Raw genomic sequence first — 55,681 nt, forward strand, 5'->3', positions numbered from 1 at the left:
CAAGGACGCTTCGGGCGAGGTGGTGACGGCGATGCATCCCGACCAGGTGCGGGCGATGATCGCCGACGGCACCATCGCCGGCGGCATGATCCCCAAGACCGAGACGGCGCTGAAGGCGCTGGAGGAAGGCGTGCGCGCCGTGGTGATCCTGGACGGGCGGGTGCCCAATGCCTGCCTGCTGGAACTGTTCACCGAACATGGCGCCGGCTCGCTGATCCGCTCGACCGAGCCGCGGGTCAAGCCGCGCGGCTTGCGCCAGGGGGACAGCGGCCTGTGACCGGCGCGGCATCGCGCCCGAAAGAGAGGGCTTGCCCGCCCGGCGGAAGCTATGGCAGGCTCGGCGACGTCGCGTAATTTTAACCGTCTGGCCGAAAAGGCAATTCGATGACTCCACTCGGGCACTGCCGTCTGATCCTGACCCGCCATGCGAAATCGTCCTGGGACGATCCGGCGCAGCCCGACCACGACCGGCCGCTGAATGCGCGCGGCCGCCGCTCGGCGCGCGAGCTGGGCGACTGGCTGGCCAGTCGCGGCTACGAGCCCGAGGAAGTGCTGTGCTCGACCGCCGAGCGCACGCGCGAGACCTGGGCCGGCATCGCCATGGCGCCCCTGGAGGTGCGGCCGCATATCCGTTACGAGCCGGGCCTTTACCACGCCGCGCCCCAGAAGATGCTGGAGATCCTGCGCAGCGCCTCGGCGCCGACGGTGATGATGATCGGCCACAATCCCGGCATTGCCGAATTCGCCGCCATGCTGCCGGCGCGGGCACCGCTGGACCCGGATTTCCGCCGCTATCCGACGGCGGCGACGCTGGTCGTCGATTTCCAGATCGACGACTGGTCGGAACTGGCCCCCGCGCAGGGCAGCGTGCTGGATTTCGTCCGCATGGACGGGCGCGACTAGCTCGGGCCTCGCATCTGCGTCACCACGCGGGCGGCGAACAGCCGTTCGACATCCTCGCCCCGGCAGAGCTCGGTCGCCGGCGTCTGCACCGCGGCCGAGGCGGCGGCGGCCGCCAGCCCCAGCGCATCGCGGACCGGCCAGCCGCGGGCATGGCCCAGCGTGAAGCCGGCCAGGAAGCTGTCGCCGGCGCCGACCTTGCTGACCACCTGCACCCGCGCGGCCTCGGCATGCCAGATGCCCTGGTCGGTGGCGATGATATTGCCATCGCGACCCCGCGCCACGATCACCCCATGCGCGGCCCCCGAGGCCACGAGACTGGCCGCGAAACCGGCGGTGTCGGCGCGGAAGGGCAGGGGATGGCCGGCCAGTCCCGCGGCTTCCTCGTCGTCCATGCGCAGGATCTCGACCCGGCGGTCGGTGGCGGCGGCCACCTCGGCCAGCGCCTCGCCCGACGTGTCCACGACCAGCCGTGCGCCGGTGCCGCGCAGCCGCTCGGCCAGCATGGCCGCGAAGCGCGCCGGCACGCCCGGCGGGTTCGAGCCGGACAGCACAACCAGCGCACCGGGCTCGGCGGCGCCGGTGGCGGCTTGCAGCGCGGTCTCGACATCGTCGGCGGACCATTCCGGGCCGGGCATGACGAAACGGTATTGCTGGCGGATGGTGCGGTCGTCCACGGTCAGGGACTGACGCGTCTCGCCCGGCGCGGGCAGGGTCATCAGCGGGACGCCGGTTTCCGCCAGCAGCTCGGCGATGCGCTGCCCGGTGGCGCCGCCAAGCGCGACCAGCGCCGTACTGTCGCCGCCCATGGCGCGGATCGCGCGGCTGACATTGATGCCGCCGCCGCCCGGATCGAAGCGCGGCGCCTCGCAGCGCAGCTTGATGTCGGGCACCACCTGGCGCGTGCCGGTGGTCACGTCCAGCGCCGGGTTCAGGGTGATGGTCAGGATCGGCGCCTGCTCCATCATTCCCACCAGCGGTCGATGGCGGCGATGTCGTCGTCCGACCAGCCGAAATGATGGGCGAATTCATGCACCACGACATGCGCGACCAGCTGGCCCAGCGTTACGTCCCCGCGCGAGGCCCATTCGTCCAGGATGGCGCGGCGAAACAGCCAGACCGTGTCGGGAAAATGCTGCGGCGCGCTGGCGGATTTCTCGGTCATCGGCACGCCGTCATAGAGCCCGGTCAGCTCCAGCGGGTCGTCGATCTCCAACTCGTCCAGGAATTCCTCGCTGGCGAAATCCTCGACGCGCAGCACCACCTGGGCGGCCGGACCGGCGAATTCCGGCGGCAGGCCGGCGATGGCCTCGCGCGCCAATTCCTCGATCATGGCCGCGTCGGGGGCCTCGGCATTCTTCCAGTCAAGCATCGGCTCACCTCGTCTTTGGTCCCCGATATGGACAAAAACCGCCGTTTGTGAAAGAGCGAAGCCGACAGGAGATCCCCATGACCACCACCCGTTTCGCCCCTTCGCCCACCGGCCACATCCATGTCGGCAACCTGCGCACGGCGCTGATGAACTATCTGATCGCGCGCAAGGCGGGCGGCACCTTCATCCTGCGCCTGGACGATACCGACCGCGAACGGTCGAAGCAGGAATATGCCGACGGCATCCAGCGCGACCTGGAATGGCTGGGCCTGCAATGGGACCGGATCGAGCGGCAGTCGGATCGCCTCGACCGCTATGCCGAGGCGGCGCAGGGACTGCGCGCAGCCGGGCGGCTCTACGAGGTGTTCGAGACCCCGACCGAGCTGGACCTGAAGCGCAAGAAGCAGCTCAACATGGGCAAGCCGCCGGTCTATGACCGCGCCGGGCTGAGGCTTTCGGCCGAGGACAAGGACCGGCTGCGCGCCGAGGGCCGCGCCGGCTATTGGCGCTTCCTGCTGGACCGGGAGCGGATCGAGTGGCGGGACGGCATCCTGGGCGAGATTTCCATCGACGCGGCCTCGGTCTCGGACCCGGTGCTGATCCGCGCCGACGGGCAGGTGCTTTACACCTTCGCGAGTTCGGTCGACGACGCCGAGATGGGCGTGACCCATATCGTGCGCGGCGCCGACCATGTGACCAATACCGCGACGCAGATCCAGATCATCCGCGCGCTGGGAGCCGAACCGCCGACCTTTGCCCATCACAGCCTGCTGACCGGCGCGCAGGGCGAGGAACTGTCCAAGCGCCTGGGCACGCTGTCGATCCGCGACCTGCGCGAAAACGGCGTGGCGCCGGAGGCGCTCTTGTCGCTGATGGCGCGGCTGGGCTCGTCGCAGCCGGTCGAGTTGCGGATGTCGCTGGACGAACTGGCCGAGGGGTTCGACCTGTCGCAATTCGGCGCCTCGCCCACCAAGTTCGATGCCGAAGACCTGTGGCCGCTGACGCGCGAGGCCAACCAGTCGCGCCCCTTCGCCGAGGTCAGGGACCGGATCGCCGCGCTGGGCGTGCCGGACGAGCTGGCCGAGCGGTTCTGGCGCGTCGCCTCGCAGAACATCACCCGGCTGGACGACCTGGCGGGCTGGTGGCAGATCTTCTCGACGGGGGCCGAGCCGCAGATCGACGCCGAGGATGCCGATTTCATCGCCGAGGCGATGAAGCTCTTGCCGCCGCCGCCCTATACCGATGCGAGCTGGGGCGAGTTCACCAATGCGGTCAAGCAGGCGACCGGCCGCAAGGGCAAGGGCCTGTTCATGCCGTTGCGCAAGGCCCTGACCGGCCAGGCGCATGGGCCGGACATGTCCGAGGTCATGCCGCTGTTGCAGGTTGTGCGCGCGCGCGGCTGAGCCTGCGGCGTCAATCACGCGCAAAGGCCGCCTTTAGGGGCGGCCTTTGTCGTTTCAGGCCGGCCGGACCCTGCCGCTGCAAGGACCGGTCCGCTGTTTATTGTTCGATATGTATGGGCAAGAGGAATCGCCAGACGCGAGTAGGGATCCGGCCGTGCCCAATAAAGACGCAACCATGTCAGGAACGGATCCCGCGACCTCTTGCCGGTTCACGACCGGGCGGGAACAAGGATGCGCACCCGCCCGGTCAGTTTTGAACACATGACCAAAGACCATTTACCAAGGTTAACAAACAACCGCTTACGCAACGATGCCTGTATGCACCGTCACGCCGCGGAAGGGAATATATCCATAAGTTAGGTGCCGTTTGCTGACCTAATAACGGCAGCCCGTTGATTTTGCGGCGGCTGCAACTTGCGGCTGCAAGGCACCCAGGCCGGCGGAAGATCGCTTATCGCCGCTTCCCTAGGGTCAACCGGTTCGGCGGCCGATGGGACGATAATGCCCATTTCAACCAAAGGATGTCCTCTGGCCTCAGTTCTCGCGGCGAGGGTGGGCGGGGGGCGGGCGTTTTCCGGCACCACCCCTGGCGCGGCCCAGCCGGAAACACCGTGCGAAACCCGGCCGGGACGCGGCGATTCCTGCCTTCCTCCTTGCTATGCCGGCCGAAATCCCATAGCTAGCGCGCTGAAACAGGCGGAGGCGCGGAACGTTAGGTTCCGGCGTCGGCGAGGCTGTAATGCCTCGGACCCGCAAGACGGTTCGTGGATGAAGGAAGACAAATGCAGGTCAAGGAAACCCAGAACGAAGGGCTGAAGCGGGGCTATGAATTCACCCTGCCTGCGGCCGATCTGGCGGCGCAGGTGGATGCGAAGCTGAAAGAGGCCCAGCCCGAGGTCGAGATGAAGGGCTTCCGCAAAGGCAAGGTGCCGATGGCGCTGCTGAAGAAGCAGTTCGGCCAGCGCATCATGGGCGATGCCATGCAGGAGGCCATCGACAAGGCGCTGCGCGACCACCTGGAGAAATCCGGCGACCGCCCCGCCCTGCAGCCCAAGATCGAGATGGTCAACGGCGAGACCTGGAAAGAGGGCGACGACGTCGTCGTCACCGTCGCCTACGAGGCGCTGCCCGCCATCCCGGAAACCGACCTGTCCGGCGTCGAGCTGGAGCGGCTGGTGGTCGAGGCCAGCGAGGAGCAGGTGACCGAGGCGCTGGAGAATCTGGCCAAGAACGCCCAGAGCTTCGAGGATCGCAAGAAGGGCAGCAAGGCCAAGGACGGCGATCAGGTCGTGATCGACTTCAAGGGCATGGTCGATGGCGAGGCCTTCGAGGGCGGCTCGGCCGAGGATTACCCGCTGGTGCTGGGCTCGGGCAGCTTCATCCCCGGCTTCGAGGAGCAGCTGGTCGGCGCCAAGGCTGGCGACGAGATCAAGGTCGAAGTGAAATTCCCCGAGGATTACGGCCATCCCGGCCTGGCCGGCAAGGACGCGATTTTCGAGACCGCCGTCAAGGCGGTGAAGGCGCCGAAACCGGCCGAGATCGACGACGAACTGGCCAAGAAATTCGGTGCCGAAAGCCTGGACGCGCTGAAGGGGCAGATCCGCGAGCGGCTGGAGGCGGAATACAAGGGGGCCTCGCGCCAGGTTCTCAAGCGCGCGCTGCTGGACAAGTTGGACGCGCTGGTCAAGTTCGACCTACCCGATTCGCTGGTCGAGGCCGAGGCGCATCAGATCGCGCACCAGCTCTGGCACGAGGAGCACCCCGAGGAACACGGCCATAACCATGGCGAGATCGAGCCGACGGAGGAGCACAAGAAACTGGCCGAGCGCCGTGTCCGGCTGGGTCTGCTCTTGGCCGAAATCGGCCAGAAGGCCGAGATCACCGTCTCGGACCAGGAGATGACCCAGGCCGTGCTGCGCCAGGCGCGCCAATATCCCGGCCAGGAGCGCGCCTTCTTCGAGTTCATCCAGCAGAACCCGCAGGCGCAGCAGCAGCTGCGTGCGCCGATCTTCGAGGACAAGGTCGTGGACCATATCGTCGAGGGTGCCAAGGTTTCGGAGAAATCCGTGACCAAGGAAGAGCTGGAAAAGGCCATCGAGGCGCTGGATCAGCTCTGATCCGCTGCCTTGCCGCGACGAGAAGGGCCGTCCCGCTGGGGCGGCCTTTTTCATTGCCGCACCCGGCTGGCCAGGGCGGGGTCGGAATGCGGTGGTGCAGATGGGTATTTGTGGAACGAAGAAGCCGGCTCAACGGGTCGCGCCTTGCTGGCGGCACCGGCGGGCGGCGGCCCATCCTGGGGCCCTTCGGCGTCAGAGCCGATGCACGCGCGGGTCGTGATCGGCAGGCCCGCCCGGATCGGGGCCCTCCATCGGGTCGTGCAGCAGCGGGTCGTCGCGCAGATCCGGCATTCGTGCGTCGTGGTGGACATTGGCGGTGATGTCATCGGCGCGGTCGGCCTGTGCGCCTTGTCGGCGCTGCGACGGGCCGCGCCGCTGCGGCGCCGGCTTGCGGTCGATGATGCTGCGCATGATCGTCGCGGCATCGCCGAATTCCTGCATGATGGTGCTGGCCTGGCCCGCGACCGAGCGGAAGCCGGTCACGGCGGCGGTCAGTGCCTGCATCACGTTCTCGACGCCGCTGGTCAGGCTGGCGGTATTGGCCTCGACCTCTTGCAGCAGGCTTTGCCGCGGCGGGCGGCGCTGGCCCTGCGGGACATGCCGGGCGGCGGCCTTTGCCTTGGGCCGACGGTCTGGCTCGGGGCGTGCCTGGCGTTCCATCGGGCCGGATCCGGGCCGCCGGTCGGCGTCGGGCCTGCGCGGCCGGCCGGGGTCATCTCCCGCAATGAGGTCGATCATATGCCGCGCCGCGATCACCGTGCCGGCGGTCAGGGCGGCCGCCGCCAGGCCGGTGCCGCCCCAGACCAGCCATTTCGCCCCGCGCGAGGGGCGCGGCCATGGATGGCTGCCATCGGGAGAGACATCGCCATGCGGCGGGATGCGGCGCGATTCCGCCGGGCCCGGCGGGCGGCGATGGCCCTCGGGGACCGGGCGGGGGCCGAAGCGGGTCTGGCTGGTCTCGTCGGCCGGGGTACGGGTGATGGGCGGCTGGTCGTCCTGGTGGTGCATGCCGGCAAATCCTCTGGCGAAGGGCGCTTTGCGGCTCAACCCCGCAGCCCGGCGAATGTTCCGCCGAACCCGAGACGCGGGCAAGGGGTGCTGCCATGCGGGCATGAAAAAACGCGCCGGTTGCGGCGCGTTTTCCCTGTTCCGACAAAGGCGCGATCAGTTCGCGGCTTCGTCCTCGTCGCGGCCGGCCGAGCCGATGTCGTCGAACAGCTCGGCGATCTCGAATTCGGCGGCGGCTTCCTCTTCGGCGGCCAGTTCCTGGATCGACTTGCCCGAGGCCTGCAGTTCGGCTTCTTCGGCCGAGCGGGCGACGTTCAGCTTGATCGTCACATCGACTTCCGGGTGCAGGTGCACGCGGACCTCGTGCAGGCCCAGATCCTTGATCGGGGCGGTCAGCACGACCTGGCGGCGCTCGATCGCGAAACCTTCGGCATTGGCGACATCGGCGGCGTCACGCGGGGTGACCGAGCCGTAGAGCGCGCCGGCATCCGAGGCGGAGCGGATGATGACGAAGGTCTGGCCGTCGAGCTTCGCGGCGATCTTTTCGGCTTCGGCGCGGCTCTCGTCGTTGCGGGCGGCGAGTTCGGCCTTGCGGGCTTCGAAGGCCTGGATATTGGCGTCCGAGGCGCGCAGCGCCTTGCCCTGCGGCAGAAGGTAGTTGCGCGCGAAACCGTCCTTGACCTTCACGACTTCGCCCATCTGGCCCAGCTTGGCCACGCGTTCCAGCAGGATGACTTGCATGATCGTCTCTCCTTACTTCACGGCATAGGGCAGCAGGGCGAGGAAGCGGGCGCGCTTGATAGCGCGCGCCAGTTCGCGCTGCTTCTTGGCCGAGACGGCGGTGATGCGCGAGGGCACGATCTTGCCGCGTTCCGAGATGTAACGCTGGAGCAGGCGCGTGTCCTTGTAGTCGATGGCGGGGGCGTTGTCGCCCGAGAAGGGGCAGACTTTCCGGCGGCGGAAGAAGGGCTTGTTGGCCATGATCCTGGTTCCTTTCCCTTAGTTCCGGTCGTCGCGGTCGCGCCGCTCGCGGCGTTCGCCGCGGTCGCTGCGATCACCGCGCTCGCGCTCGTCGCGCTTCTGCATCTGGACCGAGGGGCCTTCCTTGTGCGCGTCCACGCGGACGGTCAGCACACGCATGACGTCGTCATGCAGGCGGGCCAGGCGCTCCATCTCCTGCACGGCGGCCGAGGGCGCGTCCGAACGCAGGAAGGCGTAATGGCCCTTGCGGTTCTTGTTGATCTTGTAGGCGAGGGTGCGCACACCCCAGTATTCGTTGTCCACGACCTTGCCGCCATTGTCGGCGATCACGGTCGAGAAATGTTCGATCAGCCCCTCGGCCTGCGCGTTCGACAGGTCCTGGCGGGCGATCAGCACATGCTCGTAAAGCGGCATGTCTGCACCTTTCTTGGGGGCGCGCTTCAACGGCGGGACAGCCCTTCCGCGCCCCGCCACGAGAGGCTGCGCCGGTTTCGCATTTGCGGAAGGATGCGGCCTTATAGCGATCATGCCGGGGAATGCAAGGAAAAAGGCCGGGAAATCCCGGAAAGTCGCCCCTGCGGCGATACTGTTTCCGCGCTGCGGCGAAACACGAAATTGTCAGGGGTTTTGTCGGAAACCCTTGTTGATGCTGGGGCATTTTCTGGCAGAACCGTGCATGACATTTTCAATCCGGAGACCAGAATGAAACCCATCCTTGCCCCCGTCGCCGCGATCACCCTGCTTGGCGCCACCGCCGCCATGGCCGAGCCCGTGGTCTATGATTTCGACCCCTCGCACAGCCAGGTCGTCTTTGAATACAATCACATGGGCTTTTCGACCAGCACCGGCATCATCAACGGCATCACCGGCAAGCTGACGCTGGATGCCGAGAACCCGGCCAATTCCAGCGTCGAGGCGACCATCCCGCTGTCGGGGCTGCGCACCGTGTCCGAGGAGCTGGACAAGCACCTGTTCGGGCCGGATTTCTTCAACACCGATGCCAGCGGCGCGGTCGCGACCTTCAAGTCGACCAATGTGGCGCCGGACGATGACGACGAGGCCAAGGTCACGGGCGATCTGACGCTGAACGGCGTGACCAAGCAGGTGGTCCTGGATGTCGACCTGAACCTGCTTGCCGCCCATCCGATGACCGGCAAGCAGGCCGTCGGCTTCGATGCCGAGACCGAGATCAGGCGTTCCGAGTTCAACCTGGGCAAGTTCGCCCCGGCGGTCGAGGACGAGGTCGAGATCAAGATCACCGTCGAGGCTGTCAAGGCCGAGTGATCCACCGGCCGGACCGCAAGCAGAAGGGGCCCCGCGAAGGGCCCCTTTTCGTTTCTCGCCTTGCCCGGCTTACATCGGCGTGGGCAGCGGCGTCGTCTCGGTGCGCACCGGCAGGATCGGATGGTCGATCACCGGCTGCTCGCCGGTCAGCGTGCCCAGGAAGGCGGTGATGTCTTCGGCCTGCTGGTCGGTCAGCTCGGTGCCGATCTGGGCCGAGGACATGATCTTGACCGCTTCCGCCAGTTCCCAGACCACGCCCGAGTGGAAATAGGGAGCGGTCAGCGCGACGTTGCGCAGCGGCGCGGCGCGGAAGACATACTCGTCGTCGGTGGTCCGCGTCACCTCGAAGCGGCCGGTGTCGCCCGCCGGCAGCACCTCGGCGCCGGGCTTGGCGATCAGGCCGAAGGGGTGATAATCCTGCCCGCCGAAGTTCACGCCATAGTGGCAGGCGGTGCAGCCGGTTTCCATGAAGGCCTGCAGCCCGCGCTTTTCCTGGTCGGTCATCGCCGCATCGTCGCCGGCAAGGAAGCGGTCAAAGGCGCTGTTCGGCGTGATCAGCGTGGCCTCGAACTGCTCGATCGCGGCGGCGAAATTGTCGAAGGTCACCGGGTCCGCTTCTTCGGGGAAGGCGGCCTTGAAGGCTTCGACATATTCCGGCATCGAGTTGATGGTCTTGACCACCTGGTCGGGGGTGTTGCTCATCTCGACCCCGGCCTGGACCGGGCCCTTGGCCTGTTCGGCCAGGTCGGCGGCGCGGCCGTCCCAGAATTGCGCGGCGTTGAAGATCGCGTTCAGCATGGTGGGGGCGTTGCGCGGCCCCTTCTGCCAGCCGTGCCCGATCGAGGTCGGAAGGCCGTCCACCCCGCCCAAGCCGACGTTGTGGCAGGTCTGGCACGAGATCAGCCCCGAACTGGACATGCGCGGGTCGAAGAACAGCACCTTGCCCAGTTCGATCTTCTCGGCGGTCAGCGGAACGCCCTCGGGATTGTCCTCGGTCTGCTTGATGGCGGTCATCTTTCCGGGAATCGCCTCGAACACCCCCTTGGCTTCCTCGCGCAGGGCGCCGTTGTCGATGGCTTCAGTCTGCGCCATGACCGGCAGAGCGGACAGGGCAAGACTCGTCGCTGTCAGAAAGGGGACGAGTTTCACGTTGGGCCTCCTTTGGCTTGGTGGGCGCGTTTGGCGATACCCTGCACCACGGCGGCCGGCCTTGCTTTGATCTGGGTCAGATGCCCGCAAGGTTCCGCCTTGTCGGCCCGCGGTTCAACGGCTAATTGCATCAAATGCTGCCGGAAGACCGCCTTGCCCAGATCGTCGCGCGTTTCGAATATCTCGAGGCGCGGCTGCATGCCGGGCCCGCGGCCGAGGAAATCGCCGCGATCAGCCGCGAATATGCCGAGCTGAAGCCGGTGGTGGCGCAGATCGCCGAATGGCGCGCCGCGCAGGCCGGCCTGCGCGAGGCCGAGGCCCTGCTGGTCGATCCCGAGATGCGCGAACTGGCGCAGGACGAACTGTCGCGCCTGCGCGCCGCGCTGCCCGAGCTGGAACATGCGCTGCGCATCGCGCTGTTGCCGCGCGACGCCGCCGATGCCCGCCCGGCCATCCTGGAGATCCGCCCCGGCACCGGCGGCGAGGAGGCGGCGCTGTTCGCCGGCGACCTGCTGGCCATGTATCGCCGCTTTGCCGAATCGCAGGGCTGGCAGTTCCAGATGCTCGAACTGGCCGAATCCGACCTGGGCGGCGTGCGCGAGGCGGTGGCGCGGATCGAGGGCGAGGGCGTCTTCGCCAAGCTGAAATACGAATCGGGCGTCCACCGCGTCCAGCGCGTCCCCGAGACGGAATCGGGCGGGCGCATCCATACCAGCGCCGCCACCGTGGCCGTGCTGCCCGAGGCCGAGGCGGTGGATATCGACATTCCCGCCAGCGATATCCGCATCGACACCATGCGCGCCAGCGGCGCTGGTGGCCAGCATGTCAACACCACCGATTCGGCAGTGCGCATCACCCATCTGCCGACCGGCATCGTGGTGACCAGTTCGGAAAAGTCCCAGCACCAGAACCGCGCCAATGCCATGGCCGTGCTGCGGGCGCGGCTTTACGACATGGAGCGGTCGCGCGCCGATGCCGAGCGCGCCGCGGACCGCAAGAGCCAGGTCGGCTCGGGCGACCGCTCGGAACGCATCCGCACCTACAACTTCCCGCAGGGCCGGATGACCGACCATCGCATCGGCCTGACGCTCTATGCGCTCGACCGCATCATGCAAGGCGAGATCGGCGAGATCGTGGCGGCGCTGACCGCGCATGACCAGGCCGCGCGCCTGGCCGCGCAGGGCGAGTGATTCCGTGACCGGGGCCGAGGCCCTGCGGCAAGGCGCCGCTCGACTCGCCCAGGCCGGGGTGCCCGGTGCGGCCGAGGATGCCCGGCTGCTTCTGGCCCATGCCCTGGACCTGCCGCGCCACCAGTTGACCGGCGTGCTGGCCGCGCCGCTGCCGCCCGAGGCGCTGCGACGTTTCGACGCATCCCTGGCCGCCCGCGCCGCGCGCCAGCCGGTCAGCCAGATCCTTGGCCGCCGCGCCTTCTGGAAGCACGAGTTCCGTGTCACCCGCGATACGCTCGACCCCCGCCCTGAAACCGAAACCCTGGTCGAGGCGGCGCTGGCCGCGCCCTTCGCCTCGGTGCTGGACCTGGGCACCGGGACCGGGGCGATCCTGATCTCGCTTCTGGCCGAACGGCCGGGCACGCGCGGGCTTGGCACCGACATTTCGCCGGCCGCTCTTGCCGTGGCGCGGGAAAATGCCAAGGTCATGGGGGTTTGCGCGGATTTTCTCGAATCCGACTGGTTTGCCTCGGTCACGGGGCAATTCGACCTGATCGTCTCCAACCCGCCCTATATCGCGCTTGCGGAAATGGCGCAGCTTACGCCCGAGGTGCGGGAATGGGAGCCGCAGCAGGCGCTGACCGACGGGGCGGACGGGCTTTCCGCCTATCGCGCCATCGCCGCCGGGGCGCCCGCGCATCTGGCGCCCGGCGGCCGGCTGATGGTCGAGATCGGTCCCACGCAGGGCGCGGCCGTGGCGGCGCTGATGCGTGCAGCCGGGCTGGCCGAGCCCCGCATCCTGCCCGACCTGGACGGGCGCGACCGGGTCGTCGCCGCCCGAAAGCCGCTTTGATCCGGCAAGGTTCCGCGCCTTTCGCGGGTTTTGACGAAATTTTCGCTTGTAAGCGGCGCTGCGGCGTGTTTATTCGCAATTGTGACGGGGGCGCGCCGCCCACGCACGGGTCAGTCATACTCAGATAACCCAGCCTTTCACTGGTGACGCGGGAGCCGGAGCAAACGCCGCACCTGCGCTGACACCCGCCTTAGGAATGACCCCAACCTCAGCCGGCCCTTGCCGGACATAAACTGACAACAAGCTGATGAGATCATCCAAATCCCGTTCGCGTAACAAGTCGAACCGACAGCGTTCGCTGGGCAATATCGTCAACCGCGTCTTCGATTCCTCGGGCCCCGAGGGCAAGGTGCGCGGCACGCCCCAGCAGATCATCGAGAAATACCTCACGCTCGCCCGCGACGCCCAGCTTTCCAACGACCGGGTGGCCGAGCAGAGCTTTCTTCAACACGCAGAACATTACACCCGCATGCTGGGCGAGGCGCAGCGCGAGCAGGCCGAACGCCAGGGCCACCAGCAGCAGGGGCGCGACGACGATGCCCAGGATGGCAACACCTCGGCCGCGTCCGAGAACGGCAATGGCCAGAACGGTCATCACGGCCACCGCCAGGATCGTCAGGATCGCCACGACCGGCGCGAGGACCGCCGCGACGAGCGTCGCGACGACCGCCGCGAGGAACGCCAGCAGCCCGCCCCCGCATGGAAGCCCGCGCGGAAGAGCGCGCCCAGCCGGCTGCCGCGCCCATCGATTCCGGGCTGCCGCCGGTGATCACCGCGGACGAGGATGCCGCCGGCCCGGTCGAGACCCCGGAAAGCGCCGCGACCTCTGCCGATGTGCCGGCCGAGCCCGCCGTGGCCCCGGAAGCCTCTGCCGCGATCTCGGCCGAGCCCGCCGCTGCCGAATCGGCCCCGCGCCGCCGCAGCCGCAGCACGACCGCAGCGCCGCGCAGCCGCAAGAAACCGTCCGAAGACGGCGGCAAGGCTCCCGCCGCGAAATCCTCGGGCCGCGGCACCAAGGCGGCGAAGACCCAGCCCGAAAGCGCCTCGGGCGAATGAGGCTCAGCGCGGTGCGGCGGCCAGGCCCCGCGCCAGCGCGCAGAACTGCTCCAGCCCGATCTCTTCCGCGCGGGCGGTGGGGGCGATGCCGGCTTGGATCAGCAGCGATTCGATCTCCGGGTGCAGGCCCTTCAACGAGGCGCGCAGCATCTTGCGGCGCTGGTTGAACCCGGCCGCCACCACCCGGTTCAGCACTGCCGGATCGGCCGGATAGCGCGGCTCGGGCAGGGCGGTCAGGTGGACGACCGCCGAATGCACCTTGGGCGCCGGGACAAATGCCTCGGGCGGCAGGGCCATTACGATCCGCGCCTCGGTCCGCCATTGCGCCAGCACGGCCAGGCGGCCGTAAGCCTTGCCGCCCGGCTGCGCCACGATGCGCTCGGCCACCTCTTTCTGGAACATCAGCGTCAGCGACTGCCAGAAGGGCGGCCATGCGGCCGGCGTCAGCCAGCGGATCAGCAACTCGGTGCCGACATTATAGGGAAGGTTCGCGACGATGCGGATCGGCGGGGACAGATGCGCCAGCGGATCGACCTCCAGCGCATCGCCATGGATCACCTCCAGCCGGCCGGGATAGGCGGCGGCGATCTCGGCCAGGGCGGGCAGGGCGCGGGCGTCCTTCTCGATCGCCAGCACATGCCGCGCACCCTCCGCCAGCAGCCCGCGGGTCAGGCCGCCCGGACCGGGCCCCACCTCGATCACGTCACAGCCCGTCAGGTCGCCGGCCGTCCGCGCGATCTTGGCGGTCAGGTTCAGATCCAGCAGGAAATTCTGCCCCAGCTGCTTCTTCGCCCGCAGATCGTGGCGCGCGATCACCTCGCGCAGCGGCGGCAGCCCGTCGATGGCGCTCATCGCCGGCCCGCCATCTCATGCGCCATGCGCAGCGCCGCGATGACGCTTTGCGCATCGGCGATCCCTTGGCCGGCGATGTCGAAGGCGGTGCCGTGATCGGGCGAGGTGCGCACGAAGGGCAGGCCCAGCGTCACGTTCACGCCCCCGGCGAAATCCAGCGTCTTGATCGGGATCAGCGCCTGGTCGTGATAGGCGCACAGCGCCGCGTCGTAACGCGCCCGTGCCGCCGGATGGAACATGGTATCGGCCGGCAGCGGCCCGCGCAGGTCGAAGCCTTCGCGGCGCAGCCGCTCGATCAGCGGTGCCATCCAGCGCGCCTCCTCGTCGCCCATGACGCCGTTCTCACCGGCATGCGGGTTAAGCCCGGCGATGGCCAACCGCGGCCGGGCCAGGCCGAAATCGCGCCGCATCGCGGCATCGGTGATGCGGATCGCCTGCTCCAGCCGCAGGGGCGTCAGGGCCAGCGGCACCTCGGACAGCGGGATGTGGATGGTCACCGGCACCACCCGGCAGGGCGGCTCGACCGTGGTCGAGGCCAGCATCATCACCACCGGCACGTCGCCGGCCAGATGCGCCAGATATTCGGTATGGCCGGGAAAGCCGAAGCCGGCCCCGCGCTTCAGCGCCTCCTTGTTGATCGGCAGGGTGCAGATGCCGCCCGCCGCGCCCGACAGGGCCAGGTCGACGGCGCGGGCGATGACCTCGACCACCGCGGGCGCATTGGCGGGATCGGGCCGGCCCGGCACCGCCGGCGCCGGGAAATCATGCCGCAGCACTGCCAGCAGGCCCTCGGGCACCGACTCGCCCGGAGCTGCGACCTCGGCCCAGGGGGTTCCTTCGGGGAGATGCCGCGGATCGCCCAGGAACACGAAGGGCACGCCCGAGGCCAGCGCCTTGGGCGCCAGCTCCGGCCCGACGCCCGCCGGCTCGCCGCAGGTCAGGATGATGGGACGGGCTTCAGTCATCTTCTCCGTTTCCCAAATACCCTCTGGGGGTCCGGGGGGCGAAGCGCCCCCGGTGGCGGGGCCGGGGGCTCACGGCCGCCGGATGATCGCATTGGCGCGCAATTCGGCCAGGTAGTTGTCGGCGGCCTGGCCGACCTTGCGGCTGAAGATCTGGTTGCGCATCTCCTCGCGGTCCGGCAGCGCGTCGGGGTCGGGCGCGGCGGCCGTCTCGCCCTCCGCCGTCACCGCCACCGGCGCCTCCGGCGCAGCGCCGGAGGCCAGCAGCGCGGACTGGCGCTTGCACAGCATCAGCAGCTCGGCCGCGCCGCCCTGGCTGACCACCGAGGTTTCGTTGTCGTCCAGCACGGCCAGCCGCAGCGCCTCTGTGGCCGGGATCTGGCCCTGGGACAGGGTCTGGCGCTGGATCTGTTCGGGCGGCAGGCCGCGGGCATGCACGAAAAGATCGGCGCAAGTGTCGGAAAGCGCCGCGATCCGGTTCGCCTCGGCCAGGCTGGCCAGCCGGAAGCGCACGTAATCCAGCACCTGTTCCCTGGCGCCGGGGCGCAGCGTGCCGCGGCTGTCGCGCAGGTAGAACAGCACCACCGCGCCCTCGACGGTCAGGGGCTGGCTGATCTGGCCGGGCTTCATCGACAGGATGATCGGCCGCAGCGAGGGCGGCAGGTTCTCCAGCGGCATCCAGGGCAGCCGCCCGCCTTCCCCGGCCGAGGGCGTGGCCGAATGCCGGCGCGCGGCCGCGGCGAAATCCGCCTCCGAGCGCACGCTCTGGACCAGCGATTCCGCCAGGCCCATGGCCTGCGCCTCCTGGCCGGGCGGGGCGGGGATGATCAGTTCCGACAGCGCGACATGGGTGATGCGCGGCGTCTCCAGCAGGCGCTGCATTTCCTGGTCCAGTTCGGCATCGCTGACCTGGACCTGCGGTACCAGGCGCTGGCGCACCACCTCGCGCCAGACAATGCCGGCGGCGACGAAATCGCGGAAGGTCTGCCGCTCGACCCCGGCCTGGGCCAGGGCGCGGGTGAATTCCTCGACGCCAAGATTGGCGCGGCCGGCGAACTCGGCCAGGCCGGCGTCGATCTGGGCGTCGCTGGCGGCAATGCCCATCTGCTCCGCGGCAAACAGGCGCAGCCGGTCGTCGATCAGCGCCTGCTCGGCCGAGGCGCGGTCGGCATCGGGCGCGCGCAGGATCTGCAGGAAGCGGATGCGCTGCTCCAGCTCATAGCGGGTGACGGCCGAATCGTTGACATAGACCAGCGGCTGGAACGGATTGCCCTGCGCAAAGGCCGGGGCCACCCCGCCTGCTGCCAGCATCGCGGCCATGGCCGCCCCCAGAAGAATTCGCCGCATCAGCTCCCTCGCCGCATGGTTTTGCCGGACATTAGCGCAGGCAGGCGCGGCGCGCCACCGTTCCCGGACCGGGCTTTTGCTGGCCGAAGCCGCCCAGCCGGATACCCAGGTCGAAACGGGTGTCGGGCCGCACCTCGTCCGAAGAGGTAAAGCGCCGCTCGACCGACATTTCGACGGTTATGCATTCATTGCGATATTCCAGGCCCAACTGCGCCTTTTGCGCGCGATCGGCGGTGAAGTCATAGCGCGTCTCGGTCGTGGCCCACCAGCCGGGCGCGACCTGCCAGCCCCCGGCCATGGTCAGTTCCGACACATCCTCGGGCCGGCTTTCGCCCTCGTCCGAATCAAGCCAGAGATAGCCGGCCGAGACCTGCAGGCCCGGCTGGAACCAGCCCAGCCGCAGCTCGTTGCGGCTGATCGAGAAGCCGTCGTCGAACAGCGCCCGGTTGACCAGTGCCAGCCCGTTCATGCCCTGATAGGTGGCCGAGACCAGCCAGTCCGACCGCTTGCCGCCCAGCGGCCCGCCGTCCCAGAAAGCCGGGTCCGCCGGGTCGTTTTCGAAGGCCGGATCGGCCTTGTTGCGAAAGACCCGCCCGGCGGTCAGGCCGATCGACCAGCCGGCCGGGTCGATCCGCGTCCAGCCGATGCCCAGATTGGCGCGCCAGCCCGATTCGCGCGCGTCCCAGCCCGGAAAGCGGTTCAGCGCGAACAGGTTGCCCTCGTCGAACTCGATCAGGCGGCTGTCCTCGTTCGGCACCTTGTCCTCGGCATCGCGTTCGGGCGACCAGACCAGCTGCGCCACCGGCTCGACGATATGCGTGACGCCGCCGGAATGGCGGGCCAGGGGCCAGCGCAGCTCGGCGGCCAGCACCGGATCGGTGCGCATCACCCAATCCTCGTAATCGCTGTCCTGGTTGATGCGATAGAAATCGGCATCAAGCCGGGTCTCGACCGCGCCGACCAGCCCGCCGGGCAGGATCGCGCTGCGATACCAGTCCAGCGCGACCGAGCCGCGGGCCATGTCCCGGCCGTCATGATCCGTCGAGGACGCACGGCGATGGGCGTGCAGCGACCATTCCAGGCTGGCGATGCCGCCGATCCGGTCGGGGGTCCAGCGCCGCTTCCACAGCGCATCGGCGACCACCGAGGGTGTGACCTCCTCGGGTTCGTCCTCGCGCAGCGATTCGTAATTGCCGATCCGGGCCATCATCATGCGGTCACGGCGCACGCGGTCCAGCGTCAGTCCGCTCCATAGCCGGTCGGCGTTGGAGATGTCGTAATCCAGCAGATAGGCGCGGTTGCTGGCCATCTGGATCTGCAGGCCCAGCATGTAGCCGCGCGGCAGCTCGAACCGTGCGCCGCCGAACAGATAGCCGCGGGTCTCGCCCTCCTCGATGTCGTCGCGCGAGATGGCGCCGTTCCATTCCATCGCGCCGTTGCTGAAGGCCTGGCGATAGCGCAGCTCCAGCGTGCGGGTGCGCGACAGCGCGACATAGGGCGTCAGCGTGACGTCGGCATGATCGCCCAGCGTGACGAAATAGGGCAGCTTGATGCCGAAACCCAGCCCCGAGGTGGTGCGGAACTGCGGCCGCAGGAATCCGGTCATGCGCTCGACGCTGGGATCGGGCGCCGTCAGCCAGGGCAGGCTGGCGATGGGCAGGCCAAGCGCGCGAAACTGCGGGCGGTCGAAATGCAGCTTCTGCGTGCGCGCGTCATGGGTGATGGCTCGGGCGCGGATTTCCCACAGCGGGATCGGGTTCTCGGCACAGATCTGGCAGCTGGAGGCGACGACATTGTCCAGCCGGGTGACGGCGCCGTTCTCGCTGCGGCGCATCTCGCGCGCGGCCATCTGCATCTCGCGCGCCAGCACCAGCCGGGCGCCGCGCAGGATGCCGTCCTGCATGTTCGGGTCCAGTTGGGCGCTGTCGGCGATCAGGATGGTTTCCTGGGGCGTGCCGGCGCGGGCGGGTTCGGTCAGGTGGATCGGCCCCTCGATCACCGCCGTCCCGCTTGCGTTGTCATAGACCACGCGCGAGGCGATTAGCCGCGCGCCGCGATACCAGATCACCACCCCGCCCGAGGCGGTCAGCCGGTTGTCCGCGCCCAGCGTCACCTGATCGGCCAGCAGCGTGGCCGGGCTGCCCGCGCCCTCGCCATCGCCGCCGGCGATGCGCAGGCTGCCGGGCCGTGCGGCGAGGCTGGGCGTATGCGACGCCTCGGTGCCGTCGGCGAAGCGGGCGGTGCCGTCGGGGCTTTCGGTCGGGGCCAGCGCCGGGCCGTCGGGGCCCTGCGGCACCTCGTCGGGCTGGTTATAGACCGGCAGGGTCTGGCCCTCGGGCGTCAGGCTCTGCCCCGGGGCCATGCCGGGCAGCAGGACCGCCAGCAGCGCGGCGCTGGCCGTTTTCGCAGTCTTCCGTCCCCTGTGGCCACGCGCCATCAACCGTCCTCCAGCCGCAAGAGTGCCCCCAAGGCGAAAAGCAGCGCCACGATGGGCGGCGCCCAGCCGGCCAGGGCCGGCGGGATGCCGCCATTGTCGCCCAGCACCTGCGCCAGATTGCGCAGGAAGAACAGGGCGATGCCGCAGCCGAAGGCCCCCAGCACCAGAAGCCCCATCCGGCGCCCGCGCATATGGCGCATGGCGAAGACCGCCGCGATGGCGATCATGGCCGCCATCAGCAGCGGCCGGGCCAGCTCCATCTGGAACCAGACCTTGTGCCGCTGGGCGGAAAAGCCCGCCCGCTCCAGTCCCTTGATGAAGGCCGGCAACTGCCAGACCGGGATCGCCTCGGGCCGGCCGAAACTGTCGCGGATGCGGGCGGCGGTCAGGTCGGTCGGCAGTTCCAGCCGCGGCGCGGTGCGGGCCATCGCCTCGGGGTTTGGCTGGGTCAGCGGCCATTCCTTGGTGTCGGTCAGTTCCCACGCCCCCTGGGTCAGCCGCGCCGTGGCGGCGTCGATGCGCCGGGTCGGCCCGATCTGGGGCGAATAGACCGTGAAGGTCGCGTCATAAAGCGTCGTGGCATCGGGGCTGGCGCGGCTGGCGCGGATGACGACCTGGCCCGCGGTCTCGGTCCCGTTCGCGCCGGGCGCGGGCAGGGCCTGGCGCAGCCAGACCGCATTGTCGCCGACGCTGACGGTCTGGCCGCCGCCGCTGCGCATCTGCGCGACCGCGTCGTCATAGCGTTTCGTGGTCGCCGCCACCATCGGGTTCAGCACCGCGACCGCCAGCATCCCGGCCAGCGCAGCGGTGATCGCCGGGGCGCAAAGCACCCGGATGCCCGAACGCCCCGAGGCCCGGATCGCGACCAGTTCCGACGTGCGCGACAGGCCCAGAAACAGCGCGATCCCCGCCAGCACCGTGATGAGCGGCAGGATGGAATAGAAGCTGGCGGTGATGTTCAGCAGCGACAGGCCCGCGGCGCCCGAAAGCCCGATATTCTCGTCCGAGAAGCGGCGGATCTGCTCGACGATGTCGATCAGGAACAGGATGGCGCCGAAGATCGCCGCGATCATCACCAGCATGCGCAGGAAGCGCCGCGCGACATAGGTGGACAGGATCATGCCGCGCGCCCTTTCGCCGCCCTGGGCTTCGGGCTGCCGCGCAGCCGCCGCGGCCGGGCGGCAAGCCACAGCACCGCGGCGCAGATCGCCGCCCCGGCCAGGGGCGAGACATAGATCAGCGGCCAGCGCGCGGCATTGCCGGCGACCTGGTTCTCGGCCGCGGTGCCGAGGAACTGCACCACGATCAGCGCCACCACCGCCCAGATCACCTGCCGCCAGACGCCGAAGCGGCTGAAGCCGCCCAGCAGCAGCATGCCAAAGCCCAGCAGCGCCGCCACCGGCGCCTGGAAGGGCTTGGCCAGCCGCTCATGCGCCTCGGCCAGGGCGCGGTCGGGGGTGGCGCCGGTCGCGGCCAGCAATTCCGGATCGGGGTCCATCAGCCGCAGCGTCGAATAGGCGCGCAGGTCGCGCTTGCGGCTCGCCCCGGTGTCGATCAGGCTGCCCAGGTCATAGGCCAGTTCGGAAAACCGCGTCACCGACAGGCTTTGCCGGTCGCCGGCATGGCGCAGATCCTGCACCATGCCCTGCATCATCACCAGCCGCGGCCCCTCGTCGGTCCTGACCAGCAGCGCCTCGGCCGCGGTATAGGTGGTCTGGCTGCCGGGGTCGCGGGCGTCTTCAAGAAAGAAATCAACCAGCCGCCCGTCCGCCGCGATGTCGCGGATGTAAAGCGTGACGCCCTGCGCCGGATACTGGAACGAGCCGGCGCGTAGGAATTGCGCGGTGACGTTCTGCGCGATCTCGGCCTGGCGGTCGGCCAGCCGCCCGCGCGCCATCGGCACCACGGCATGGACGAGCAGCGCCACCATCAGCCCGACCAGCACGCCGAAGACCAGCACCGGCCGCGCCAGCCGCCAGGGCGAGATGCCGGTCGCCTGCATCGCCACCAGTTCCGATTCCGAGGCCAGGCGGTTGGTGCCATAGGCGCTGGCCGCGAAGGCCGCGATGGGCAGCACGACCGAGATCACCAGCGGCAGGGTCAGCGCCGTGAATTCCAGCACCACCAGCGCGGTCTGCCCGTCCGAGATCAGCTGCTCGAACAGCGAGACGGCGCGGTTGATCCAGTAGACCGACACCAGCACCAGCGCAAAGAACCCGAACAGGGTCATAAGTTGCGACAGGATGTAGCGGTCGATGCGGGGCATGGGGGCTTTCGCGGGCTCGGACCCCGCCTGATTAGCCGTTGCGCGGGCGTTGGGAAAGCCCCGGCTCTGGTCAAGCCGCGCGGGCGTGACTAGTTTCCGCCAGGACGGAGCAACGCGAGGGGGCAGGACCATGACTCATCCAGTCGAAATTTCCTTTACGGCGACGGATGTCGCGGGGCTGGCCGAGCGGCCCGGCCGCATCGCCATCCTGGTGCCCAAGACCGGGCGGCTGCCCGCCGGCCTGCCGCGCGCCACGCGCGAGGCGGTGGGGCGGGCCTTCGCATCCGAGGCCTGGAAGGCGGTCAAGCCCGGCAAGGCGCTGGAGCTGGCCTTTCCCGCCGGGCTGAAGGCGGAATCGTTGCAGATCGTGCTGCTGCCGTCCGGCGCCGACGTGGCGACGTCGCGGGCGGCGGGTGCCAGCATCGGCGCCCGGCTGGGCAAGGCCGATACCCTGGTGCTGGCCGGCAACCATGCGCGCGCCGCCGAGGTGGCGCTGGGGCTGGCGCTGCGGGCCTATGACTTCTCGGCCTACAAGACGAAGAAATCCGGCAATGGCGCCGCCGCCGAGGGCGAGACCCCGGCCGAGCCCGCCGCGACCACCAGCCACACCGGCGCGCCCCAGGATGCGCGGCTCTCGGATGCGGCAGGCACCGACGAGCCGGCGTCCGGGCCGGCTCAGGGCGCCACGCCGCGCGGCCGGGTGATCTTCATGCACCAGGATCCCGAGGCGCTGGCCCGCGCGGCCACCGACGGCGCCGCCCTGGCCGAGGGCGTGTTCTTCACCCGCGACCTGGTGAACGAGCCCGCCAATGTGCTGACCACCAGCGATTTCGCCGACCGGCTGCTGGCCATGCGCGAGCTGGGCCTGGAGGTCGAGGTGCTGGAGGAGGATGAGCTGGCCAGGCTGGGCATGCGGGCGCTGCTGGCCGTGGGGCAGGGGTCCGAGAGCCCCTCCAAGGTCGTGGTCATGCGTTGGAACGGCGGCGGTGATGCCGCGCCGCTGGCGCTGGTCGGCAAGGGCGTGGTCTTCGACACCGGCGGCATCTCGATCAAGCCCGCCGCCGGCATGGAGGAGATGACCATGGACATGGGCGGTGCGGGCGTGGTCGCCGGCGTCATGCGGGTGCTGGCGCTGCGCCGGGCCAAGGCCAATGTCGTGGGTCTGGTTGGCCTGGTCGAGAACATGCCCGACGGCCGCGCCCAGCGTCCGGGCGACATCGTGCGCTCGATGAAGGGCGACACGATCGAGGTGATCAATACCGATGCCGAGGGCCGGCTCGTGCTGGCCGATGTGCTTTGGTATGCGCAGCAACGCTTCAAGCCCGCCGCCCTGGTCGATCTGGCGACGTTGACCGGCGCCGTCATCATCGCGCTGGGGCACGAGAATGCCGGGGTATTCTCGAATGACGACGCCTTCGCCACGGCGGTGCTGAATGCCGCCAAGGCCGAGGGCGAGGGCGCCTGGCGGCTGCCGCTGGGCCCGGCCTATGACAAGCTGATCGATTCGCGCCTGGCCGACATCAAGAACACCGGCGGGCGTGCCGCCGGCTCGATCACCGCGGCGCAGTTCCTGCAGCGTTTCGTGGGCGAGGGCATGCCCTGGGTGCATCTGGACATCGCCGGGGTGGCGCTGCCGCCCGCCGAGACCGGGCTGGCGCCCAAGGGGGCATCCGGCTGGGGCGTGATGACGCTGGACCGGCTGGTGCGCGACCGCTTCGAGAAGCAGGGCTGATGGGCTCGGCCCTGTTCTACCACCTGACGCGCTCGGGTCCGGCGCAGCTCTTGCCGATGCTGATCGGCAAGAGCCTGCAAGCGGGCTGGCGGGTCGAGCTGCGGGGCAGGGACCGGGCGCGGCAGGTGGTGCTGGACGAGAGGCTGTGGCTGGACGAGGGCTTCCTGCCGCATGGCCTGGCCGGCGGGCCGCATGACGCCCGCCAGCCGGTGCTGCTGACCGTCGAGGGCCAGGCGGCCGTCAATGCCCCGCGCTGCCTGATCGCGCTGGACGGGGCCGCGGTCTCGGGCGCGGAATGCCTGGCGCTGGAACGCGCCTGCATCGTCTTCGACGGCAATGATCCAGAGGCATTGGAACGCGCCCGGACGCAATGGCGGGCGCTGAAGGCCGAGGATATCGCTGCGGAATACTGGTCCGAGGCCGGCGGCCGCTGGGAGCGCAAGCAGTAGGGCGGGGCCGGAAGTTCCCGAACCCCTCGGCGGGTCATCGTCGCTGTCCCGCTTGCCCGGCCGCGGGTTCGAGGAACGGGGTGCAGGGGTGGGAAAGCATCCCCTCGATCTCGCCGCCACAAGGTCGCGCCAGAGAGAGGCGGCGGCCGCTTCCAATGGGCGCGATTCACGCGACGCGCCGGAAATCGCGGCGCTTCCTGCCGCAGAGGTCGTTGCAGAGCTCCGGGCGGCGTCCTGCCCCGGAACCGGCTCGAAAGCGGGTTTGCGGGCGGCCCCGCTTGCGCTTTCAGGCCGCCTGTCGGCAACCGCGCCACAGCGTCGGCAGGCTTGCGGGAATGACCCGGTAACTGCGGCCCGGCGCGCATCGACCGCACCGGCAGGCCCTGCAATGCAGGAACTTTCTGGGTCTGAGGGAATGGGATGGTGCTGCGAGAGAGGATTGAATTTTCGATTATAAAAGTAAAATCAATTAGTTACAAGAGGTTCCGGCACCGATTCTGGCACCAATTCTGGCACCGAATTGACGTTACGTCATGCCATGAGAAAGCCCCGGTCGCGGGTGCGCCGGGGCCTCGGTCGTCGTGGTGGATCAGACGGCTTTTTTCGCCTCTGCCATCAGTTCGCGAAGCAACATTTCTGCGACCTGTTCGGCCCGCAAGCCGCCTGCTTGGGTGGTCTTGGTCTTGCCGTCGATAGTGGCGACGGAAACAAGATTAGTATTCAGGTTGTGCTTGTAGATCGCTACCGGATCGCCATTGAAGGCAATAGCACCGCGTTCGACAGTTCCATGCTGGTTGCCGGCATTAGGACCAAACCAGAAAGTGAAGCCTTCAAAGGGGTTCTTGGTATCTGCGTTCGCCATTATGCGGCCTCCTTCTGTTCGATCACCGGCAGGACGTAGCGGGTAGAACCGTCATCCTTATCGAATACCCAGGCGGCATCATCCTTATCGCATACCAAGGGGACGGCATCCTTCACCCCGTGAAAGTCATAGCTTAGCCGCCGCAGCATACGGGCGGCATCTTCCAGAGCTTCTGCCATATTATCCATGGCCGACTCTGACGCTTCATGTAGTCCAACCTCTTCCAGAATGATTTCTGCGAAGGCGTAAGGGTTGGTAACGCCAACCTCGGGAAAGCACGTCACAAACCAGTCGCGCGGAGTGATCAACTCACCATCATCCTGCACCAGCGTTGACGTGGTAAGATTGAAGCGCATATCCCCGCTCGGCAGGCGATCCCGTTTCGCTTCGTCCTCGGCCAGCATTGCCTGATACCGTTTCCAGACCGCGCTGCCATAATCTGCCGTGGTGATGGGTGTGCGCAGGTCGTCCATCCGGTCGCCCGCCGTCTTTGCCTCTGCCGCCGCGATCTGGCGCTGTAGGGTCGCCACGGCAGCGGGCAGCGCCCTCATGGCAGCGCGGCGCTCGCCGCCTAGCGCCGTGACCAGTTCCGATTTGCCGAGGGTGGGGCGAAGATGCGCCGGGACTGAAACACGGGCATAGAATCGCCCGCCCTTGATCTTCAAATTCTTCACCTGCCCAGCCATCCGCAGACCTCATTCTGGCACCAACACCGGCACCAAAAGAGGCACTAACCCCAGCAAAGCAAAGGCTTTTTTAGATTTCAATAGGATAAAATGGTGCTGCGAGAGAGGATTGAACTCTCGACCTCTCCCTTACCAAGGGAGTGCTCTACCACTGAGCTACCGCAGCGCCGTGGACGGGGCTTTAGACCGACTGTGCCGGGGGTGCAAGAGGGAAGATCGGGAAAAATGCATTTCGCCGATCGTTGCCGATCGCTGTGCGGCCAGGGCGCCGCCGCTGGACGCAAGCCGGCAAGGACGCTAACAGAAAGCCATGACAAGGACACCCCGCGATCCCCAGGACGACACACGCGAAGCGCGGCTCAAGGCGGCGCTGCGGGCCAATCTTGCGCGACGCAAGGCGCAGGGGCGCGCTCGGGCCGGGACGGCGCAAGAAACCACGAACGAGCAGCACGGGTCGGAGATGCCGCCAAGCAGGCAAGTGCCCGGAAACGAGGAATAGATGGACCAGATCATTGTAAGGGGGAACGGGCCGCTCAAGGGCGAGATCCCGATCGCCGGGGCCAAGAACGCCTGCCTGGCGCTGATGCCGGCGACCCTGCTGACCGACCAGCCCTTGACGCTGACCAATGCGCCGCGGCTGTCGGACATCCGCACCATGACCGCGCTTTTGCAATCGCTTGGGGCCGAGGTCGCCAGTCTTCAGGACGGGCAGGTGCTGGCGCTGTCGAGCCACGACCTGACCAGCCACCGCGCCGATTACGACATCGTGCGCAAGATGCGCGCCTCGATCCTGGTGCTGGGGCCGATGCTGGCGCGGGACGGCCATGCCGAGGTCTCGCTGCCCGGCGGCTGCGCCATCGGGGCGCGGCCCGTGGACCTGCACCTGCGCGCGCTGGAGGCGATGGGGGCGGAGCTCGACCTGCGCGAGGGCTATGTCCATGCCAAGGCGCCTTCGGGCGGGCTCAGGGGCGCGGTGATCGACTTTCCGCTGGTCTCGGTCGGCGCGACCGAGAACGCGCTGATGGCGGCGACGCTGGCGCGGGGCACCACCGTCATCAACAATGCCGCGCGCGAGCCCGAGATCGTGGACCTGGCCGAATGCCTGCGTCGCATGGGCGCGCAGATCGAGGGCGAGGGAACCTCGACCATCACCGTCGAGGGCGTGCAGGCGCTGGGCGGCGCCACGCATCCGGTGGTGACGGACCGGATCGAGCTGGGCACCTACATGCTGGCCCCGGCGATCTGCGGCGGTGAGGTCGAATGCCTGGGCGGCCGCATCGATCTGGTCGCCGCCTTCTGCGAGAAGCTGGACGAGGCCGGCATCGAGGTGGTCGAGACGGCGCGCGGGCTGAAGGTCGCGCGCAAGAACGGCCGTATCCGCGCGGTCGACGTGGTGACAGAGCCCTTCCCCGGTTTCCCGACCGACCTGCAGGCGCAGATGATGGCGCTGCTTTGCACCGCCGAGGGCACCTCGGTGCTGGAGGAGAAGATCTTCGAGAACCGCTTCATGCATGCCCCGGAGCTTGCGCGCATGGGCGCCCGGATCGAGGTGCATGGCGGCCACGCCACCGTCCACGGCGTCGAAAAGCTGCGCGGCGCCCCGGTGATGGCGACCGACCTGCGCGCCTCGGTCAGCCTGATCCTCGCCGGGCTCGCCGCCGAGGGCGAGACCATCGTCAGCCGGGTTTATCACCTCGACCGCGGCTACGAGAAGGTGGTGCGCAAGCTGCGCGGCGTCGGCGCCGATATCGAACGCATCAAGGAGGTTCCCGCCGATGGCTGACGCCCGTTTCACCGATGCCGATCCCGCGCCGCTGGCGCTTATGGCCGGCGACGCCGACGACCTGACCGTGATCTCGACGCTGGTGCAGGACGCGATCCTGCCGGTGACCGAGATCGTCTATGATGGCCGACACCGGCAACTGGCGCTGCTCCTGAACCGTTTCCGCTGGGAGGATGCCGATCTCGCCCGCCGCGACGGCCGCCCCTATGAACGGGTGCGCGCGGTACTGCTGGTCTCGGACGTGCGGCGGGTGCAAAGCGACGGGATCGACCGCACGGACAAGGACCTGATCCTGGAACTTCTGACCCTGACATGGCAGGCGGGCGAGGACGGCACCGGCCTGCTGCTTCTGCAGTTTGCCGGCGACGGCACACTGGCTGTCGAAGCAGAGTGCCTGAATGTCGAACTGCGCGACGTGACGCGGCCTTATATCGCCCCCTCGCGCCGCGCGCCGCAGCATCCAGACAGTTGATCCGGCGAATCTTCCCGGTCCGGCACACTGCCGGTCGCCAGGTCGCATGGGTATTTGAGGAACGAAGAAGGCCACCTGACTTCTCTGTTCCCCAAATACCCGAATTCGGCCCTGCAACCGGCGCTGAACGGGCTGGTTCGGTGCTGCCATAGCCGCTTGAGCCCCCTGGCCCTTGCCGCTAACAAGGTCGGGTCATTGAAGGCCTGACCCATGCCCATCCATCTTTCGACCGCCCAGCCCGATTTCGCCGAACGCTTCGCCGCGCTTCTGTCCATGAAGCGCGAGGATGCGGCCGATGTGAACGATGCCGTGGCCGCGATCATTGCCGATGTGCGCGACCGGGGCGATGCGGCGCTGGTCGAGCTGACCGGGCGTTTCGACCGCCTGGCGCTGACGCCGGAGACGCTGGCCTTCTCGAAGGAGGAGATTGCCGCGCAGACGGCGCAGGTCTCGGCCGAGGATCGCGCCGCCCTGGCCATGGCTGCAAGCCGCATCCGTGCCTATCATGCCCGGCAGATGCCCGAGGATCTGAGCTGGACCGATCCCGAGGGCGCGACGCTCGGCTGGCGCTGGACGCCGGTCTCGGCCGCCGGGCTTTATGTGCCGGGCGGGCAGGCGAGCTATCCTTCCTCGGTGCTGATGAATGCCATTCCCGCGCGGGTGGCGGGGGTCGAGCGGCTGGTGGTCTGCGTGCCGACGCCCGGCGGCGCGGTGAACCCGCTGGTGCTGCTGGCGGCCGAGCTTGCCGGGGTGGACGAGATCTATCGCATCGGCGGCGCGCAGGCGATTGCCGCTATGGCCCACGGCACCGAGACCATCCGGCCGGTGGACAAGATCACCGGGCCGGGGAACGCCTATGTCGCGGCGGCCAAGCGGCAGGTCTTCGGCCGCGTCGGCATCGACATGATCGCCGGCCCCTCGGAGGTGCTGATCATCGCCCAGGGCGCGCAGAACCCGGAATGGCTGGCCTTGGACCTGCTCGCGCAGGCCGAGCATGACGCCGATGCCCAGTCGATCCTGGTCACGCCGGACGAATCCCTGGCCCGCGCCGTGGTGGCCGAGGTTGAGCGCATCCTGCCGACCCTGCCGCGCGCCGAGGTGGCGGGGGCGAGCTGGCGCGACTATGGCACGGTGATCGTGACGCGCGATCTCGACGAGGCGGCGGCATTGTCGGACCGGCTGGCGCCCGAGCATCTGGAGCTTTGCGTCGACGATCCCGAGGCGCTGGCGCAAAAGACCCGCCATGCCGGGGCGATCTTCCTGGGCGGCTGGACGCCCGAGGCGGTGGGCGATTACGTCAGCGGCCCCAACCACGTCCTGCCGACGGCGCGCTCGGCGCGGTTCTCGTCCGGCCTGTCGGTGATGGATTTCCTCAAGCGCAGCACCATCGCCCGGCTTTCACCCGAGGCGCTGGGGGCGATCGGCCCCGCGGCGGTGCGGTTGGCTGAATCCGAGGGGCTTTCGGCGCATGGCCGCTCGGTCTCGGCGCGGCTGGCGGTCCTGAACGGGGGGCAAGGATGAGTCAGTCCGCCAACAGGCTGTGCCGGATCGACATCGACGACAGCGCGCTGCCCCCTCCCACGCCCGAGATCGAACAGGACCGCCGCGTCGCGGTCTTCGACCTGCTCGAGGACAACAGCTTCACCCTGCCCGGCCGTGAGGGGCAGGCGGTTCCCGCCGGTCCCTATGCCCTGGCCCTGGCGGTGCGCGAGAAGCGGCTGGTCTTCGACATCGCGACCGAATCGGGCGACAAGGTGGCGGAGTTCCACCTGTCGCTGGGCCCGTTCCGGCAGACGGTCAAGGATTACTTCCAGATCTGCACCAGCTATTTCGATGCGGTCAAGCGCCTGCCTCCGGCGCAGATCGAGGCGATCGACATGGCCCGCCGCGGCATCCATAACGAAGGGGCCCGCACCTTGCAGGAGCGGCTGGAAGGCAAGGCCGAGGTCGACATAGACACCGCCCGGCGCCTGTTCACCCTGATCTGCGCGCTCGTTCCGGAGTGATTCGTGGCCGGACCGATTCCCCATTCGGTGCTGTTCTGCTGCGACCACAACGCCATCCGTTCCCCCATGGCCGAGGGGATGATGAAGAAATTCTACGGCCGCGCTGCCTATGTGCAATCGGCCGGTGTCAGGAACGACATGGAAATCGACGGCTTTGCCATCGCCGTCTGCAAGGAGATCGGGGTCGAGCTTTCCACCCATCGCGCGCGATCCTTCGAGGAAATGAAGGCCTGGGGGGACGATCTGACCAGTTTCGACCTGGTGATCGCGCTGTCCCCGGCCAGCCAGAGGCAGGCCCTTGAACTGACGAGGGTTTCTCATCTGGACGTGGAATATTGGCCGATCATGGACCCCAGCGGCCTGGCCGAGGGGCGAGAGGCGAAGCTGGCGCTTTACCGCGGCGTGCGCGACCAGATCCGCAAGCGGATGATCGAGCGGTTCGGCCCGCCGACCGAATGCTGAAGAAAACTGGCGCGTGCTAACGGAATCTTAGCCTATTGGCGCAATCCTGCCGGAAATCCTTTGCAGGAGTTATCCGGGATGACCCAAATCCAGCGGCTTCACCACGATCTCGAATGGGCGATGCGGGCGATGGGCTCGCATCGCGCGGTGCTGATCCTCGACCGGGCCGGCCATATCGTCGCGGTGAACCAAAGCTACCTGGGCATGTGCGGCTATCGGCGCGAGGAGTTGGTCGGTCGCCCCGTGGTGATGCTTCTGGACCCCGCGGACTGGGTGCCGGACCGGATCCGGCGCATGCTCGGGATGCCGGATGGGTGCGAGGCGCGGCTCCATGATCTGGTGCAGGTCGCCAAATCCGGCCGGCGCTTTCGGGTCGATGCCCGGATCTGTCCGATTCGGGACGACGGGGGCCGGGTCTGCCTGACGGTGCTGTTCCTGCGCGAGCCGGTGGAGGAGGCGGGGTCGCAGCGCCCGGCCCTGCCGCGTATCGCAGGCATGGGGCAGGTCATCCCGCTGCCGCGGCACCGGCCTGCCTGGCCGCGTGCGCGGCCAGGCCGATCCGGCTGGTCTGGCACCGACATGGCCCTGTGCGCCCCGGCGCGCCGCGACCATTGACGCCGGCCGGGCGCGGGGGACGAAACTGGCAGGAGGTCAGACGACGACCGCGGCGCCCTCGGTGGCGGGGCCGACATTGCGGCGGAAAGCGGCGAAAAGCTCGCGCCCTAGCCCCTCGGCGGAAGGCGAGGGGTCATGCGTGATCGCCGGCCGGTCCTCGAAGCCGGGGGCCAGGCAGGTCAGCGTGCCGGCCACCGCGTCGAGCCGGACGGGATCGCCGTCGCGCAGCCGCGCCAGCGGCCCGCCATCCGCCGCCTCGGGCGAGATATGGATCGCCGCGGGAACCTTGCCCGAGGCGCCGGACATGCGGCCGTCGGTGACCAGGGCCACCCGCAGCCCGCGGTCCTGCAGCACGGCCAGCGTCGGGGTCAGCGAGTGCAGTTCGGGCATGCCGTTGGCACGCGGGCCCTGGAAGCGGACGACGACCACCACGTCCTCGGTGAACTCGCCGCGCTTGAAGGCGGCCTTGACCTCTTCCTGGTCGGAAAACACGCGCGCCGGCGCCTCGATGACATGGCGCTCCGGCGCCACGGCCGAGACCTTGATGACGCCGCGGCCCAGGTTGCCCGACAGCTGCTTCAGCCCGCCGGTGGCGGCAAAGGGACTGGCGGCCGGGCGCAGGATCTTGTCGTTCAGCGTCTGGCGCGCGCCCTCGACCCATTCGATCCGGCCGTCCTTCAGTTTCGGTTCGCTGGCATAGGCGCCAAGCCCGCCGCCGGCGATGGTGCGCACGTCATCATGCAGCAGCCCCGCCTCCAGCAACTGGCCGATCATGAAGCCAAGGCCGCCCGCGGCGTGGAAATGGTTCACGTCGGCCAGGCCGTTGGGATAGACGCGGGCCATCAGCGGCACGGTTTCGGACAGGTCGTGGAAATCTTCGAGATCCAGGATCACCCCGGCCGCCCGCGCCATCGCCGGCAAGTGCAGCACCAGGTTGGTCGAGCCGCCGGTGGCCATCAGCCCGACGATGCCGTTCACGAAGGCGCACTCGTCCAGCACCTCGCCCGCCGGCAGGTAGTCGTTGCCCAGCCGGGTGATCGCGGCCACGCGCTGGACCGCGGCGCTGGTCAGCGCCTCGCGCAGCGGCGTGTTCGGATTGACGAAGCTGGAACCGGGCAGGTGCAGGCCCATGAACTCCATCAGCATCTGGTTGGTGTTCGCCGTGCCGTAGAAGGTGCAGGTGCCCGGCGCGTGATAGCTGGCCATCTCGGCCGCCATCAGCGCCTCGCGCCCGACCTCGCCGGTGGCGAATTGCTGGCGGACCTTGGATTTCTCGTCATTGGGCAGACCCGAGGGCATGGGCCCGGCCGGCACGAAGACCGCCGGGATATGGCCGAAGGTGGCGGCGGCGATGATCAGCCCCGGCACGATCTTGTCGCAGACGCCCAGGTAAAGCGCCGCATCGAAGACGTCATGCGTCAGCGCCACGCCCGAGGCCAGCGCGATCACGTCGCGCGAGAACAGCGACAATTCCATCCCCGGCCGGCCCTGCGTGACGCCGTCGCACATCGCCGGCACGCCGCCCGCGACCTGCGCCGTGGCGCCCGCCGCATGGGCGGCCTGGCGGATCAGGTCGGGATAACGCTCATAGGGCTGATGGGCCGAGAGCATGTCGTTATAGGCGGTGACGATGCCGATATTGGGCTTGCGGGTGGTGGCGAAATCCGCCTTGTCGGGCATGGCGGCATAGGCATGGGCCTGGTTGCCGCAGGACAGATGCGCGCGGCGCGGCCCCGCCTCGGCGGCGCGGGCGATCTTGGCCAGATAGGCGCTGCGGCTATGGATCGAACGCTCGCGGATGCGGTCGGTCACCCGGTCGATGGTGGCGTGCAGGGTCATGGCTCGCTTCTCCTTTGGCGCCAATGTAGCCTGTTAGCGGTAACATTGCAACCGGCCTGCTCTTGCCCGCGGGCGCTTGCCGTGGCAATCCTGCGCCGTTTTGCACGAGGCCGCCATGACCGCCGATCTGCCCATCATCCGATTGCGCCCGAAATCCAAGCCCCAGGCGATCCGCCACGGCTTTCCCTGGGTCTTTGCCGACGAACTGGTCACGGACCGGCGAACGCGCGCCATTCCGCCCGGCAGCTTTGCCGTGCTGGAAGATGCCGAGCGCCGGCCGCTGGGGCTGGTCACGGTGAACCCCGATTCGCGGATCATCGCCCGCGTCATGGACCCCGACCCGCAGGTGCGGATCAGCCGCGGCTGGATCGCCGCGCGGCTGCACCGGGCACTGGCGCTGCGCGAACGGCTGTTTGATGCGCCATTCTACCGGCTGGTCCATGCCGAGGCCGACGGGCTGCCCGGCACCATCATCGACCGTTTCGGCGATGCCGCGGTGATCCAGCCCAACGCCGCCTGGGCCGAGCGCATGGTCGAAGACATCGCCGCGGCGCTGCGCGAGGTTGCCGGCGTCTCGACCGTGATCCTGAACGGGCAGGGGCGCGCACGCGGGTTGGAGGGCCTGCCCGAGCGGACCGAGATTCTGTCGGGCGCCGTCGACGGCCCCGTCGAGGTGCCGATGAACGGCGCGATCTATCTGGCCGACCTGGTGCAGGGGCAAAAGACCGGGCTGTTCTATGACCAGCGCCCCAACCATGCCTTTGCGCAGCGGCTGGCGCAGGGCCAGCGCGTGCTGGACGTGTTCTCGCATGTCGGCGGCTTCGGCCTTGCCGCGCTGGCGGTGGGGGCGGCCCATGCCACCTGCATCGACGGCTCGGCCGCGGCGCTGGATCTGGCGCGGGGCGGCGCGCGCGCCATGGGCGCCGAGTCGCGGCTGGCCACCCGCCAGGGCGACGCCTTCGAGCAGATGGAGGCGCTGGCCGCCGAGGGTGCGCAGTTCGACCTAGTGATCTGTGATCCGCCGGCCTTCGCGCCCTCGAAACCGGCGCTGGAGGCGGGCCTGCGCGCCTATGAGCGGGTGGCGAAGCTGGCCGCGCCCCTGGTCGCACCGGGCGGCTATCTGGGCCTGTGTTCCTGCAGCCACGCCGCCGATCTGGCCGCATTCCGCAATGCCAGCGCCCGCGGCATCGGCCGGGGCGGGCGGCGGATGCAACTGCTGCATACCGGCCAGGCCGGCCCGGACCATCCGACGCTGCCCCAGTTGGCCGAGACCGGCTATCTCAAGGCGCTGTTCTTCCGGCTGGACGGATGAAGGCGGTCCTGGACGCCTGCGTGCTGTTCCCGACCGTGCTGCGGGAAATCCTGATCGACACGGCGGCGGCGGGGCTGTTCCAGCCGGCCTGGTCGCGCCGCATCCTGGACGAATGGCGCCACGTCGCCACCCGCCAAGGCGCCGAGGCCGGGGCCGAGATCGCGCTGCTGCAGGCGCGTTTTCCGCAGGCCCTGGTCGAGCCGGGGCAGGGGGGATTCGGCCTCGACCTGCCCGACCCGGCCGATCGGCATGTGGTGGAATGCGCGCTGGCCGCCGGGGCAGCGGCGATCGTCACCGCGAATCTGCGCGACTTTCCGCGCGGCGCGCTGGCATCGGTCGGGTTGCGGGCGATTCATCCCGACGAGTTCCTGCGCGACCTCTATCTGCGGGCGCCGGACCCCGTCCTGGCCGCGGTCCAGGCGACCGAGGCGCGCGCCCGCGCCGCCGGCGGCGACATGACCCGCAAGGAACTGATGCGCCGTGCCCGCCTGCCGCGCCTGGCCAAGGCCATCGCGCGTCTTGATACAACCCAGGCCGCGCCCTTCCCGTGGCCTGGCGCAACCCCGCGGGAACCGAACTGAAAGGGGACGGATTTGAAGGACTTGATGTTACCGCTAACATCAGCTAATCGGCAGATCAGCGATGAGGAGGCAGCGATGGTTTCACGCATCATTCCGGTTGAGGATTTCGACCTGGTGATCTTTGGTGCTACCGGCGACCTGGCCCGGCGCAAGATCGTGCCGGGCCTGTATCGCCGCTTCGTGGCCGGGCAGGTGCCGGCCAGCGCGCGCATCATCGGCGCGGCCCGCACCCGCCAGGACGACGAGGCCTTCCGCGCCGAGATGCGCGCAGCGATCGAGGAATTCATCGGCCCCGGCCAGGACCAGGCGCAGCTTTCGGCCTTTCTGGACATGCTGGGCTATGTCGCCATCGACGCGCGCGGCACCGATGGCTGGGCCGAACTCAAGGCGCGGGTGCGGCCGGGGGTGGTGCATGCGTTCTATTTCTCGGTGGCGCCGGCGCTGTTCGGCGACATTGCCGAACGCCTGGCCGGCAACGGCATCGCGGATGCGGACAGCCGCATCGTGGTCGAAAAGCCTTTCGGCCGCGACCTTGCCACCGCGCGCGCGCTGAATGCGACGCTGGCCCGACATTTCGACGAGAACCAGATCTATCGGATCGACCATTACCTGGGCAAGGAAACCGTCCAGAACCTGATGGCGGTGCGCTTCGCCAATATCCTGTTCGAACCCTTGTGGAACGCGCAATATGTGGACCATGTCCAGATCACCGTGGCCGAGACGGTGGGCGTGGGCGGGCGCGGCGAATATTACGACCATTCCGGCGCCATGCGGGACATGGTGCAGAATCACCTGATGCAGCTTCTGTGCCTGATCGCCATGGAGCCGCCCTATCATTTCGACCCCGATGCGGTGCGCGACGAAAAGCTCAAGGTGATCCGTGCGCTGGAACCGCTCGCGGCCGAGGACATCGTGCGCGGCCAGTACATGGCCGGCCCCGATGGTCCCGGTTATCTGGAGGATGCCGAGAATCCGCTCTCGCGCACCGAAAGCTTCGTGGCGCTGAAGGTGCGGATCGCCAACTGGCGCTGGACCGGCACGCCCTTCTACCTGCGCACCGGCAAGCGGCTGCGCGCCCGCACCAGCGAGATCGTCGTGACCTTCAAGGAGCCGCCGCATTCGATCTTCGACGACGGCGGCACGCACAAGGCCAACCAGCTTGTCATCAAGCTGCAACCGAACGAGGGCATGCACCTGACCGTGATGATCAAGGAGCCGGGGCCGGGCGGCATGCGCCTGGTGCAGGTGCCGCTGGACATGAGCTTTGCCGATGCGCTGGGGGCCGAAGGCTCGGACATGCCCGACGCCTATGAGCGGCTGATCATGGACGTGATCCGCGGCAACCAGACCCTGTTCATGCGCGGCGACGAGGTCGAGGCCGCCTGGGCCTGGACGGACCCGATCATCGCCGCCTGGGAATCCGGCTCGAAGCGGCCCGAGCCCTATGACCCCGGCTCAAGCGGCCCGGAAGAGGCGTTGCGCCTGCTGCATCGCGACAACCGCCGCTGGAGGGAGATCCGGCCATGACGCTCGAGTTCATCGAATATCCCGACCGCGAGATGCTGTTTCTGTCGCTGGCCGACCGGCTGGCGGGGCAGCTGTCGCAGCACCTGCGGGTGGATGACGGCGCCAGCCTCTGCGTGCCGGGCGGCACCACCCCGGCACCACTTTACGACTATCTTTCGGGCAGCGAGATCGACTGGCCGCGCGTCACCGTGCTGCTCAACGACGAACGCTGGGTGGATGGCGAGCATGTCCGCTCGAACGGCCGGCTGCTGCGCCGCCACCTGCTCAAGGACAAGGCGGCTACGGCGCATTACATCGACCTCTATACCGGCGACGAGCGCCCCGAGGATGCGGTGCCGGCGCTTGCCGAGACCATCGCCCCGCATCTGCCGCTGACCGTGCTGCTCTTGGGCATGGGCACCGACATGCATACGGCAAGCCTGTTTCCCTCGGCTTCCGAGACCGTGCTGGCGCTGGCCTCCGACGCGCCCACCGTCATGGCAATCAACAGCGTGAAGGACGAGCCGCGGATCACCCTGACCGCCTCGGCGCTGAAGGGCGCGATCAACACCCATCTGCTGATCGCCGGCGCCGACAAGCGCGAGGCGTTCGAGCGCGCGCAGGGCCTCGACCCGACCGAGGCGCCGATCCGCGCCTTCCTGGGCGACATCACCGTGCATTGGGCAGAGTGAGATGACCGATATCTGGACCAGACTGACCGACCACCGCAAATCCCAGGGCGCGCTGCGGATCGAGGCGCTGTTTGACGCCGATCCGGCCCGCGCCGCCGCCTTTTCGACCAGCGCCGAAGGGCTGGTGCTGGACTGGTCCAAGACCAGCATCGACGCGCGCGCCCGCGACCTGCTGCTGGACCTCGCCGCGCCGGTTCCGGAACGCCGCGAGGCCATGTTCACCGGCCAGCGCATCAACGAGACCGAGGATCGCGCCGTGCTGCACACCGCGCTGCGCAATCTCGACGCCAGCGTCACGGTGGACGGCCGCGACGTGATGCCCGAGCTGCGCCGCACGCATCAGCGGATGCGCGATTTCGCCGCCGCCGTCCGCGACGGCAGCTTCCAGGGGCAGGGTGGCCGCATCACCGATGTCGTCAATATCGGCATCGGCGGTTCGGACCTCGGCCCGGCCATGGCCACGCGGGCGCTTTCGCCCTGGCATGACGGGCCGCGGGTGCATTTCGTCTCCAACGTGGACGGGGCGGACATTGCCGATACGCTGAAGGGGCTCGACCCGGCGACCACGCTGGTCATCGTCGCTTCCAAGACCTTCACCACCATCGAGACCATGACCAATGCCCGTACGGCGCTGGACTGGATGGCGAAGACCGTGGCGCAGCCGGCGGCGCAATTCGCTGCGCTGTCCTCGGCCACCGACCGCACCGCCGAATGGGGGATCGAGCCGTCCCGCGTCTTCGGCTTCGAGGATTGGGTCGGCGGGCGCTATTCCATGTGGGGCCCCATCGGCCTGTCGCTGATGATCGCCATCGGGCCCGAGAACTTCGACCGCTTCCTGGCCGGCGCCGCGGCCATGGACCGGCATTTCCGCCAGGCGCCGCTGGCGGAAAACCTGCCGGTAATCCTGGCGCTGGTCGGCATCTGGCACCACCAGGTCTGCGGCTACGGCACCCGTGCCGTGCTGCCCTATGACAACCGCCTCGGCCGCCTGCCGGCCTATCTGCAGCAGCTGGAAATGGAATCGAACGGCAAGCGCGTCGCCATGGACGGCAGCGACCTGACCCAGCCCTCGGGGCCGGTGGTCTGGGGCGAGCCGGGCACCAACGGCCAGCATGCCTTCTACCAGCTGATCCACCAGGGCACGGCGGTGGTGCCCTGCGAATTCATCGTCGCCGCCCGCGGCCACGAGCCAGAACTGGCGCATCATCACCTGCTGCTGGTCGCCAACTGCCTGGCGCAATCCGAGGCGCTGATGCGCGGCCGTTCGCTGGACGAGGCGCTGGACCTCATGCGTGCCAAGGGCCTGACCGGCGCGGAACTGGAGCGCCAGGCCCGCCACCGGGTCTTTCCCGGCAACCGCCCCTCGACCACGCTGCTGATCCCGGAACTCGCCCCCTACACTCTGGGCCAGATCGTCGCGCTCTACGAGCATCGCGTCTTTGCCGAAGGGGTGATCCTGGGCATCAACAGCTTCGATCAATGGGGCGTGGAACTCGGCAAGGAACTGGCGCTGAAGCTGGCGCCGCTGCTTGAGGGCAAGCCCGCCTCCGGCCACGACCCCTCGACCGAGCGTCTCGCGGGGCTGGTCCGCGACGCGCGCGGCTGAACGCTTCTCTGTTCCCCAAATACCCCAGGGACGGCGCCACCCGCGCCGCCCCCGCCGATTTGCTCCGGTCTCGACGCATTCCGGGATTGACCCGCGGCGCATCCCGATTAGCCTGCGGCTTGCAGAGACAGGAAGGAAAGCCATGGATCTTCTGGCCAGGGCGACGGCCGCCATCGGCGGCGCGATGGTGCTGATGCGGCGCATGGGCGCGCCGCGAATGGCGGCGTTCGGGCCAAGCCCCGCTATCCCCGAGGCGAAGAAACAGGGCATCATGACGCTGAAGATGCCCACCGCGCGGGGCTGGGCGCCGGACCAGCGGCCCGAGGCCGCGCCGGGCCTGCGCGTGGATGCCTTCGCCCGCGAATTGCGCCATCCGCGCTGGATCGAGGTGCTGCCCAATGGCGATGTGCTGGTGGCCGAGGCCCTGCAAGAGGCAAGCCCGCCGAAATCGCTGCTCGACCGCGCCGCCCAGGCCACCATGCGCCGCGCCCGCGCCCTGGGCACCAGCGCCAACCGCATCACGCTGCTGCGCGACGGCGACGGCGATGGCGTGGCCGAGACGCGCCAGGTTTTCCTCGAGGGCCAGCGCCAGCCCTTCGGCATGGCCCTGGTCGGCGATACCTTCTATGTCGGCAATACCGACGGCATCGTCGCCTTTCCCTATGCGCCCGGCGCGACGCGGCTCGACGGGCCGGGGCGCCGGCTGGTCGATTTCAAGCCGGGCGGGCATTGGACGCGCAGCCTGATCGTCTCGCCCGACCGCAAGCGGCTCTATTGTGGTGTCGGCTCGCTGACCAATATCGCCGACGAGGGCATGGAGGCCGAAGAGGGCCGGGCCGCGATCTGGGAACTGGACCTGGAGACCGGCCGCGCCCGCATCTTCGCCTCGGGCCTGCGCAACCCGGTCGGCCTGGCCTGGGAGCCCGCGACCGGTGCGCTCTGGACCGTGGTGAACGAACGCGACGGGCTGGGCGACGAGACGCCGCCCGATTACCTGACCTCGGTGCAGGAGGGCGGGTTCTACGGCTGGCCCTATTGCTATTGGGGGCGGATCATCGACGACCGGGTGCCGCAGGATCCGGCCGAGGTCGCCCGCGCCATCACCCCCGATTACGCCTTGGGCGGCCATACCGCCTCGCTCGGCCTGTGCTGGATGCCCGAGGGCACGCTGCCGGGCTTCCCGGACGGCATGGCGATCGGCCAGCACGGCTCGTGGAACCGCTCGACCCTGTCGGGTTACAGGCTGATCTTCGTGCCCTTCCGGGACGGCCGGCCTGCCGGCCCACCGCGCGACATCCTGTCGGGCTTTCTCTCCGAGGACGAGAAATATTCCTATGGCCGGCCGGTGGGCGTGGCCATCGGCCCGGACGGCAGGTCGCTTCTGATGGCCGATGACGTGGGCGACGTGATCTGGCGGGTCAGCGCCGCCTGATCCGCGGCCGGTCCTAGAACCACTGGCCGGGCTCCATCAGCCCCAGGTCCATCAGCTGCTGCGAGTTCCAGCGGAAGGGATGCGAATTGCGCCAGCGGAAGCCGCGGATCTGCCCGCGCGAGCCGGGATTGCGGGCCAGCGCCTTGGCCACCCGGAAGGACGCAACCGCCGCGGTCAGGTTATTGTGCCAGGGGCAGGCATAGGTGTTGTATTCCTCGACGTTGAAGCGCAGGTCCGGCAAGAGCCGCAACCCCGGCTGGCTGCGAAACAGCGCGATGCGGTCGATGCGGCGGCGGTCGGCGGGCAGGTGCTCCTCGAATCGCCAGCGCAGCCCGCCGTGGAAATCCAGTTGCCGTTCCTTGTGGCGCCCCTCGCGATCCATGCGGCCAAGCGCGTAATAGCCGGTGCGGTCGAACATCGCCTCGTCCAGGCTGACCGCATCGGGGAAACGCTCCAGGTCCGGGGCATAGAGATCGATGACATAGGTCAGCATCGCCCGCCGGCGTTCCTCGGCGTGAAAGGCCAGCATCTCGCCCACGCTGCGGCTTTCCGAGAAGGGATAGAACAGGAACTCGGCATTATAGCCGTAGTAAAGCCAGGTATCGGCGGGCGCCGCCGCGATCACCGCATTGACCGCTTCGACCGCCGCCTGGCCGCGGCGCGCATCGTGGCGCAGGTTGAGGATCCGTTCCGCGCCTTCCCTGGGCAGGACATGGGCGGGCAGCGGCTCGGGCGACAGCGCCAGGATCAGCCGGAACCCGGCGGCTAGGTGATGCGCCAGCGTCCTTTGCACCGCTGCCTGGTCCTCGATCAGCAAAAGCGCGACCGGCCCCTTGTCCAGCCGGCCGCGCGGCGCCGTCAGGAAATCCTCCAGGCTGGGAAAGCTCATGGCAGGGCAGCCTTGATCTGCGCCAGCACCTGCGCCAGCGCCGCCGGGTCCAGCGTCGTCCGCTCCAGCTGGGCCAGGAGTTCGGCCTTGTGCTCGGGCGTCAGCGCCGAGCCCTCGATCATGGCGCGCACCTTGGCGGCATCGAAGCCCTGCGGGGTCAGGGCGGCGTCGATCTGGACCGCTTCGCCCGCCGCCGCGCCGGCTTCGCGCGTGGCGCTGGCGGCCTCGCGTGCGGCGGTGCTGGCGGCGATGGCGGCGGCCTCGGCCTGTTCGGGGGTGGCATTGGCTCGGGCCGCGGCGTCGGCGGCGCGGTCGGCGGCGGCTATGGCCGCCTCGGCCGCCGCTTCGGCCTGGTCCGCGGCCGTACCTGCCGCGCCGACCGCCGCCTGTCCGGCCGAGGCCGAGGCTTCGGCCGCCGCATCCGCCGCGACGGCTGCCGCATCGGCCGCGGCATCGGCTGCGGCATTGGCGCCTTGCTGGGCGGCGGTCGGGGCGGCGGCGGGGGGCTCGGCCGGTGGAGGCGGCGCATTGCCAGCCAGCCGGGCCAGCGGATCGCCGCCGCTCCCCAGCCACAACCCGCCGAACGCAAGGGCAAGAATCACGATCACGGCCAGGAATTTCTGCATCGGTTTCTCCGTCAGGGCTGCGGCGGGTCGGCTCTTCTATGCCATGCTGCGGCAAGCGGGGAAAGCGTTCCGGCGACAGCAGCACGGCAGCGGCGCCGGCCACCATGGGAAAGCGCGCAGAACACCGGCCAAACCTTGGCGCGCGCAACCGAATCCGGTTGAAAATCCGCCTGCGCAGGACTATTTAACCGCCCGGAACCCCCGGCAATACAAGGAAGACAGCCATAGCCCGCAGACCGCATAACGCTCCGCCCACCCGTGACACCGGCCCCCGCGTCAACGAGCGCATCCGAGTCGCCGAAATCCGCCTGATCGGTCCCGAAGGCGAAAATATCGGCGTCGTGACACCCGCCCGCGGTCTGGAGCTTGCACAGGAAGCCGGGCTGGATCTTGTCGAGATCTCGCCGAATGCCACGCCCCCGGTCTGCAAGATCATGGACCTGGGCAAGTTCAAGTATGAACAGCAAAAGCGCGAGGCCGAGGCCCGCAAGAAGCAGAAGATCATCGAGATCAAGGAGATCAAGTTCCGTCCCGGAACCGATACCCATGATTACGACGTCAAGATGCGCTCGGTCATGAAGTTCCTGGCCGAGGGCGACAAGGTCAAGATCACCCTGCGCTTCCGCGGCCGCGAGATGGCCCACCAGCAGCTTGGGGTCGAGCTTCTGAACCGCGTCGCCGCCGATGTCGGCGAGGCGGGCAAGGTCGAATCCATGCCCAAGCTGGAAGGGCGCCAGATGGTCATGATGATCTCGCCGAAATAAGGGGCTTTGGGAATGGCGGCCGAGGTGACGATTCTGGTTCTGCGCGAACCGGGCGCCGATCCGGCGCTGCCGCTGCCCGAATACCAGACCCGCGGCTCGGCCGGCGCCGACCTGCGGGCCGAGCTGGGCGGGGGCGAGCTGCTGCTCGAACCCGGCCAGATCCGCCTGGTGCCCACCGGGCTGCGCGTGCAGATCCCCGAGGGCTACGAGATGCAGATCCGCCCCCGCTCCAGCCTGGCGCTGAAGCATGGGGTGACGCTGCCCAACACGCCTGGCACCATCGACAGCGACTATCGCGGGCCGCTGGGGGTGATCATGATCAACCTGGGCCCGCAGCCCTATGCGATCCGTCACGGCGAGCGCATCGCCCAGGCGGTGATCGCCCCCGTGACCCGCGCCGCCTATGTCATGGCCGAGGCGCTGGAGCAGACCGCGCGCGGCGAGGGCGGCTTCGGCTCGACCGGGCGGGGCTGAGCCCGTGCTGATCCTTTTCCTCATGCTTGCCGTGCTGGTCGCGGCGCGCCTGCTTGGCTGGCCGGAATGGCGCGGCTGGGCGGGGGTCGCTGCGCTGTGGCTGGCCGCCATTGCCGCGCTGGCCCTGGCGCCTGGCAGCACTGTTGCGCGGCTGGTCGGCGGCGATCCTCGGGTCTGGGGGCTGGCCGGCGGCGTGGTGGCGCTGGGACTGGGCTATCGTCTGCTGCTGCGGCAGTTGCATCGCCGCGCCGTCCCGCTGCCCGATCCGCCCGCGCCCGTGCGGTCCGGCCCGCTTTCGGACCCCGAGCTTGACCGCTATGCCCGCCATATCGTGCTGCGCGAGCTGGGCGGGCCGGGACAGGCGGCGCTGCGTCGCGCCCGCGTGCTGGTGGTGGGCGCCGGTGGGCTGGGGGCGCCGATCTGCCTTTATCTGGCGGCGGCCGGTGTCGGGCGCATCACCGTCGCCGACGACGATCAGGTCGGCCTGTCGAACCTGCAGCGCCAGGTGATCTTTCGCAGCGCCGATGACGGCCGCCCCAAGGCCGAGGCCGCGCGCGATGCCATGCTGGCGCTGAACCCGCATGTCGAGGTCACGGCGCTGAACCGCCGCATCGGGGCCGAGGATGCCGCCCTGGTCGCCGAACATGACCTGGTGCTGGACGGCACCGACAGTTTCGCCGCGCGCCGCGCAGTGAACGCGGCCTGCGCCGCCGCCGGCGTGCCGCTGGTCGCCGGCGCCATCGCGCAATGGGAAGGGCAGGTGACGATCTGGGATCCGGCCCGCGGTGCGCCCTGCATGGCCTGCATCTTTCCCGAGGCTCCGGCACCGGGCCTTGCCCCCGCCTGCGCCGAAGCCGGCGTCGTCGGTCCCCTGCCCGGCGTCGTGGGCAGCCTGATGGCGCTGGAGGCGATCAAGCTGATCGCGCGGGCGGGCGAGCCCCTGCGCGGCCGCATGCTGATCTTTGACGGGCTTTACGGCGAGAACCGGCTGATGAAGATATCGCGACGCGCCGATTGCACTGTCTGCGGCTCTGGACATTTCCGCGCAGGCTGAAACACTCGCCCCCGGAAAAGGAGGCTCGCATGAACCCCGAACTGACGCATTGGACCGGCCCCCTGGGCCTGCCGCGTTTCGACCTGATCCGCGACGAGGATTTCGACCCGGCCTTCGACGCCTGCCTGAAATTGGCCGAGGAGGCTGTCGAGACCATCGCCGCCAATCCCGCGCCGCCGGACTTTGCCAATACCGTCGCCGCGCTGGAGACGGCCGAGGAGCCGCTGAACCGGCTCTGCGCCATCTTCTTCACCCTGACTGGCGTCGATTCCAACCCGGCGCGCGAGGATCTGCAGCGCCGCATCGCCCCGCGCCTGGCCGCGCATGGCAGCAAGGTCAGCATGGACCCGAGGCTGTTCGACCGGGTCGAGGCGGTGATGCAGGATGCGGGCGGGCTTGCGCCCGAGGACTGCCGCCTGACCGAGCTGACCCTGCGCGGGCTGCGCCGGGCGGGCGCGGGCCTGACCGGCGCGGCGCGCGAGCGCATGGCGGCGATCCGCGAGCGGCTGGCGGTGCTGTCGACCGATTTCGCCCAGAACGTGCTGACGGACGAGCGCGACTTTGCCATGGGTGTCGCCGACGACCAGCTGTCCGGCCTGCCGGATTGGCTGGTCCGCGCCATGCGGGCGGCAGCGCGCGAACGCGGGATGCCGGGGCAGGTGGTGACGCTGAACCGCTCGCTGATCGTGCCCTTCCTGGAATATTGCGAAGACCGCGCCCTGCGCGAGGCGGCCTGGCGGGCCTGGTGCGCGCGCGGCTCGGGGCAGGGCGCGGGCGGGGCCGCGACCGACAACCGCCCCATCGCCGCCGAGATCCTGCAATTGCGCCACGAGCGCGCCCGGCTGCTGGGCTATGAGGATTTCGCCAGCTACAAGCTGGAGCCCGAGATGGCCCGCAATGCCGGGAATGTCGAGGCGCTGCTGACCCAGGTCTGGGCTGCGGCCAAGACCAGGGCCGAGGCCGATGCCGAGCGCCTGACCGCGATGCTGCGCGAGGACGGGGTGAACGGCGTGCTGGAACCCTGGGACTGGCGCTTCTATGCCGAGCGCCGGCGCAAGGCCGAACACGATCTCGACGAGGCCGAGGTCAAGCCCTATCTGACGCTGGAGGCGATGCTGGGCGCAGTCTTCGACACCGCGCAGCGCCTGTTCGGGATCGAGATGCGCGCGTTCACGGCGCCGCTCTGGTCGCCCGATGCCCGCGCCTGGGAGGTGACGCGGGACGGCCGGCGCATGGCGGTCTTCGTCGGCGATTACTTCGCCCGGCCCGGCAAGCGGTCGGGGGCCTGGTGTTCGTCGCTGCAACAGCAGCACAAGATCGGCGCGGGGCAGCGGCCGATCGTCACCAATGTCTGCAACTTCACCCCGCCCGAGGCCGCGGGCGCGCCGGCTTATCTGTCCTGGGACGATGCCCATACGCTGTTCCACGAATTCGGCCATGCGCTGCACCATATCCTGTCGGACGTGTCCTGGCCCTCGATCTCGGGTACCTCGGTGGCGCGGGATTTCGTCGAGCTGCCCAGCCAGCTTTTCGAGCATTGGCTGGAACAGCCCGAGGTGCTGGACCGCCATGCCCGCCATGCCGAGACCGGGGCGCCACTGCCCGCGGCGCTGCGCGACCGCATCCTGGCGGCCGGCAATGCCGACCAGGGCTTTGCCACCACCGAATATCTGGAAAGCGCGCTGGTGGACCTGGCCTTTCACCGCGGCGCGCCGCCCGCCGACCCGATGGCGCGGCAGGCCGAGGTGCTGGCGGAACTGGGCGCGCCGGCCGCTATCCCGATGCGCCATGCCACGCCGCATTTCGCGCATGTGTTTTCCGGCGACGGCTATTCCTCGGGCTATTACAGCTACATGTGGTCCGAGGTGATGGATGCCGACGCTTTCGCGGCCTTCATGGAAAAGGGCGATCCCTTCGACGCCGAAACCGCGTGCCGGCTGGAGCAATGGATTCTTTCCAAGGGTGATTCCCGGCCGGCCGACGAGCTGTGGCTGAAGTTCCGCGGCCGTACCCCCGGCGTCGAGGCATTGCTGAAGGGACGCGGGCTTTTGTCCGAGGCCGGCTGACCGCGGCTTGCGCAGGATGCGTTTCGCCGGACAAGGGCTTGCGCGAATCCGCCGCCGGGCGGCGATCCGGCGGCCGTGGCGGCCGATGTCACAACTGCAAGGCAATATGACCTGGAGGCTGATCGCCGCCAGGTCGGCATCAACCCGTCCATTCCGGCAGGAAAGGCGCCAATTTCTTGATGGCCCGGCTGCACCGGCCTATCCTTCCCGTGCAGTTTCTGGAATGTAGGCGGTAATCTGTCCGGGAGGATGGCATGCAGGTTTTCAAGGCAGCCTCGATGAAAAGCGTCGATGAAGTGCCGATCGACAAGATGGGACTTCAGCATTACTTCGCCAATTACGAAAAATATATCGGCCCCCTGCGTATGCAGCCGCTGCGATTGCTGGAATTGGGAATAGCGCGGGGCGATTCGCTGAGATATTGGGAATCCTGGCTGCCGAACGCCGAAATCACCGGGCTGGACATCAATCCCTGCTCGGCGCGCTTCGAAAGCGGGCGGGTGCGCTGCTATGTCGGCGAACAACAGGACAAGGCGCTTCTGGACCGGATCGCGGCGGAACGGGCGCCGCAAGGTTTCGACGTCATCATCGACGATGCCTCGCATGTCGGGCAATTGTCCCGCATCAGCTTCTGGCATCTTTTCGAACACCACCTCAAGCCGGGCGGATATTACTTTATCGAGGATTGGGGCACCGGTTATTGGCGGCAATATCCCGACGGCAAATCCTATCGTCCCCGGCCGCCCCGGCTTTCCCCGCATGAACGGCTGCTCGACAGGTTGCATCGGTCGCGGCCGGTGCAGGCGGTTTATCCGCTGGGCAAGCTGACCGGCTGGATGCGCTGGCACCTGGTGCGCCGGCGGTTCCACGGCCATGACCGCGGCATGGTCGGCTTCGTCAAGGAACTGATCGACGAATGCGGGGCCGAGGACATGACCCATCCCGATTTCGGCACCGGCACGCCACGCGCCTCGCGCTTTGCCTGGATGCGCGTCTCGCTGGGCCATGTGGTGATCCGCAAGGCCGGCTGACCTGCCGGCACGGGTTTCAGTCGCGGATCTCGTCGGGATCGACGCCCCAGATCGTGGTCTTGGGCACCCAGCCCTTTTCGCCGCCGCCCGAGACCCGGCACCAGTCGGGATTGCATTCATGCAGCCGGACGATGGCGCCGGCCTCGGCCCGCGCCACCACCTCGGCGCGCGGCTCGGGGCGGGCCTGCAGGTCCAGCATGTCCTTGGTCACGATGGCGGTGCGCACGCCCGACAGCAGGGAATAATGCACCCAGCCGCCGGCGCCGTCCTGGTCTTCGACCCGGCGCCAATGACCGAACTCGGCCACCACGCGCAGGGGCATGCCGGCATGGCGGAACACCCAGTCGATGCGATGCGACAGGCTGGGACCGCGCCGCGCATTGCCCTCGCTGCCCTTGAGGCTGACATAGCGCGGCAGCGGCAGGTTGGTGACAGAGCCGCGATTCGGGTCGCGCCGGCCGTCCTGGTGGCGGCTGATCGTCGCATCGGCCGAGAGGCCGGGGATCTGCTTGGCATCCAGCGTCTCGCCCGGATCGGTGGCTTGCGCCAGCGCCGCCGATCCCAAGCACGCCCCCGTCGCCAGTATCGCGGCGCCAAGCCAGACCTGTCCTTGCTTCATCTGCCCGTCCTGCTTTTTCGGGGTCTTGTGCCTGCCCCGCATCGCGGGCACTTTGCCAAAAGCCGCCCGGCTTTGGAAGAGAGGAGCGACCATGCCCGCCGTTCATGCGACCGATCCGACCCGCTCGCGCCTTAAAGTTACCGTGACCCGGCGCCTGCCGGAGGCGGTCGAGACCCGGATGTCCGAGCTTTTCGACGTGTCGCTGAACACCGACGACCGCAAGATGAGTCGCGATGAACTGGTCGCCGCCATGCGCGTCTCGGACGTTCTGGTGCCGACGATCACCGACCAGATCGACGCCACCATGCTGGCCCAGGCCGGGGACAGGCTGAAGCTGATCGCCAATTACGGTGCGGGCGTGGACCATATCGACGTGCATTCCGCCCGCCAGCGCGGCATCCTGGTCAGCAACACGCCGGGCGTCGTGACCGAGGATACCGCGGACGTGGTCATGGCGCTGATCCTGGGCGTCACCCGCCGCCTGCCCGAGGGCATGGCCGAGATGCAGGCCGGCCGCTGGCATGGCTGGTCGCCGACCGCGCATCTGGGCGGGCGGCTGGGCGGGCGGCGCCTTGGCATCCTGGGCATGGGCCGCATCGGCCAGGCGGTGGCGCGGCGGGCGAATGTCTTCGGCATGCAGGTGCATTACCATAACCGCCGCCGCCTGCGCCCGGAGGTCGAGGCCGAATTGCAGGCGACCTATTGGGAAAGCCTGGACCAGATGCTGGCGCGCATGGACATCGTTTCGGTGAATGCGCCGCATACGCCCTCGACCTTCCACCTGCTGAACGCGCGGCGGCTGAAGCTGATGAAGCCCTCGGCCGTGGTCATCAACACCTCGCGCGGCGAGGTGATCGACGAGAACGCGCTGACCCGGATGCTGCGCGCGGGCGAGATCGCCGGCGCCGGCCTTGACGTTTTCGAGCATGGGCACGAGATCAACCCGCGGCTGCGCGAGCTGCCCAATGTCGTGCTGCTGCCGCATATGGGCTCGGCCACCATCGAGGGGCGGATCGAGATGGGCGAGAAAGTCATCATCAACATCAAGACCTTTGCCGATGGCCACCGGCCGCCGGACCTGGTGGTGCCCTCGATGCTGTGACGATGCGCCCCGGTTTTCCGGGGCGTTTGCTTTCCCGGACCGCCCGGATGCGCCATGTCGTTTTTTGCCAAGAACATGTCGCCGGGAATGCGGGCCCGGCGCGCGGTTCGGGCTCTAATCGCCACAGGTAGCCCATGCGCGGAATAAGGAGTCGCTTGCGATGAAAACCCATGTGAAGGCCCTGGTGGTCGGAGGCGGCGCCGTCGGCTGCGGCATCGCGCTGCATCTGGCCCGCGCGGGCTGGGAGACGATGCTGGTCGAGCGGGACGAGCTGACGGCGGGCTCGACCTGGCATGCCGCGGGCCTGCTGCCGCTGTTCAACATGGGCTATGCGACCAGCCATATCCACGACTATTCGGTCAAGCTCTATGCCGGGCTCGAGGCCGAGACCGGGCTGAACGCCGGCTTTACCCGCTGCGGCAACCTGCGCATGGCGCAGACCGATGCGCGGATGGACGAATACATGCTCTATTCCGCCACCGCCGAGACGGTGGGCATCGAGCATGAATTCCTGACGCCCCAGCAGATCAAGGACCGCTGGCCGCTGGTCCGCACCGAGGATCTGAAGGGCGCGCTGTTCCATCCGACCGACGGCTATATCAACCCCGCCGACGTGACGCAGGCCATGGCGCGGGCCGCGCGCATGGCCGGCGCCAGCATCGAGCGCAAGATCCAGGTCAACGGCTACCGCTGGACCGGCGAGGAATGGATCGTCACCTGCGAGAAGATGGTCGAAAGGGGCGGCAACCTCGTCCCCTCGGGCGAGCAGTTCGAGATCCGCGCCGAACATGTCGTGACCGCGACCGGCAACCATGCGCAGCGCACCGCGCGGCTGCTGGGCATCAAGATCCCGGCGATCCCGGTCGAGCACCAGTATATCGTGACCGAGCCCGACCCGGCGCTGGTCAAATGGCGCGCCGAGGGCAACCCGGAGCACCCGGTGCTGCGCGATGCGGACGCCAAATGGTATGTGCGCGAGGAACGCGGCGGCTGGATCCTGGGCCCCTATGAGCGCAATGCCCCGGCGCGCTTCCTCTACGACGTGCCGGAAAGCTTCCGCGCCGACCTGTTCCCGCTGGACCTGGAGCGGATCGAAGAGGAATACATGTCGATGATCCACCGGCTTCCCAGTTCGGAAACCGTGGGCCTCAAGGACGATTTCAACGGTCCGATCTGCTACACGCCCGACGGCAACCCGCTGGTCGGCCCGGCGCCCGGCCTGCGCAACATGTGGCTGGCCGAGGGCTTCAGCTTCGGCATCACCGCCGCCGGCGGCACCGGCCATTACCTGGCGCAGATGATGACCGAGGGCGAGGCCGAGATCGACATGGCGAGTCTCGATCCCCGCCGCTTCGGCGGCTGGATGACCACCGAATACGCCGCCCGCAAGAACGAGGAGGCTTACGAGCATGTCTTCGTCCTGCACCACCCGGACGAGGAGCGCGAATCCTGCCGTCCGCTGCGCACCGCGCCCGCCTATGACCGGCAGAAGGAAGCCGGCGCGCAATTCGGCCAGGTGAACGGCTGGGAGCGGCCGAACTATTATGCCCCCGCCGGTTTCGACGACCATGCCAGCCGCAGCTTCCGCCGCGGCGGCTGGTGGCAATATGCCAAGGCCGAGGCCGAGGCGATCCGGGGCGCGGCCGGGCTGATCGACGCCTCGGCCTTCGCCAAGCATCGCGTCCATGGCAAGGGGGCGACGGCCTTCCTCGACTGGTTCACCACCAACAAGCTGCCCAAGGTCGGCCGCATCAACCTGACCTATGCGCTGACCGAGGCCGGCACGACGCGGACCGAATACACCATCGTGCGGCTGGCCGAGGACGACTACTACCTGATTTCGGCCGGGGCCTGGGCGGATTACGACGGCGACCACCTGCGCAAGATGGCCGAGGAGATGGAGGGCGAATTCGGCCAGGTGATCGTGCAGGACGTCACCACGCAATGGGGCGTCTTTGCCCTCGCCGGGCCGAACAGCCGCGCCATCCTCAAGGAGCTGGTGCGCGATGCCGACCCCGAGACGGTGCTGGGCAACAAGCGTTTCCCCTGGCTGTCGATGCGCAATATCGAGCTGGGCATGTGCCCCGTCCGCGCCATCCGCGTCGCCTATACCGGCGAGCTGGGCTGGGAGTTGCATCACCCGATCGAGTTCGGCCGCTACCTCTGGGACCAGCTGGTCGCGGCGGGCGAGAAGCACGGGCTGAAGCTGGTCGGCGCGCGTGCCCAGAACTGGCTGCGCCAGGAGAAATCCTATCGGGCCTTCGGCACCGAACTGGGCCGCGACGCGACGCCGCTCGAGGCCGGGCTGGACCGTTTCGTCGATCTGGACAAGGCGTTCAACGGCAAGCAGGCGATGCTGGCGAAGGGCATCCGCTCGAAATGCGTGACCCTGCTGATCGACGGGCCCGCCGATGCTGATCCCTGGGGGCGCGAGGCGCTTTATGCCCAGGACGGCACCAGGATCGGACGGCTGACCTCGGGCGGCTGGTCCGTGGCCTTTGGCAAGTCCATCGGCATGGGCTATGTCCGCCCCGATCTGGCCCAGCCGGGCACCCGGCTCAAGCTGCGGATGCAGCGGGAGTTGTGGGATGCCGAGGTGACCGAGGACAGCCCCTATGACCCGGAAAACAAGGTGATCCGCGTCGACGGCTGACCTCCTCCCCGGCCGTTGCAGGCGAAGGCCCGGACCGCGTGTCCGGGCCTTTCGGTTCAGCGCAACCCGTTCAGCCGCCGCTCCAGATCGTCGCGCAGCGCCACCCGTTCCTCGGGCGCAAGGAACGCGCCCAGTTCCACCTCGCGCTGGCCGTCGGTCAGGACCAGGTAATCCTCGACCGGGCCGTTCCGGCGCAGGGCGGTGCGCACCCAATAGGGGTTGGTTCGCCAGATGCGGTCCGGCCGTCCGGGATCACTGCGGGTCAGGATCAGGCGGTCGCGGTCAAGCAGCATGACCTCGCGCGCGGTGCCATAGCTGCGCACGATGCCCTGCCACAACCCCCAGACCGCCAGCGCCGCAAAGGGCAGAAGTCCCCATAGCACCTTCGATCCGACCACCGCCAGCAGGGGCAGCGCCAGTCCTGCGGCGGTCAGCCCGATCACCCAGACAAAACCCTGCCGGGACAGCGAGCGGTGAGGCCAGATCTCGAGCCGAAAGCAGACGGCCCCGGATTGCTCCGGGGCCGCGTCGTGCCATGCATAGGGCATCGTTCAATGCGCGGGATTAATGCGCCTGGGCGCGATCCCAGTCCTCGCGCTTGGGCAGCGTCTCGAAGGTATGCTCCGGCGGCGGCGAGGGCAGGGTCCATTCCAGCGTGTCGGCATGCTCGTTCCAGTAGTTCGGCACGTTCACGCGCTTGCCGGCGAAGAGCGTGTAGAACACGATGCCGATGAAGAACAGGAAGGAGGCGAAGGAGATATAGGCGCCGATCGACGAGATGTTGTTCCAGTACGAGAACTCGACCGGGTAGTCGATATAGCGGCGCGGCATGCCCTGGCGGCCCAGGAAGTGCTGCGGGAAGAAGATCAGGTTCGAGCCGATGAACATCATCCAGAAATGCAGCTGGCCCGCCCATTCCGGGTATTGCCGGCCCGACATCTTGCCGATCCAGTAATAGACCCCGGCGAAGATCGCGAAAACCGCGCCCAGCGACATCACGTAGTGGAAATGCGCCACGACGTAATAGGTGTCGTGATAGACCCGGTCCAGCGGCGCCTGGCTCAGCACCACGCCGGTCACGCCGCCGACGGTGAACAGGAACAGGAAGCCGAAGGCCCAGAGCATCGGCGTCTTGAACTCGATCGAGCCGCCCCACATGGTGGCGATCCAGGAAAAGACCTTGATGCCGGTGGGCACCGCGATGGTCATGGTCGCCAGCATGAAATAGGCCTGCTGGGTCAGCGACATGCCGGCGGTATACATGTGATGCGCCCAGACCACGAAGCCCAGGATGCCGATCGCCGCCATGGCCAGCACCATCGGCAGATAGCCGAAGATCGGCTTGCGCGCGAAGGTCGAGATGACGTGGCTGATGATGCCGAAGCCCGGCAGGATGATGATATAGACCTCGGGATGGCCGAAGAACCACAGGATGTGCTGGTAAAGCACCGGGTCGCCCCCGCCCGCCGGGTCGAAGAACTGGGTGCCGAAGTTGCGGTCCATCAGCAGCATGGTGATGGCGCCCGCCAGCACCGGCAGCGACAGCAGGATCAGCCAGGCGGTGATGAAGACCGACCAGGCAAACAGCGGCACCTTGAACAGCGTCATGCCCGGCGCGCGCATGTTCAGGAAGGTGGTGATGATGTTGATTGCGCCCAGGATCGAGCTGGCGCCCGAGACGTGGACGGCAAAGATCGCCAGGTCCATGGAATAGCCGGCCTCGGTCGTGGAGAGCGGCGGGTAGAGCACCCAGCCGACGCCCGAGCCGGGCTGGTCGTTGCCGCCCGGCGCCAGGAGCGAGGCGACGCCCAGGGCCACGCCGCAGACATACATCCAGTAGCTGAGGTTGTTCAGCCGCGGGAAGGCCATGTCCGGGGCGCCGATATGCAGCGGCATGAAATAGTTGCCGAAACCGCCGAACAGTGCCGGGATCACCACGAAGAACATCATCAGCACCCCGTGATAGGTGATCATGACGTTCCACAGATGCCCGTTGGGCGTGCATTCCGCCGAGGCGTCGGCGATCAGGCGCGCGCCCTCGAGGCACATGTATTGCACGCCGGGATGCTGCAATTCCATCCGCATATAGACGGTGAAGCAGACCGAGATCAGGCCGACGATGCCGGCCGTGAACAGGTAAAGGATCCCGATATCCTTGTGGTTGGTTGACATGAACCAGCGGGTGAAGAACCCGCGGGTGTCATGATGGTCACCGTGGCCGTGAACGGCTGCGTCTGCCATGCGTGGACTCCCTAGACATGCGGCTGGCCGGCCCAAGGGCCAGCGGACTCGCTGGTTTCTAGCCCACAATCCTACCCCTCGCAATGCGAAGAAGGGACTAAAAGTCGCGCCCCCGCGTGGTTTTGTCGCAGGCAGGGGCACGCCGTTTCAGCGGCACGGCGACGCCGCGCATCAATCCGCGGCGTCTTCGGCCGGGGCCGCCTCGGCTCCTGCATCGGGCGAGTTCTGGGCCAGGAAGGCCACCACGTCGGCCTGATTCTTGCCGAGCTTGAAGGTCATCTTGGTCTTGGCGGCCGAATCGCCGGTCTTCTCGACCAGCCAGGGCTTGGGATCGGTGACGTATTCGATCAGGTCGGCCTCGGTCCAGACCAGGTCGGGGTTCTTTTCGGCCACTTCAAGGATGCCGTCGCCGTATTTGAAGCCTTCCTCCGAGGCGATCTTGCGGCCGACGACGCCGTAGAGGTTCGGCCCGGTCTTGCCGCCCTTGACGATGTCGGTGCCGTCCGGTGCCTGGACCATGTGGCAGGCCTTGCACTTGTTGAATTCCTTCTCTCCCTTGGCGGCGTCGCCCTCCTGGGCCACGGCGGGCAGGGCGAGGGACAGGGCGGCGAGAGTGGCACAGATGCTGATCTTCATCGCGTTTCCTCTTGGGTAATCGCTTTTGTCTGGGGAACGGACCTCTCCGCTTCCCGCGCTGACAGGGCTATCACGCGCCAAGCAGCCCGAACACCGGAAAAAGGTCGCAGGAACGCGGAAGGTGAATATGTCGCAGGGTGAAAATCAGCCGCCGAGCGGCGGGAAGTTTCGCGCGAAGCTGCGGCGCAGCGCCAGGTCCAGGTCGTCCATGCCGACCGGCAGGCCCATGTCCACCAGGCTGGTCACGCCGTGGCCCGAGATGCCGCAGGGCACGATGCCGGCGTAATGGCCCAGGTCCGGCTCGACATTGATAGCAAGGCCGTGAAAGCTGACCCATTTGCGCAGCTTGACGCCGATGGCGGCGATCTTGTCCTCGCGCATGGAGCCGTCGGGCAGTGGCGCCTTGTCGGGCCGGGCGATCCAGACGCCGACCCGGCCGTCGCGGATCTCGCCCTTCAGGTTGAACTCGGCCAGCGCGTCGATGACCCAGCTCTCCAGCGCCTTGACGAAGGCGCGCACGTCGCGGCCGCGGCGGTTCAGGTCCAGCATGACATAGACGACGCGCTGTCCCGGGCCGTGATAGGTATATTGCCCGCCGCGCCCGGTCTCGTGCACGGGAAAGCGCGCATCGAGCAGGTCGGCGGCCCTGGCCGAGGTGCCGGCGGTGTAAAGCGGCGGATGCTCGACCAGCCAGACCAGCTCGCCCGCCCGGCCATCGGCGATGGCGGCGGCGCGCGCCTCCATGAAGGCTGTGGCCTCGGCATAATCGGTCAGTCCGGGAGCGGTGATCCATTCGGTCATGGCCGGCAGATAGTCCCGGCGCGCGGAGGGTGCAAGGGCGATGCCGGTGGCGCGGTCGCGCCGGGGGCCGTCTGCCCCCGGACCCCCGAGGGTATTTGTGAAACGGAGAAAGCAGGGTGGTCCGAGATCATGAATCCGGTGCAAGATCATTGTGCGGATGTTGAATTTCACTAAATGCCGATCTGCCTATATACAGCCCTTTCGATACAACGCGCGGACCGAACCATGACCCTGCCCCTTTCCCCCGTCTTCGACGCCCTGCGCGCGGCTGCGCGCGACCGTATCCTGATCCTCGACGGTGCGATGGGGACGCAGATCCAGCAGCTTGGCCTGGGCGAGGCGGATTTCGCCGGCCATGGTTCGGGCTGCGCCTGCGGCTGCCATCCGCCTGCGCCGGGCGAGCATCCGCAGCAGGGCAACAACGACCTGCTGAACCTGACCCAGCCCAAGGCGATCGAGGAGATCCATTGCCGCTATGCCAAGGCGGGCGCCGATATCGTCGAGACCAACACCTTCTCGTCCACGACTATCGCGCAGGCCGATTACGGCATGGAATCCGCGGTTTACGATCTGAACCTCCACGGCGCCCGCATCGCCCGCCGGGCGCTGGACCGTGCCACCGCCGAGGACGGGCGGCCGCGCTGGGTCGCCGGCGCGCTGGGGCCGACCAATCGCACCGCATCCATCAGTCCGGACGTGAACAATCCCGGCTATCGCGCCGTCACCTTCGACGATCTGCGCATCGCCTATGCCGAGCAGCTGCGCGGGCTGGTCGACGGCGGCGCCGATCTGATCCTGATCGAGACCATCTTCGACACGCTGAACGCCAAGGCCGCGATCTTTGCCTGCGAGGAGGTGTTCGAAGAGAAGGGCCAGCGCCTGCCGGTGATGATCTCGGGCACCATCACCGACCTGTCCGGGCGCACGCTGTCGGGCCAGACCCCGACCGCCTTCTGGTATTCCATGCGCCATGCCGCGCCGATCACCGTGGGCTTGAACTGTGCGCTTGGCGCGGCCGCCATGCGCCCGCACCTGGCCGAGCTGTCCTCGGTCGCCGATACGCTGATCTGCGCCTATCCCAATGCCGGCCTGCCGAACGAGATGGGCCAATACGACGAATCGCCCGAGGAGATGGCGGCGCAGGTTGCCGAATTCGCCCGCGAGGGGCTGGTGAACGTGGTCGGCGGCTGCTGCGGCTCGACGCCCGAGCATATCGCGGCCATCGCCCGCGCCGTCGAGGGCCTGCCGCCGCGCGCGATCCCCGAGATCGAGCCGCGCCTGCGCCTGTCGGGGCTGGAGCCCTTCGTCAAGACCGACGACATCCCCTTCGTCAACGTGGGCGAGCGGACGAACGTCACCGGATCCGCGAAATTCCGCAAGCTGATCACCAACGGCGACTATGCCGCGGCGCTGGACGTGGCCCGCGACCAGGTCGAGAACGGCGCGCAGATCATCGACGTCAACATGGACGAGGGGCTGATCGATTCGAAGCAGGCGATGATCGACTACCTGAACCTGATCGCGGCCGAGCCGG

Annotated in this window: 55 protein-coding genes and 1 tRNA gene (2 of these 56 cut by a window edge); 32 read left to right on the forward strand and 24 right to left on the reverse strand. The window is 68.4% G+C overall.

Going from position 1 to position 55,681, the window contains the following annotated elements; translation table 11 throughout:
* A protein-coding gene (gene argB, locus ESD82_RS13715; RefSeq protein ID WP_024845321.1) for an acetylglutamate kinase crosses the window boundary here: on the forward strand, positions 1–277 show its 3' end. The gene continues 623 nt to the left of window position 1, outside the view; only the last 277 of its 900 coding nucleotides appear in the window; the start codon falls outside the window, past its left edge; its stop codon occupies positions 275–277.
* Positions 278–384: 107 nt separating this feature from the next.
* On the forward strand, positions 385–903 hold the full coding sequence (locus ESD82_RS13720; RefSeq protein WP_024845320.1) for a SixA phosphatase family protein: 519 nt from the start codon (positions 385–387) through the stop codon (positions 901–903).
* On the opposite strand, the gene ESD82_RS13725 is transcribed toward ESD82_RS13720, so the two are convergent.
* Positions 900–1,865: a 1-phosphofructokinase family hexose kinase gene (locus ESD82_RS13725; RefSeq protein WP_024845319.1), complete on the reverse strand. Its 966-nt coding sequence runs from the start codon at positions 1,863–1,865 to the stop codon at positions 900–902. The genes ESD82_RS13720 and ESD82_RS13725 overlap by 4 nt on opposite strands.
* A complete protein-coding gene (locus ESD82_RS13730) occupies positions 1,865–2,272 on the reverse strand; it encodes a metallopeptidase family protein (protein ID WP_024845318.1) in 408 nt (135 codons plus the stop codon). The genes ESD82_RS13725 and ESD82_RS13730 overlap by 1 nt, the downstream gene beginning before the upstream one ends.
* 77 nt (positions 2,273–2,349) lie before the next feature.
* Between ESD82_RS13730 and gltX the strand changes: the two genes are divergently transcribed.
* Both gltX and tig read left to right on the forward strand, forming a co-directional pair.
* On the forward strand, positions 2,350–3,675 hold the full coding sequence (gene gltX / locus ESD82_RS13735) for a glutamate--tRNA ligase (RefSeq protein WP_147428107.1): 1,326 nt from the start codon (positions 2,350–2,352) through the stop codon (positions 3,673–3,675).
* A 782-nt stretch (positions 3,676–4,457) separates the two neighbouring features.
* On the forward strand, positions 4,458–5,792 hold the full coding sequence (tig, locus tag ESD82_RS13740) for a trigger factor (RefSeq protein ID WP_147428106.1): 1,335 nt from the start codon (positions 4,458–4,460) through the stop codon (positions 5,790–5,792).
* Positions 5,793–5,984: 192 nt separating this feature from the next.
* Here the strand turns inward: tig and ESD82_RS13745 are convergent, their stop codons facing one another.
* From ESD82_RS13745 to rpsF, 4 genes are all read right to left on the reverse strand, one after another.
* On the reverse strand, positions 5,985–6,800 hold the full coding sequence (locus ESD82_RS13745) for a hypothetical protein (RefSeq protein WP_024845315.1): 816 nt from the start codon (positions 6,798–6,800) through the stop codon (positions 5,985–5,987).
* Positions 6,801–6,956: 156 nt separating this feature from the next.
* Positions 6,957–7,541, reverse strand: a complete 585-nt coding sequence (rplI, locus tag ESD82_RS13750) for a 50S ribosomal protein L9 (RefSeq protein ID WP_024845314.1) — start codon at positions 7,539–7,541, stop codon at positions 6,957–6,959.
* A gap of 12 nt (positions 7,542–7,553) precedes the next feature.
* Positions 7,554–7,781 carry a 30S ribosomal protein S18 gene (rpsR, locus tag ESD82_RS13755; protein WP_011747229.1) on the reverse strand — a complete coding sequence of 76 codons (228 nt, stop codon included), beginning with the start codon at positions 7,779–7,781 and terminating at the stop codon, positions 7,554–7,556.
* Positions 7,782–7,799: 18 nt separating this feature from the next.
* On the reverse strand, positions 7,800–8,195 hold the full coding sequence (gene rpsF, locus ESD82_RS13760; RefSeq protein ID WP_024845313.1) for a 30S ribosomal protein S6: 396 nt from the start codon (positions 8,193–8,195) through the stop codon (positions 7,800–7,802).
* A gap of 288 nt (positions 8,196–8,483) precedes the next feature.
* Between rpsF and ESD82_RS13765 the strand changes: the two genes are divergently transcribed.
* Positions 8,484–9,065, forward strand: a complete 582-nt coding sequence (locus tag ESD82_RS13765) for a YceI family protein (protein ID WP_147428105.1) — start codon at positions 8,484–8,486, stop codon at positions 9,063–9,065.
* Between the two features lie 69 nt (positions 9,066–9,134).
* On the opposite strand, the gene ESD82_RS13770 is transcribed toward ESD82_RS13765, so the two are convergent.
* On the reverse strand, positions 9,135–10,157 hold the full coding sequence (locus ESD82_RS13770; RefSeq protein ID WP_147428331.1) for a cytochrome-c peroxidase: 1,023 nt from the start codon (positions 10,155–10,157) through the stop codon (positions 9,135–9,137).
* Between the two features lie 191 nt (positions 10,158–10,348).
* Between ESD82_RS13770 and prfA the strand changes: the two genes are divergently transcribed.
* From prfA to ESD82_RS22220, 4 genes are all read left to right on the forward strand, one after another.
* Positions 10,349–11,404: a peptide chain release factor 1 gene (gene prfA / locus ESD82_RS13775; protein WP_024845310.1), complete on the forward strand. Its 1,056-nt coding sequence runs from the start codon at positions 10,349–10,351 to the stop codon at positions 11,402–11,404.
* A 4-nt stretch (positions 11,405–11,408) separates the two neighbouring features.
* Positions 11,409–12,236, forward strand: coding sequence for a peptide chain release factor N(5)-glutamine methyltransferase (prmC, locus tag ESD82_RS13780; RefSeq protein ID WP_147428329.1), 828 nt, complete (start codon positions 11,409–11,411; stop codon positions 12,234–12,236).
* 247 nt (positions 12,237–12,483) lie between these two features.
* On the forward strand, positions 12,484–13,005 hold the full coding sequence (locus ESD82_RS22215) for a DUF4167 domain-containing protein (protein WP_244314577.1): 522 nt from the start codon (positions 12,484–12,486) through the stop codon (positions 13,003–13,005).
* The gene (locus ESD82_RS22220) at positions 13,002–13,292 is read left to right on the forward strand and encodes a hypothetical protein (RefSeq protein ID WP_244314578.1); all 291 of its coding nucleotides are present in this window, start codon (positions 13,002–13,004) and stop codon (positions 13,290–13,292) included. The genes ESD82_RS22215 and ESD82_RS22220 overlap by 4 nt, the downstream gene beginning before the upstream one ends.
* Positions 13,293–13,295: 3 nt before the next feature.
* On the opposite strand, the gene rsmA is transcribed toward ESD82_RS22220, so the two are convergent.
* From rsmA to lptF, 6 genes are all read right to left on the reverse strand, one after another.
* Positions 13,296–14,144, reverse strand: a complete 849-nt coding sequence (gene rsmA, locus ESD82_RS13790; RefSeq protein WP_147428104.1) for a 16S rRNA (adenine(1518)-N(6)/adenine(1519)-N(6))-dimethyltransferase RsmA — start codon at positions 14,142–14,144, stop codon at positions 13,296–13,298.
* Positions 14,141–15,109: a 4-hydroxythreonine-4-phosphate dehydrogenase PdxA gene (gene pdxA / locus ESD82_RS13795; protein WP_024845306.1), complete on the reverse strand. Its 969-nt coding sequence runs from the start codon at positions 15,107–15,109 to the stop codon at positions 14,141–14,143. Before pdxA ends, rsmA begins: the two co-directional genes overlap by 4 nt.
* A 69-nt stretch (positions 15,110–15,178) precedes the next feature.
* Positions 15,179–16,453, reverse strand: coding sequence for a peptidylprolyl isomerase (locus tag ESD82_RS13800; RefSeq protein WP_028710119.1), 1,275 nt, complete (start codon positions 16,451–16,453; stop codon positions 15,179–15,181).
* A 31-nt stretch (positions 16,454–16,484) separates the two neighbouring features.
* Positions 16,485–18,890, reverse strand: coding sequence for an LPS-assembly protein LptD (locus ESD82_RS13805; protein WP_147428103.1), 2,406 nt, complete (start codon positions 18,888–18,890; stop codon positions 16,485–16,487).
* On the reverse strand, positions 18,890–20,011 hold the full coding sequence (gene lptG, locus ESD82_RS13810; protein WP_024845303.1) for an LPS export ABC transporter permease LptG: 1,122 nt from the start codon (positions 20,009–20,011) through the stop codon (positions 18,890–18,892). Before lptG ends, ESD82_RS13805 begins: the two co-directional genes overlap by 1 nt.
* A complete protein-coding gene (lptF, locus tag ESD82_RS13815) occupies positions 20,008–21,156 on the reverse strand; it encodes an LPS export ABC transporter permease LptF (RefSeq protein WP_147428102.1) in 1,149 nt (382 codons plus the stop codon). Before lptF ends, lptG begins: the two co-directional genes overlap by 4 nt.
* 130 nt (positions 21,157–21,286) lie before the next feature.
* Between lptF and ESD82_RS13820 the strand changes: the two genes are divergently transcribed.
* Both ESD82_RS13820 and ESD82_RS13825 read left to right on the forward strand, forming a co-directional pair.
* Complete coding sequence (locus ESD82_RS13820; RefSeq protein ID WP_024845301.1) at positions 21,287–22,888, forward strand: leucyl aminopeptidase; 1,602 nt, start codon at positions 21,287–21,289, stop codon at positions 22,886–22,888.
* Entirely contained in the window at positions 22,888–23,337 is a 450-nt protein-coding gene (locus ESD82_RS13825; RefSeq protein WP_024845300.1) for a DNA polymerase III subunit chi, read from the forward strand. Before ESD82_RS13820 ends, ESD82_RS13825 begins: the two co-directional genes overlap by 1 nt.
* Positions 23,338–23,926: 589 nt before the next feature.
* Here the strand turns inward: ESD82_RS13825 and ESD82_RS13830 are convergent.
* The 3 genes from ESD82_RS13830 to ESD82_RS13840 form a co-directional block, all read right to left on the reverse strand.
* On the reverse strand, positions 23,927–24,199 hold the full coding sequence (locus ESD82_RS13830) for a hypothetical protein (protein ID WP_028710120.1): 273 nt from the start codon (positions 24,197–24,199) through the stop codon (positions 23,927–23,929).
* A complete protein-coding gene (locus tag ESD82_RS13835; protein WP_147428101.1) occupies positions 24,199–24,885 on the reverse strand; it encodes a DUF6538 domain-containing protein in 687 nt (228 codons plus the stop codon). Before ESD82_RS13835 ends, ESD82_RS13830 begins: the two co-directional genes overlap by 1 nt.
* Before the next feature lie 91 nt (positions 24,886–24,976).
* Positions 24,977–25,051: transfer RNA gene (locus tag ESD82_RS13840), tRNA-Thr, on the reverse strand.
* Positions 25,052–25,195: 144 nt separating this feature from the next.
* Here ESD82_RS13840 and ESD82_RS22225 point away from each other — a divergent pair.
* The 7 genes from ESD82_RS22225 to ESD82_RS13875 all read left to right on the forward strand — a co-directional run bounded on the left by ESD82_RS22225 (position 25,196) and on the right by ESD82_RS13875 (position 30,223).
* Entirely contained in the window at positions 25,196–25,384 is a 189-nt protein-coding gene (locus ESD82_RS22225; protein ID WP_074990784.1) for a hypothetical protein, read from the forward strand.
* The gene (gene murA, locus ESD82_RS13850; RefSeq protein ID WP_024845535.1) at positions 25,385–26,668 is read left to right on the forward strand and encodes a UDP-N-acetylglucosamine 1-carboxyvinyltransferase; all 1,284 of its coding nucleotides are present in this window, start codon (positions 25,385–25,387) and stop codon (positions 26,666–26,668) included. It abuts the gene before it with no gap.
* Positions 26,661–27,140 carry a DUF2948 family protein gene (locus ESD82_RS13855; RefSeq protein ID WP_024845536.1) on the forward strand — a complete coding sequence of 160 codons (480 nt, stop codon included), beginning with the start codon at positions 26,661–26,663 and terminating at the stop codon, positions 27,138–27,140. The genes murA and ESD82_RS13855 overlap by 8 nt, the downstream gene beginning before the upstream one ends.
* A gap of 210 nt (positions 27,141–27,350) precedes the next feature.
* The gene (gene hisD / locus ESD82_RS13860) at positions 27,351–28,661 is read left to right on the forward strand and encodes a histidinol dehydrogenase (protein WP_024845537.1); all 1,311 of its coding nucleotides are present in this window, start codon (positions 27,351–27,353) and stop codon (positions 28,659–28,661) included.
* Positions 28,658–29,146, forward strand: a complete 489-nt coding sequence (locus tag ESD82_RS13865; RefSeq protein WP_024845538.1) for a UPF0262 family protein — start codon at positions 28,658–28,660, stop codon at positions 29,144–29,146. Before hisD ends, ESD82_RS13865 begins: the two co-directional genes overlap by 4 nt.
* A 66-nt stretch (positions 29,147–29,212) precedes the next feature.
* Entirely contained in the window at positions 29,213–29,608 is a 396-nt protein-coding gene (locus ESD82_RS13870; protein WP_231486904.1) for an arsenate-mycothiol transferase ArsC, read from the forward strand.
* Positions 29,609–29,686: 78 nt separating this feature from the next.
* A complete protein-coding gene (locus ESD82_RS13875) occupies positions 29,687–30,223 on the forward strand; it encodes a PAS domain-containing protein (RefSeq protein ID WP_147428100.1) in 537 nt (178 codons plus the stop codon).
* A 36-nt stretch (positions 30,224–30,259) separates the two neighbouring features.
* Here the strand turns inward: ESD82_RS13875 and edd are convergent, their stop codons facing one another.
* Positions 30,260–32,062, reverse strand: coding sequence for a phosphogluconate dehydratase (gene edd / locus ESD82_RS13880; protein ID WP_024845541.1), 1,803 nt, complete (start codon positions 32,060–32,062; stop codon positions 30,260–30,262).
* A 115-nt stretch (positions 32,063–32,177) separates the two neighbouring features.
* Between edd and ESD82_RS13885 the strand changes: the two genes are divergently transcribed.
* From ESD82_RS13885 to ESD82_RS13910, 6 genes are all read left to right on the forward strand, one after another.
* Positions 32,178–33,374, forward strand: a complete 1,197-nt coding sequence (locus ESD82_RS13885; RefSeq protein ID WP_147428099.1) for an RSP_2647 family RNA methyltransferase — start codon at positions 32,178–32,180, stop codon at positions 33,372–33,374.
* Complete coding sequence (locus tag ESD82_RS13890; protein WP_028710123.1) at positions 33,371–33,955, forward strand: RSP_2648 family PIN domain-containing protein; 585 nt, start codon at positions 33,371–33,373, stop codon at positions 33,953–33,955. Before ESD82_RS13885 ends, ESD82_RS13890 begins: the two co-directional genes overlap by 4 nt.
* A 75-nt stretch (positions 33,956–34,030) precedes the next feature.
* A complete protein-coding gene (zwf, locus tag ESD82_RS13895; protein ID WP_024845544.1) occupies positions 34,031–35,482 on the forward strand; it encodes a glucose-6-phosphate dehydrogenase in 1,452 nt (483 codons plus the stop codon).
* On the forward strand, positions 35,479–36,153 hold the full coding sequence (pgl, locus tag ESD82_RS13900) for a 6-phosphogluconolactonase (RefSeq protein ID WP_147428098.1): 675 nt from the start codon (positions 35,479–35,481) through the stop codon (positions 36,151–36,153). Before zwf ends, pgl begins: the two co-directional genes overlap by 4 nt.
* A 1-nt stretch (position 36,154) precedes the next feature.
* On the forward strand, positions 36,155–37,759 hold the full coding sequence (gene pgi / locus ESD82_RS13905) for a glucose-6-phosphate isomerase (RefSeq protein WP_147428097.1): 1,605 nt from the start codon (positions 36,155–36,157) through the stop codon (positions 37,757–37,759).
* Positions 37,760–37,901: 142 nt separating this feature from the next.
* Positions 37,902–39,191, forward strand: a complete 1,290-nt coding sequence (locus tag ESD82_RS13910; RefSeq protein ID WP_024845547.1) for a PQQ-dependent sugar dehydrogenase — start codon at positions 37,902–37,904, stop codon at positions 39,189–39,191.
* 13 nt (positions 39,192–39,204) lie between these two features.
* Here ESD82_RS13910 and ESD82_RS13915 read toward each other — a convergent pair whose 3' ends face one another.
* Together ESD82_RS13915 and ESD82_RS21830 are read right to left on the reverse strand one after the other, a co-directional pair.
* Positions 39,205–40,080, reverse strand: coding sequence for a glycosyltransferase family 2 protein (locus ESD82_RS13915; RefSeq protein ID WP_024845548.1), 876 nt, complete (start codon positions 40,078–40,080; stop codon positions 39,205–39,207).
* The gene (locus ESD82_RS21830) at positions 40,077–40,706 is read right to left on the reverse strand and encodes a hypothetical protein (protein ID WP_167521767.1); all 630 of its coding nucleotides are present in this window, start codon (positions 40,704–40,706) and stop codon (positions 40,077–40,079) included. Before ESD82_RS21830 ends, ESD82_RS13915 begins: the two co-directional genes overlap by 4 nt.
* Before the next feature lie 311 nt (positions 40,707–41,017).
* Between ESD82_RS21830 and infC the strand changes: the two genes are divergently transcribed.
* The 5 genes from infC (at position 41,018) to ESD82_RS13940 (ending at position 46,095) form a co-directional block, all read left to right on the forward strand.
* Positions 41,018–41,470 carry a translation initiation factor IF-3 gene (gene infC, locus ESD82_RS13920; protein WP_231486905.1) on the forward strand — a complete coding sequence of 151 codons (453 nt, stop codon included), beginning with the start codon at positions 41,018–41,020 and terminating at the stop codon, positions 41,468–41,470.
* A gap of 12 nt (positions 41,471–41,482) precedes the next feature.
* A complete protein-coding gene (gene dut, locus ESD82_RS13925; protein WP_024845551.1) occupies positions 41,483–41,944 on the forward strand; it encodes a dUTP diphosphatase in 462 nt (153 codons plus the stop codon).
* A 22-nt stretch (positions 41,945–41,966) separates the two neighbouring features.
* Positions 41,967–42,998 (forward strand): HesA/MoeB/ThiF family protein, encoded by a 1,032-nt coding sequence (locus ESD82_RS13930; protein WP_147428327.1) that lies wholly within the window; start codon positions 41,967–41,969, stop codon positions 42,996–42,998.
* A gap of 29 nt (positions 42,999–43,027) precedes the next feature.
* Positions 43,028–45,064 (forward strand): M3 family metallopeptidase, encoded by a 2,037-nt coding sequence (locus ESD82_RS13935; protein ID WP_024845553.1) that lies wholly within the window; start codon positions 43,028–43,030, stop codon positions 45,062–45,064.
* Between the two features lie 254 nt (positions 45,065–45,318).
* On the forward strand, positions 45,319–46,095 hold the full coding sequence (locus ESD82_RS13940) for a class I SAM-dependent methyltransferase (RefSeq protein WP_147428096.1): 777 nt from the start codon (positions 45,319–45,321) through the stop codon (positions 46,093–46,095).
* 16 nt (positions 46,096–46,111) lie between these two features.
* Here the strand turns inward: ESD82_RS13940 and ESD82_RS13945 are convergent, their stop codons facing one another.
* Positions 46,112–46,714 (reverse strand): SH3 domain-containing protein, encoded by a 603-nt coding sequence (locus tag ESD82_RS13945; protein WP_024845555.1) that lies wholly within the window; start codon positions 46,712–46,714, stop codon positions 46,112–46,114.
* Between the two features lie 91 nt (positions 46,715–46,805).
* Here ESD82_RS13945 and ESD82_RS13950 point away from each other — a divergent pair, with 91 nt between their 5' ends.
* Together ESD82_RS13950 and ESD82_RS13955 are read left to right on the forward strand one after the other, a co-directional pair.
* The gene (locus ESD82_RS13950; protein WP_024845556.1) at positions 46,806–47,816 is read left to right on the forward strand and encodes a 2-hydroxyacid dehydrogenase; all 1,011 of its coding nucleotides are present in this window, start codon (positions 46,806–46,808) and stop codon (positions 47,814–47,816) included.
* 160 nt (positions 47,817–47,976) lie between these two features.
* Positions 47,977–50,469, forward strand: a complete 2,493-nt coding sequence (locus ESD82_RS13955; RefSeq protein WP_024845557.1) for a GcvT family protein — start codon at positions 47,977–47,979, stop codon at positions 50,467–50,469.
* A gap of 56 nt (positions 50,470–50,525) precedes the next feature.
* On the opposite strand, the gene ESD82_RS13960 is transcribed toward ESD82_RS13955, so the two are convergent.
* The 4 genes from ESD82_RS13960 to lipB form a co-directional block, all read right to left on the reverse strand.
* Entirely contained in the window at positions 50,526–51,017 is a 492-nt protein-coding gene (locus tag ESD82_RS13960; RefSeq protein WP_024845558.1) for a DUF2244 domain-containing protein, read from the reverse strand.
* Positions 51,018–51,033: 16 nt separating this feature from the next.
* Positions 51,034–52,710, reverse strand: coding sequence for a cytochrome c oxidase subunit I (ctaD, locus tag ESD82_RS13965; protein ID WP_074990786.1), 1,677 nt, complete (start codon positions 52,708–52,710; stop codon positions 51,034–51,036).
* Positions 52,711–52,881: 171 nt separating this feature from the next.
* Positions 52,882–53,346: a c-type cytochrome gene (locus tag ESD82_RS13970; protein WP_147428095.1), complete on the reverse strand. Its 465-nt coding sequence runs from the start codon at positions 53,344–53,346 to the stop codon at positions 52,882–52,884.
* Between the two features lie 144 nt (positions 53,347–53,490).
* Positions 53,491–54,147, reverse strand: coding sequence for a lipoyl(octanoyl) transferase LipB (gene lipB, locus ESD82_RS13975; protein ID WP_147428094.1), 657 nt, complete (start codon positions 54,145–54,147; stop codon positions 53,491–53,493).
* Between the two features lie 225 nt (positions 54,148–54,372).
* Between lipB and metH the strand changes: the two genes are divergently transcribed.
* Positions 54,373–55,681, forward strand: partial view of a methionine synthase gene (metH, locus tag ESD82_RS13980; protein WP_147428093.1) — the start only. The gene runs 2,453 nt beyond the window's last position; only the first 1,309 of its 3,762 coding nucleotides appear in the window; the start codon lies at positions 54,373–54,375; its stop codon lies beyond the right edge, outside the window.

The sequence above is a fragment of the Paracoccus pantotrophus genome, assembly GCF_008824185.1.
Classification (GTDB): Bacteria; Pseudomonadota; Alphaproteobacteria; order Rhodobacterales; family Rhodobacteraceae; genus Paracoccus; species Paracoccus pantotrophus.

Bases quoted from the DNA above. Each gene is read 5' to 3' on its own strand.
- ESD82_RS13910 (WP_024845547.1), top strand. From the start codon at position 37,902: ATGGATCTTCTGGCCAGGGCGACGGCCGCCATCGGCGGCGCGATGGTG.
- ESD82_RS13950 (WP_024845556.1), top strand. From the start codon at position 46,806: ATGCCCGCCGTTCATGCGACCGATCCGACCCGCTCGCGCCTTAAAGTT.
- ESD82_RS13855 (WP_024845536.1), top strand. From the start codon at position 26,661: ATGGCTGACGCCCGTTTCACCGATGCCGATCCCGCGCCGCTGGCGCTT.
- ESD82_RS13825 (WP_024845300.1), top strand. From the start codon at position 22,888: ATGGGCTCGGCCCTGTTCTACCACCTGACGCGCTCGGGTCCGGCGCAG.
- edd (WP_024845541.1), bottom strand. From the start codon at position 32,062: ATGACCCTGCACGCCACCATCGACCGGGTGACCGACCGCATCCGCGAG.
- ESD82_RS13865 (WP_024845538.1), top strand. From the start codon at position 28,658: ATGAGTCAGTCCGCCAACAGGCTGTGCCGGATCGACATCGACGACAGC.
- dut (WP_024845551.1), top strand. From the start codon at position 41,483: ATGGCGGCCGAGGTGACGATTCTGGTTCTGCGCGAACCGGGCGCCGAT.
- ESD82_RS13875 (WP_147428100.1), top strand. From the start codon at position 29,687: ATGACCCAAATCCAGCGGCTTCACCACGATCTCGAATGGGCGATGCGG.
- ESD82_RS13915 (WP_024845548.1), bottom strand. From the start codon at position 40,080: ATGAGCTTTCCCAGCCTGGAGGATTTCCTGACGGCGCCGCGCGGCCGG.
- rsmA (WP_147428104.1), bottom strand. From the start codon at position 14,144: ATGAGCGCCATCGACGGGCTGCCGCCGCTGCGCGAGGTGATCGCGCGC.
- ESD82_RS13730 (WP_024845318.1), bottom strand. From the start codon at position 2,272: ATGCTTGACTGGAAGAATGCCGAGGCCCCCGACGCGGCCATGATCGAG.
- hisD (WP_024845537.1), top strand. From the start codon at position 27,351: ATGCCCATCCATCTTTCGACCGCCCAGCCCGATTTCGCCGAACGCTTC.
- ESD82_RS13870 (WP_231486904.1), top strand. From the start codon at position 29,213: ATGGCCGAGGGGATGATGAAGAAATTCTACGGCCGCGCTGCCTATGTG.
- ESD82_RS13720 (WP_024845320.1), top strand. From the start codon at position 385: ATGACTCCACTCGGGCACTGCCGTCTGATCCTGACCCGCCATGCGAAA.
- gltX (WP_147428107.1), top strand. From the start codon at position 2,350: ATGACCACCACCCGTTTCGCCCCTTCGCCCACCGGCCACATCCATGTC.
- pgl (WP_147428098.1), top strand. From the start codon at position 35,479: ATGACGCTCGAGTTCATCGAATATCCCGACCGCGAGATGCTGTTTCTG.
- ESD82_RS13940 (WP_147428096.1), top strand. From the start codon at position 45,319: ATGCAGGTTTTCAAGGCAGCCTCGATGAAAAGCGTCGATGAAGTGCCG.
- ESD82_RS13935 (WP_024845553.1), top strand. From the start codon at position 43,028: ATGAACCCCGAACTGACGCATTGGACCGGCCCCCTGGGCCTGCCGCGT.
- ESD82_RS13960 (WP_024845558.1), bottom strand. From the start codon at position 51,017: ATGCCCTATGCATGGCACGACGCGGCCCCGGAGCAATCCGGGGCCGTC.
- ESD82_RS13765 (WP_147428105.1), top strand. From the start codon at position 8,484: ATGAAACCCATCCTTGCCCCCGTCGCCGCGATCACCCTGCTTGGCGCC.
- ESD82_RS13805 (WP_147428103.1), bottom strand. From the start codon at position 18,890: ATGGCGCGTGGCCACAGGGGACGGAAGACTGCGAAAACGGCCAGCGCC.
- murA (WP_024845535.1), top strand. From the start codon at position 25,385: ATGGACCAGATCATTGTAAGGGGGAACGGGCCGCTCAAGGGCGAGATC.
- ESD82_RS13890 (WP_028710123.1), top strand. From the start codon at position 33,371: ATGAAGGCGGTCCTGGACGCCTGCGTGCTGTTCCCGACCGTGCTGCGG.
- ESD82_RS13835 (WP_147428101.1), bottom strand. From the start codon at position 24,885: ATGGCTGGGCAGGTGAAGAATTTGAAGATCAAGGGCGGGCGATTCTAT.
- pgi (WP_147428097.1), top strand. From the start codon at position 36,155: ATGACCGATATCTGGACCAGACTGACCGACCACCGCAAATCCCAGGGC.
- ESD82_RS22225 (WP_074990784.1), top strand. From the start codon at position 25,196: ATGACAAGGACACCCCGCGATCCCCAGGACGACACACGCGAAGCGCGG.
- prfA (WP_024845310.1), top strand. From the start codon at position 10,349: ATGCTGCCGGAAGACCGCCTTGCCCAGATCGTCGCGCGTTTCGAATAT.
- ESD82_RS13770 (WP_147428331.1), bottom strand. From the start codon at position 10,157: ATGGCGCAGACTGAAGCCATCGACAACGGCGCCCTGCGCGAGGAAGCC.
- ESD82_RS13830 (WP_028710120.1), bottom strand. From the start codon at position 24,199: ATGGCGAACGCAGATACCAAGAACCCCTTTGAAGGCTTCACTTTCTGG.
- ESD82_RS13930 (WP_147428327.1), top strand. From the start codon at position 41,967: ATGCTTGCCGTGCTGGTCGCGGCGCGCCTGCTTGGCTGGCCGGAATGG.
- lptF (WP_147428102.1), bottom strand. From the start codon at position 21,156: ATGCCCCGCATCGACCGCTACATCCTGTCGCAACTTATGACCCTGTTC.
- rpsF (WP_024845313.1), bottom strand. From the start codon at position 8,195: ATGCCGCTTTACGAGCATGTGCTGATCGCCCGCCAGGACCTGTCGAAC.
- ESD82_RS22215 (WP_244314577.1), top strand. From the start codon at position 12,484: ATGAGATCATCCAAATCCCGTTCGCGTAACAAGTCGAACCGACAGCGT.
- lptG (WP_024845303.1), bottom strand. From the start codon at position 20,011: ATGATCCTGTCCACCTATGTCGCGCGGCGCTTCCTGCGCATGCTGGTG.
- ESD82_RS13745 (WP_024845315.1), bottom strand. From the start codon at position 6,800: ATGCACCACCAGGACGACCAGCCGCCCATCACCCGTACCCCGGCCGAC.
- ESD82_RS13970 (WP_147428095.1), bottom strand. From the start codon at position 53,346: ATGAAGATCAGCATCTGTGCCACTCTCGCCGCCCTGTCCCTCGCCCTG.
- ESD82_RS13885 (WP_147428099.1), top strand. From the start codon at position 32,178: ATGACCGCCGATCTGCCCATCATCCGATTGCGCCCGAAATCCAAGCCC.
- tig (WP_147428106.1), top strand. From the start codon at position 4,458: ATGCAGGTCAAGGAAACCCAGAACGAAGGGCTGAAGCGGGGCTATGAA.
- ESD82_RS13945 (WP_024845555.1), bottom strand. From the start codon at position 46,714: ATGAAGCAAGGACAGGTCTGGCTTGGCGCCGCGATACTGGCGACGGGG.
- rpsR (WP_011747229.1), bottom strand. From the start codon at position 7,781: ATGGCCAACAAGCCCTTCTTCCGCCGCCGGAAAGTCTGCCCCTTCTCG.
- zwf (WP_024845544.1), top strand. From the start codon at position 34,031: ATGGTTTCACGCATCATTCCGGTTGAGGATTTCGACCTGGTGATCTTT.
- ESD82_RS13800 (WP_028710119.1), bottom strand. From the start codon at position 16,453: ATGCGGCGAATTCTTCTGGGGGCGGCCATGGCCGCGATGCTGGCAGCA.
- ESD82_RS13820 (WP_024845301.1), top strand. From the start codon at position 21,287: ATGACTCATCCAGTCGAAATTTCCTTTACGGCGACGGATGTCGCGGGG.
- ESD82_RS21830 (WP_167521767.1), bottom strand. From the start codon at position 40,706: ATGCAGAAATTCCTGGCCGTGATCGTGATTCTTGCCCTTGCGTTCGGC.
- ESD82_RS13725 (WP_024845319.1), bottom strand. From the start codon at position 1,865: ATGGAGCAGGCGCCGATCCTGACCATCACCCTGAACCCGGCGCTGGAC.
- ctaD (WP_074990786.1), bottom strand. From the start codon at position 52,710: ATGGCAGACGCAGCCGTTCACGGCCACGGTGACCATCATGACACCCGC.
- lipB (WP_147428094.1), bottom strand. From the start codon at position 54,147: ATGACCGAATGGATCACCGCTCCCGGACTGACCGATTATGCCGAGGCC.
- pdxA (WP_024845306.1), bottom strand. From the start codon at position 15,109: ATGACTGAAGCCCGTCCCATCATCCTGACCTGCGGCGAGCCGGCGGGC.
- rplI (WP_024845314.1), bottom strand. From the start codon at position 7,541: ATGCAAGTCATCCTGCTGGAACGCGTGGCCAAGCTGGGCCAGATGGGC.
- ESD82_RS13955 (WP_024845557.1), top strand. From the start codon at position 47,977: ATGAAAACCCATGTGAAGGCCCTGGTGGTCGGAGGCGGCGCCGTCGGC.